The organism is Halorubrum kocurii JCM 14978, from assembly GCF_000337355.1.
Taxonomy (GTDB): Archaea; Halobacteriota; Halobacteria; order Halobacteriales; family Haloferacaceae; genus Halorubrum; species Halorubrum kocurii.
Window position 1 is genome coordinate 1 of the sequence record NZ_AOJH01000043.1, and the last position, 54,051, is coordinate 54,051.

A 54,051-nucleotide genomic window follows, 5' to 3' on the forward strand; every position below is an offset into this window, starting at 1 on the left:
TGGCGACCAGGCCGAAGACGGCGACCAGGCCGACGAATCCGATCCGTCCGAGGCCGCCGGCGGGTCCTGCGTCGGCGGCCTCGAGACCGACGAGAGTGCGGGGGGTCTCCCGACCGACGCGAACGGCGTCGGCTACCTCTCGGAGAAGTCGTACCAGCGGATCGTCGACGCCGAGCCGTACGACGCGGACTGTTGGGACGGTGGGTTCTACATCACCGATCCGTCTGACGTCGACCGCAACGGGTTCGACGGCGCCGGTGCGATCCTCGCCGGCGAGGACGAACGGGTAGCCGACGGGTACGTCATCCGCGCCGAGGCGGACGCGGTCCCCGTCGCGCTTCCGACGTGGGGCGGCGAGCGCGGCGACTGCGAGTCCGTGCTGTTCGTCGAGCTGAACCAGGCCCTCTCCGCCGACCGACGGTACCGGATCGTCGACACTCACGACCCGGACCGAGAGCGCGTCGACACCGGCGGGTTCGCGGGGACGATCAACGACGTGGTACGAGTCACGTTCGAGCCGGTGGAGGCGGACGCGTCGGCTGAGGAGTAGCCGTTCGCGGTCGGATTTCGGGTGGACCGGCGGGGCGACCGACCGGGGGCCGACGAGACGAGCGCCGCGGCCGGAGACGTCGCGGTGCGACGACCGATAGCTATTCCCATGGCTGGGGTCGCAGTACCTCCATGGACGAGCCGATCGAGACGACTCGTGGGGCCCTGCCGCAGGAGCGGTCCAGCGGTCGGTTCGCGGCGCCGGACGGTCTCCGCGACCTCGTCGAGCGACTCCTCGACTGGCTCCGGAGCCGAGCGGGATCGGACTTGGCGGCCGTCTCGACCGCGACGACGATGCGAAACGTCGTCGACACGGACGCGCTCGCCGACCGAACGCCGCCGAAGTGGGACGTGCGACACGACATGGTCACCTACGGGAACGGCACGCTCACCGACGTGCTCGTCTTTCGACACGGCCCAAGCAGACAGGAGCTCGTGGTGATGCCGGAGCGGAACACCAACCCGGAAGGGGAGATCAGCTTCTACCACACCGACCGCAACCGGGGCGTTCGGCACCTGCTGTCGATCGGCGCCGACTCGCTCACTGCTGCGCTCGGCTACATTCTGGAACGGATCGGTCGGTTCGAGCAGCTCTTCGCCGGACGCGGAACGGAGCTGCCGAGCGGCTACACCGATACGGCCGACCTGTGATCGCTCCGGCGAGCCGGCTCCGGTCGGCACCGACTCAGGTCGGGCGATCGGCCGCTCGCCCGGCGCCCTCGCCGTCCGACCGCTGGTCGTTGCCGTCGAAGCGCTCGACGCGTTCGACCGTCTCGGCGTCCGCGGCGGTCTCGGGCGGGTACGAGATGGTCCGCTGCGGGTACGGGATGGAGATCCCGGCGTCGACGAAGCGGTCCTGAATCCGCTCGACGGCGGTCGCCTTCGAGCGCCACCGTGCCTGCGGGGTCGGCGGATCGATCCAGAAGCGGAGGTCCAACAGGATCGCAGAGTCGCCGAAGCCGGAGGGAATCGCGTACGGCTTCGGGTTGTTCGCGATGGTGTCGACGCCCGCCAACACCTCCTCGGCGATCTCGCTTGCCTCGTCGGGATCGTCGTCGTAGCCGATTCCGACCTCCATATGGATCCGGAGGCGCCCCTCGCGGCTCCGGTTCGTGATCGCCTGGTTGGTGACGAGGTCGTTCGGCACCACGACGTACTCCCCGTCGAAGTTCCGCATGTGCGTGTTCATGATGGTTATCTCGGTGACGAACCCCTCCTCGTTCCCGATCTCCACCCAGTCGCCGATCTCGAAGGGACGGGCGAACATCAGCACGAAGCCGGCGATCAGCGACCCGAGGGTCTGGCGGGCCGCCATCCCAAGCACGATGCCTAAAAAGCCCGCCCCGACGAGCAGGCCGCCGAGGTTCACGCCCCAGATCCCGAGGACGGTCACCCCAGCGATCACCAGGACGCCGACCTGCATGATCCGGCTGAGCAGCTGCTCTTGGTGGGCGGTGATGCGGTCGCTGTCGGCCGAGAGGTCCCCGACGTACTCCTCTAACACGTCGCTCGCGACGTAGGCGGCGCCGAGGAGGACCAGCGAGACGAACGCCTGTGCGCCGACCGTGAGCGCGTTCTCGGCGACCGGAAGCACCGCGAGCACGACCGCGAAGCGCCCCCACAACGCCAGGATCGCGACGGCGGCGAGCGCGAACAGCGCGAGCTGGAGCACTCCGACGACCAGCCGCAGGCCGAAGGAGACCGGAACGGCCTCCCGCATCGTCTCGATCGAGGTCTCCCCCCGCCCGTCGAGGAACCGCTCCAGCCAGCGCGTCGTGACCCGCTCCACCGCCCGGACGCCCCGGGGGAGGAGCAACCACCCGACTGCGAGCGTCGCGAGGAGGATCCCCGCGGTCACGGCGACGCGACCCTCCGTGGTCGCGACGTTCCCCAACAGCGCGTCGAGCTGCGTTCCGAGTTGCGCGGTCACTGTCCGACGGTTTCCGCTCGCAGTTAAAAATGGTCCCCCGCAGCTATCGGCAGAGAGAACGGAGCGCCGGACCGGACGCCGGGTCCGGGATCAGCGACCGCGGCGGAGCTCTTCGATCAGCTGTTCGATGAGCGCGGACTGCCTGTCGAGGCGCTCGGACTGCTGTTCGACCGCGTGCCGCAGTTCGGCCACCTCCGTCGCGAGGTCCTCCCCCTCGACGCCGGCGCTCTCGAACGGCGAGCCGTCGAAGGCGTCCGGTTCGGCCGGGTCGGCCGCTTCCGCCGCCTCCGCCGCCGCGACCTCTTCCGCAGTCGCCTCTCCCGCGGCGTCGCTCGCGAAGTCGGGCTCGGACCGCGCCGTCCGATCGGCGTCGGCGGCCGGCTCCGTCTCCGAGTCGGCGATCGGCTCCTCGGCCAACGGGTCGTCGGCGAGCGGGTCCGCAACGGATTCGACGTCCGGAGCGCCCGCGGACTCCTCCGCGACCGACGAACTCGACTCCCGGCCGCCCGTCGGTCCCTCGCCGGCCGCTGTCTCCTGGCTGGCAGCCGCCTCCCGGTCGGGCGTCGCTTCGCCTCCCGACGCCGGTACCGATTCGGCCGCCGCCTCCGTGCTCGACGACGACTCGAGCCCCGACTCCGCCTCGGCCTCCGCGTCCGCGACCGGCGAGGCCGACAGCGGGTCGGGTCCCTCGCCGAAGTCCGTCGTGCTCCTGTCGTCGTCTCCGGCGGCCGCGTCGTCCTCGTCGGCGACGGTCACGCGGAACTCCTCGAGGCTGTCGACGCCGTGGTACGCGCAGACGGCGTCGACGAGGGTCTCCCGAACCGCCCGGGCGGACTCGTTGGGCGCTTTGAACCGCTCGGAGCGCCCGCCGTGAGTCAACACGACCGCGGTGGCGACGGTCCCCTCCTCGAAGTCGAGATCGGTGATGTCGTCGTAGGCGAACTCCTCGAACTCCTCGTCCCAGACGGCGGACCCGACGTGTTTGACGAGCCGCTCGCTGGTGGCGACGAGCGTGAGCTCGGAGAAGCGGAAGGTGCGGACGACGGACTCGCCGGGGTCGGTGACGCCCGTCGCGGAGAGGACGCCCGCGAGGACCGGGTGGAGCACGTCGTCGACGCGCTTGGCCGGCACCGAGATCGTCTCGTCGCCGTCGAGGCCGTAGCCGAGGGTGAGTTTCGCCTTGCGGCGACCCGTCGAGACCGCGATGCGCTCGACGTCGTGGGAGTACTCCGCGACCGACTCGTCCGACAGCAGGCCGTCGCCGCGATAGACGAGCGTCCGCGTCGGCGTGACTGCGAGCCGGTCGGCTCCCCCGAGCGGGACCTCGGCCACGATCTCCTCGTCGCCGACGGTCCCAGCGAGCAGTTCGGGAAGGCTCATGTCCCGGAGATCCGCCCCGTCGGCCATAAATCCGCGGGGTCCACGTCGGCGCCGGTCTCGACCCGACCGGAACCGATCGCCGCCGCCGACTCTGTCACCCGTTCGCAACCTTCCGACGGATGGGAAGGTTAAAGGGTTTCATCGCGGTACGGGAAGGTGAGGCCGGGTGGCTTAGCTGGACATAGCGCCGCACTCATAGGGTTCGGAGATTCGGTGCGGTGACGCCTTGGAAGCGTCCGCGTCCTTCCCGTGGCTCCGCCGAGCCTCGGACCTGGGACATGCGGAGATCGTGGGTTCGGAGCCCACCCCGGCCACTTCTCTTCGCCTCGGGCGAGACGCCCGGAGGCGGCTCACCGTCGCTCGTCGTAGCGGACCGGCAGCGATTCGACGCCGTAGATGAACGAGCTTCGAGTCGGCTGCAGGGGCTCCTCGGCGAGTCGCACGTTTTCGACGCGGTCGAGGAGCTCCGAGAGTCCCACTTTGGCCTCGAGCCGCGCGAGCGGCGCGCCCAGACAGTAATGGGTCCCGTGACCGAACCCGACGTGCTGGTTGGGCGACCGGTCGGGTTGGAACGCGTCGGCCGCTTCGAACTGACGCTCGTCGCGGTTCGCGGAGCCGAGCCAGGCGATGATCCGGTCGCCCGCCTCGATGGTCTCGCCGCGCATCGTCACGTCCTCGGTGGCGACCCGGCTCATGGCCTGCACTGGCGACCGGTAGCGCAGCACCTCCTCGACGGCGCTCGTGAGCGCGCGGTCGTCCCCGCGTAGCTGGTCGAACAGGTCGGCGTCTGCCTCGGCGAAACAGCGGACCGCGTTCGCGATGAGGTTCGTCGTCGTGATGTTCCCCGCGACGAGCAACAGGATGCACATCCCGAGCGCCTCCTCGCGTGAGAGCCGTCCTCCCTCGCTGGACTCGGCGGTGACGATCACGGAGATGAGGTCGTCCCGAGGGTTCTCACGGCGGTCCTCAATCATCTCCAGGAAGTACTGGGCCATCTCCATCTGGATCTGCTGTTGGCGGTCCGCGAAGGCGTCCGCGCTCTCGTCGTCGCTCGCGGCCTCCACGAGCGTGTCCGACCACGTCTTGAACCGGTCACGGTCCGACGCGGGGACGCCGAGCAGCTCGGCGATGACCGTCACCGGGAACGGGTACGCGAGGTCCTCGACGACGTCCATCTGGCCGTCCGCCCCGACCGCGTCGTCGAGCAACTCGCTCGCCAGCTCTCGGAAGTGGGGCTCGCGGTCGGCGAGCGACCGGGGCTGGAACCACTCGTCGACGACGCCCCGGAGCTCGTCGTGACGGGGCGGGTCCTCGAACAGCATCGTGTCGAGGATCAGCCCCTCTCCCGGCCCCTCGGGTTCGACAAAGTCGTCCGCCTTCTGGGGGTCAACCGAGAACACGTCGTCGTCGTCCAACACGCGTTTCACGTCGTCGTACCGGAAGACGTCCCACGTCCGACGCTCGGGGTCGTACCGGACCGGGGCCGCTTCGCGCATCCGCGCGTACCAGTCGAACGGTTCGAGCCACGCCTCGCGGCTCTGCAGCTCTTCGGGGACGGCCTGCAGGCCTTGGGGATCTGCCGAGCTCATGGTTCCCCTATTCGTGTCGAATGGTATAAACTTCCCCGCCGAGGCTCAGCTTGAACGGCGGAAGCGAGCGCGGGGGCAGAGTCCGGGTCGTTCCGGCCGAAGCGCTCCGACCGACCCGCCCCGACCGCAGCGCGATCGGCCGACCCGTCCCGACCGCAGCGCGATCGGCCGAAACGCCTACCACGCAGCGACGCGACGGCGACCGTATGCAAGCGCGCGACCTGATGGAGTCCGACGTGAAGACGGTCGGTCCCGACGACGACGTGGCCGACGCGTTCAAGAAGTTCGCTCGGTACGACTTCAGCGGGTTCCCCGTCGTCGACGACGGGGACCGGCTGGTGGGCGTCGTCACCGAGTCGGACCTCGTCGACCTGTTCGAACCGGACGACGAGACGCTGTGGATCCCGATCGGGCTCCCGCCGTTCGTCGACACGCTCACCTATCAGGTGAAGGCGCCGTGGGGCGACCTCGATCTGGGCGTCGACATGGTCCGGAACGCGGACCGCCCGATCTCGGACGTGATGAGCACCGACGTGGCGACGGTGACGCCGGACACCGACGTCGACGAGGTGCTCGACCTGCTCGCCGGCGACGACCCGGACATCAACCGCGTGCCGGTCGTCGACGACGACGACCGGATCGTCGGCATCATCGCCCGCCAAGACGTGATCCGCGCGTTCCGGGACAAGCGGCTGGCCTGATTGGCCGCGGGGGTGATCGGACGTGTCTGCGGTCGGGGTCTGCGGTCGACGTTGGCATTTATAACTGGCCGGCGGCGATGCGTCCTCGCGGTCGTCTATCGCTTATAAACGGTCGGTAGCAGATCGAAAAGGAACGCCGTCAGAGCCGCCAACCGCGCGTTTATAAATAGTTGCTTGCAGATCGGCGGAGAACACCGCCAAAGCCCCAGCCGCGAAGCGCGCGCACGCTCGCTGCGCTCCTCAGTCGGTCGCTCCGCTCCCTCCTTGTGGTGCTTGCTTCGCCTCCGCGCGCTTCGCGGCTGCCCCTTTGAGTCCCACCCCGCACCGCACAGCAACCGCACAGCGCCTCACACCTCCCCAGCCTCGTCGGTCGCCCTCCGCTTCGCTTCGGGCGACCGACTCCCTCGCGCACGCTCCTCGCGCCCGGGGGGCGCTCGGAGGTGCGCGCCACCGCACGTCCATTTATAAACGGTCGGGTCGTCGAGCGGCTCTCTGTCCCCCGTCGAAACCCCGGCTCTCGCTCATTCCTGCCAGTCCGGGTTCGTCCGCGGCGGCGAGAAGATATCGTAGCCGACGACGGGGTCGTCGCCGTCGTTGCGCGCCGCGTGCGGCTCGCCGCCCGGGATCACGTACGTGTCGCCCGCCTCGACGACGCGGTCCTCGCCGTCGACGACGAAGGTGATGGTCCCCTCGGTGATCGCGCCGACCTGCTCGTGGGGGTGGTCGTGTTCGGGCACCTCGGCGCCGGACTCGATGGCGAACCGCTGGATGCTCGTCTCTGCGCCGGCGGCGCCCTGCGTGAGGAACACGCCGTCGACCGCCTCCACCGCCTCGACGTCCGCGTCCGGGAGTACGTCCATGGGAGAGCCGGCGAGCGGGAACGACTTAAACCGGGCGGGTGGGGCGGCGGTCGTCCGCGCCTACGGGAACGGGTGGTACGCCTTCTCCAGATCGGGCTCGAACCCCATCGACCGGGGCACGTCGCTCGCGCGGTCGCCGAAGAACGGGTCGCCAGTGAACAGCGGCTGCGCGCCGGGGACGAGCACCCGGACCGCCTCGAAGCCGAGCGCGGCGAGGTCCCGCGTCGTCGTCCGCGCGACGTACGGCTCCAGCCCCACCGTCTCGACGCGGTCGACGACGGCGGCCAGCTCGTCGGCGCCCGACAGCTCCGGCTCGCCGAGCGACTCGGCGGGCACGGTCGCGTCCGGGTCGAAGAACGCCGCCGTCTCGTTCGGGAAGTCGGCGTGGCGGCCGATCGCCGCGCCCTGCTCCGCGGCCGCCTCGGGGCCCATCGACCGGAGTTCGGTCCAGTTCTGGAGCGCCTCGGCGAGCGCGCTCCGGGCCGCGGCGGCGGGGTCGAGGTCGGCGCCGGAGCCCGCCGCGAAGCGGGGCCACTCGCCCTCGCGGTGGACGCCGACGGCGACGACGGGAACGTCGACGTCGGTCGTGACGAGGAGCGGCGTCACCGACAGCGATTCCGCGCGGGCGCGCTTCTCCAGCTCCGCGAACCCCTCGTCGTCGACCTCGATCCCGAGCGGGTCGGCGGTCGAGTACCAGCTCGTCATCGTCGCGTCGCGCTCGATGACCTCGTAGAGCCCCGACAGCGCCGCGTGTGGCCCGGAGTTACCGAGGCCGAGCCCGGTCGTGATGGCGGGCCGGTACCGGCTCTCCGGCGGGGGAAAGTGGACGAACTCCGCCGGCAGGCTCGCGACCTCGCCCGCGCCGAGGCGCTCGCCCGTCACCCACGGGAGCCGGTCGTCGCGGGCGTACGCCTCGGCGCTCTCGGGGCGGACGAACGCGTCGGGCGACACGGGGTTCGGGACGTTCGCGGCCGGCGCGCGCGTGAACGACCCCTCGCGGTACACGCCGGCGGCGTACCGCTCTAACCCCTCGCCCAGCGCCTTCATGAACGCGGCGTCCCAGCCGGCGTCGACGCCGCCGCCGAACTCGGCCGCCCGCGCGTCGGAGAAGGGCGTCGTGTCGGCGACCCGCGCGACGTAGTACGGCACGGGGAACGACTCCTGTTCGCCCACCTCCGAGAGCGGGCCGATCCGGGGGTCGACCGCCCGCTCCGCGCGGTCGAGCGCGTCCGACAGCGACCGCGATTTCCCCTCGCGGGGCAGCGCGTCGCCCGGGTCATCGCCGCAGCCGCAGCCGGGGACCGGGAGGAGGGTCCGCTCGGCGCCCGGTACCTCGACGACCGTGTCGGCGACCGGGTCGCCGGCGAGCAGTCGGATTACCCGCCGGCCGGCGACCGCCCCGGCGTAGCGCACGGCGGACCGGCGACCGGTCGGCGCGTCGGCCGCCTCGGCCCCCCCGCTCGCGACGCGTCGCCGGAGGCAGTCATAGCAGGTCTCGTCGAAGGTGGTCACCGCGGCGTCGACCGGCGCTACGGGAACGCCGCCGACCCCCCCGACCTCCACCGCGACCCAGCGGTCGAGCAGGTCGTCGGCGGTCGCGAACGTCTCCGAGCCGGCGGTGTCGACCACGACGGCGAGGTCGAACCCGTCGAGCAGCCCGGCCTCGACGGGCATCACGTTCACGTCGACGTCGCCGAGCGCGGCCGAGACGGCCTCGACCGCGGGGCCGTCACCGACAAGTCCGATGTCCATGTCACCTCCGAGGCGAAGGAGCGAAAAAAAGCCGCGGGTGACGGCCCTCGGAAGGGGCCGCGTCCGAGCGGTGCGGTCGCCCGGCTACGCCAGCATCGCCGCGACTTCGTCGGCGAGGTTGTCGGCGTCGAGGTCGTGCAGCCGCTCATCGCCGAGCTTGAGACGGAGCCGCGGGCGGCCGACGTCGATCGGGACCTTCTCCGTGTCGATGACCCCGAGGTCTTCGAGCCGTGTCTTCGTGCGGGAGAACGTCGCCTTCGAGGCGATCCCCACGTCCTCGCCCCACTTCGAGATGTCGTAGAGGAGCACGTCGTTCTTCGCGGCGACGAGCAGGGAGACGGTCACCTCGTCGAGCCCGCCGTCGTCGCCGCGGGCGGAGTCTATCGCGGCGAGCACGGCGTCGAAGTCCTCGCGGGCCGCCTCGCTGATCTCGGCTTCCAAGGTCTCCCGGACGCGACTGATCGCGGGGGTGCGGAGGCTGTACGTCTCGGCGTCGTCGAAGGCGTCGGCGTGGGTCTCGTACACCTCGTCGACGAACTCGCCGTCGTCCGAGGCGAGCGCGGCGACGTGGTCGTCGGTGCTCACGAGCACCACGACCCGGGACGGGGAGACGAACAGCGCGTTGTCGACCGTCTCCTCGAGCACCCGGAGGTCGAGCGCGCCGTCAGCGACGAGATCGGCCGCCTTCGACGCGACGAGGAAGTCTTCCATCACGTGCTTCAGCGTCCCCTCGTCGACGAGCATCGACATCTCCGGCAGGTCGTCGCGGCCGACCGCCGCCTCGACCAACGACACGATCGTCTCGGCGGAGGGGTCGACGACGAACAGCGCTTCGTCGTCCCCCGCGAACGCCGCGTTGAGGACGTTTTCGACGTCTGCCTCCAGTAAATTCGATACCATCTATCTCTTCGGATAAAAGCCAGTTGCGTATTTAATATTAACGGGATTTGGAGAGTGAACAACGTGTTTTCAGCCGCCGAAACCCCCGAAATGGCCGGATTCGGTGTTTCGCCGGCTGCCGCCGCTGTGACCCCTCGTACCCACCGACGTGACGCAAGGATTAATGCGTGATCGACCTGGGGTTTCTACATGGACCACGAGCACGTCCGGGAGGTCGACCCCGCGGTCGCCGACGCCCTGGCCGGGGAGCGCGACAGGCAGGAGCAGACACTGGCGATGATCGCCAGCGAGAACCACGTCAGCGAGGCGGTACTGGAGGCGCAGGGGAGCGTCCTCACGAACAAGTACGCCGAGGGGTACCCCGGCGGGCGGTACTACGCCGGCTGCGAGTACGCCGACGAGGTTGAGCGACTCGCGATCGACCGCGCGAAGGAGCTGTGGGGCGCCGACCACGTCAACGTGCAGCCGCACTCCGGGACGCAGGCGAACCAGGCCGTCTACTACTCCGTCTTGGAGCCCGGCGACAAGATCCTCTCTCTGGAGCTGAACCACGGCGGTCACCTCTCGCACGGTCACCCTGCGAACTTCACCGGGCAGATCTACGAGGTCGAGCAGTACGAGGTCGACACCGACACCGGCTACATCGACTACGAGGGGCTCCACGAGGCCGCCGAGGAGTTCGAGCCGGACATCGTCGTCTCCGGCTACTCCGCGTACCCGCGCACGGTCGACTGGGAGGAGATCCAGGCGGCCGCCGACGCCGTCGACGCCTACCACCTCGCCGACATCGCTCACATCACGGGGCTGGTCGCGGCGGGCGTCCACCCCTCGCCGGTCGGCGTCGCCGACTTCGTCACCGGCTCGACGCACAAGACGATCCGCGCCGGCCGCGGCGGGATCGTGATGTGCGACGAGGAGTTCGCCGACGACATCGACAAGGCGGTGTTCCCCGGCGGGCAGGGCGGGCCGCTCATGCACAACATCGCCGGTAAGGCGGTGGGGTTCAAGGAGGCGCTCGACCCCTCGTTCGACGAATACGCGCAGAACGTGGTCGATAACGCCGAGGTGCTCGCCGAGACGCTGCAGGGCCACGGCTACTCCCTCGTCTCCGGCGGCACCGACAACCACCTCGTGTTGGTCGACCTCCGGGAGTCGCACCCGGACCTGCCGGGCGGCGACGCCGCGGACGCGCTCGCGGCCGCGAACATCGTCCTTAACGGGAACACGGTCCCCGGCGAGACCCGCTCGCCGTTCAACCCCTCGGGGATCCGCGCGGGCACCGCCGGGCTCACGACCCGCGGCTTCGACGCCGACGCGATCGAGGAGGTCGGCGACCTCATCCACCGCGTCATCGACAACGTCGACAGCGACGACGTGATCTACGAGGTCGGCGAGCGCGTCGTCGAGCTGTGCGAGGCGCACCCGCTGTACGAGTGACTCGGGTCGGGACGTAGCGACCGCCGGACGGAATCCGTACGTACAAAGTGGGGGGGACTCTGACGGGTTGGTATGGCCGACTCGTCGTTCCTCGCAACACGCCTCGACCGCGCCGCCGTTCCCCTCGCGGTCGGCGACCTGATCGCGCTGATCGTCCTGTTGACGGTCGGTGCGCTCAACCACAGCACCGTCGAGTTCCTGTCTGCGAACCCGCTGTACCTGCTCGAAGTGTACGCGCCGTTCCTGATCGGATGGGCCCTCGTCGCGCCGCTCGTCGGTGCGTACTCGGCCGGCGCCGTCGAGACCGCGAAGTCGTCGGTCCCGCTCGCGATCCGGTCGTGGATCCCGGCCGCAGTCGTCGGGTTGGCGCTCCGGCAGTTCGTCTTCAGGGGCGGCGCCGCGCTCTCCTTCGCGGTCGTCATGCTCGTCCTCGGATCGCTCGCGCTCGGCGGCTGGCGCGCGGTGTACTTCAAGATCCGGTAGGTCATTATCAAGACACGCTAAGTCGTTACCGGCTCCCGCGCCGCTTCTCCGCTCTCGCCGCTTCACCGCCTTCGCCGCTTCTCCGCCGTCGTCGCTTCTCCGCCCTCGCCGCTTCTCCGCCGTCGTCGCTTCTCCGCCCTCGCCGCTTCTCCGCCGTCGTCGCTCCCTTCCCCCACCTCTCGCCTTCTGTCCGCCCGCCCGCTCTTCTCATAACTTATGGATTCCTTTGAAGTGATCAGTTCGGTAGCCACAGCGAACCACGGAAAAGATTTAATAGAAATTCTCACGTACGTTCTCCCGGAATATGACTGGGTACTACGACTACGTCCTCGGACTCATTCCGGCCGCCTTGCTCGGTGTGACCGCCGTCCTGCGACTGGTCGGGTTGCCGTCGATTGTCGCCGTTCCCGGGGGCGCCCTCGTCGCGGCGGGCCTGATCGCCCACGCGATGTTCGTCAAGGCCCCAGTCACGAGCGAGACGCGCGCCGGGACCGACAGCGCGGCGACCGGTCCCGTCGGCAGGTCGAGCGGTCCGCGCCGGGGTCGCTCGACCGGGCGCTCGCGGACCGGCGGCGCCGACTGACGGGAAGTTCGGCGCTGCAACGCGACCCAGTTTGACCGCGAATCGCCGGCTGGCCGCTCCGACCGCTCGCCCGACCGGCGGTTCCGGTTCCCTGTAGGATTTAGTCCCTCGCGCCCGACCGGGCGGGTATGACCGACGCCCTGTTTCTGACGAGCGCCGAGGTCGACGACCTCGCCGAACCGGCCGACTACGTCGCGGTCGTCCGCGACGCCTACCGCCAGATCGGTGAGGGCGCGCCCGCGGAGCCGCGGACGAAGCTGCTCAACCGCGACCCGCCGGGCATGTTGACGACCTACGCCGCGGTGCTGCCGGAGACGGGCGCGATGGGCGGGTACACCTACTCCGCGGGGTTCGGCGCCGAGGACGCGTGGTTCATGACGCCGCTGTTCGACGCCGCGTCGGGCGAGCCGCTCGCGCTGCTCGACGGCGCCTCGATGAACCCGTTTAAAACGGGCGCCGCGGGAGCGACGGCGGTCGACGCCCTCGCTCGCGCGGACGCGACCGAGATCGCCGTGATCGGGAGCGGCGCGCAGGCCCGCGGCCAGCTCGCGACGACCGCGACGGTGCGCGAGTTCGAGGCCGTTCGGGTGTTCTCCCCGACCGCGGAGAACCGCGAGGCGTTCGCCGACGAGTTCGCCGACCGGCTCGACGCCGACGTGTCGGCGGTGGCGAGCGCGAGCGACGCCCTCGACGGCGCCGATGTGGTCGTCACCGCGACGACCGCGAGCGACCCCGTGATCGACGACGTGGACGTCGAGCCCGGCACGCACGTCACCGCGATGGGGCAGTACCACCCGGAGAAGAACGAGCTCCCGCCCGAACTCGTCGCGCGGGCGACGTACGTCCCCGACATCGCCGCACGGGCCGCGCAGGACGCCGGCTCGTTCCTCGCGGCGGTCGAGGCCGGGCTGATCGACGAGGGCCACGTCGCGGCCGATCTGGGCGCGGTCGTCGCCGGCGAGCATCCGGGCCGGACGAGCGAGGACGAGGTGACCGTGTTCGACTCCGGCGGGAGCGGGATCGAGACCGTCGCGGCCGCCCACATGCTCTACGAGCGGGCGAGCGAGAGGGGCCGGGGGCGGACGATCGACTTCGCCCCCGCGAGCGAGGCGCTCACGGGCCGGTAACGCCGAAGCGGTCGTCCGACGATGGACGCCGCCGACGGGGCGGAGGTCACCACCGCCGCGTGACGAGTGGAGGTCACCACCGCCGCGTGAGCACTCCCGACGTATCGATGTCGAACGCCAGCGCGCCGCTCTCGTCCTCGTCGCCCGGGTAGTAGTGGACGTGGTCCTGGTCAGTCAGCTCGCCGTCGTCGTCGTAGAGGCCGTACTCGATGAGGGACGGCCGTCGCTCGGCGACGTCCTCGCGCACGGCACGGCCGTCCGGCTCGACGTCGAGCCCTCCCGAGAACGCTCTCGCGTCGCTTCTGGTGTCGCCGTCGCCCGCCCGCGAAATCGTCATCTCGACCGTGTACGGGCTCTCAGAGCCGTTGAAGACGGTGATGGAGAGCATCGGAGAGTCGGAGCCAAGCCCCGCACAGCCGGCGAGTCCCGCGCAGACCAGGGCCGCTCCTCGGAGGAGGGTACGCCGTCTCATGGGTGGAGGGTACGCCGTCGTGTGGTGAGTACCCACACGGTCAATAAGTGTTTTTTGGGGGAGACGAGGCGGTCGGCGGCCGCGCCGCTCTCGCTACTGCAGCCTGTAACGCAGGATCGCGGCGATGCCGCCGAGGTTCGAGAGCTGCTGGCCGGGGTCGAACTCCGAGGAGAAGACGACCACGTCGCCGCCCTGCTGTTCGACCGACTCGATCACCTCGTTGACGTCGATCGACCAGTCCCCCTCGCCCTGTCGCTCCTGCCGGAGTCGCTCGTCGACCACGAGGAGGGTCTCGATCGCGCCGAACTCGGCCGCCTCGGCCACGTCCTCGGGGCCGTACGTCGCCTTCGCGCCCTGCGCGATCTCGGCGGTGAGGTCGTCGATGAGCGTCGCCTCCTTTGATATCCGGGTCTCCTTCTGCACGTCGTCGACCGCGCCGCGCTTCAGCACCTCGTGGACGCCGCGGTCGCCCGCCGCGGAGGTGTCGACGGTGGTGATCCGGTCTGCCAAGTCGCGGTGCTCCTCCTCGATGTAGTCGAGCGCGTCCTGCTTCGTGAACCCCGGCCCGGCGAGGATCACGGCGTCCGCGTCGAGGTGCGCGAGCGCCTCGCCCAGCTCGGCGAACAGCTCCTCGCGCGGCCGGGAGTAGTCGCCCTTCCCGGTCGGCTTCGTGAACGAGGCGTACTCCTCGGTGCCGTACTGCTGGACGGTGTGGACGTAGGCGGCCCCCTCCTCGACGGTCGCGATGGCCACGTCGGGGTTCTCGGCGGCCTCCGTCGCCTCCTCCAGCCGCTCGGTCTGGTCCGGTTTGAAGCGCTTCTCCACCGTGATCTCGTCGTGCTCCTCGACGTTGATCGTGTGGTGGGCGTTGAGCTGGTCCTCGCGGGAGCAGCCGACGATCACGCCCGACACGCGGAGCCGGTTGGCGAACCGGGCGAACTCCACCTCGTCGACCTCCAGCGTGACGAAGAGGTGTTCGCGCTGGCCGCCGGTGTCCCGCATCTGGTCGTCGTTCCGTTGGATCCGACGCGTGGTGTCGCCCTCGACGAGGTCCCCGGGTTCGAGGACGTGCGCGAGGTGCCAGAGGTCGTCGACGTTCTCGGGGACGAGGGTGAGCCGCTCTCGGCCCTCCTCGCCGTAGCCCCGGTCGGTGATGCGCATGTCCGCACGTCGCCCCGGCCGCGTATCAACTCTTGTCTTCTGGCTCGGCGACGTCGACGCTCCACTCGAACTCGTCGTCGGGGTCGCGGCCGCCGAGCGCCTCGTCAGCGACGGCCCGGTCGCGGTCCCCCGGCTCGCCGTCGGGCGCGTACCAGTCGAACCCGCCGTCGGCCCCGACGGCGCCGCTGGCTCCCTCGGAGACGGTCCCGTCCCCGTCAGTCCGACGGGCTCCCGTCCCGCCCACCGGAACCGACCGCCCCGTCTGCACCGTCGGGGGTACCTCGGGAGTCGGGGGGCGTACGGGCTCGTCCGGCCGGTCGACGCGGGCCGGGTCCGACGCGTGTGCGTCGGCGACAGACGCGGCGGCGTCGGCCCTCTCGGCGACTTCCAGCGTCGGCGCCGCGCCGCGCCCGTACAGCCCGTACGCGGCGACCCGGACGACGAACGCGAACGCGACGCCGATCACGAGCGGGACGAACGGTCCCGCCAGCGCGTAGCCGGCGCTCAGCGTCGCGGCCGCCACGACCCACGCGGTGGCGTACGCGCCGGAGCCGGCGACGCGGCCGACCCGTCGCGGGCGGAGCCCGTCTCGGAGCCGCCCGGAGGCCGCGAACGCCGCGAGCGCCGCCGGCCTGACGTACGCGAACGCGAGGAGGTACGCGGTCGCGGCGGCCCCGCCGAGCCCGCCCGCGACGCCGACGACGGCCACCGCGCCGCCATCCCCGAGGGCGGCCCGGACCGCGTCGGCGAGGGGACCGGGATCGACGACGCCGGTCGCGAGCGCGCCGGTCGCGAGCGCCGCGAGGACGGCTCCCGCCGCCAGCGGCGCGAGGAGGACGGCGCTGAGGAGCGCGGACTTGAGGCCGGTCCGGTAGAGCTCGTTCCACGCGACGAACGGGGGTGCGCCCGCGACGTTGCCGTCGGCGATGCCGGCGGCGAGGACGCGGACGAAGTAGCCGCGGGCGACGAACGCGGGCGCGAGCGCTAAGGGCGCGAGCAGAACGACCGGGGGGAACACCAGCGATCCGCCGACCCAGAGGGGGGTGACGACCCACGTCAGGAGCGTCAGCAGCGCGCCGACGACGAGGACGCCCGCCGCGTCGGCCGAGCGCGTCAGCGCGGTCGCCGTCCCCCGGAGCATACCAGATCCTGTCGCGCGACACTGATAAAGGGTGCCCGGAACGGCCGCGTCGATTCACCGTCAGATTCGACCGAACCGCTCAGCGAGCGGACCCTCCCGAGAGTTTATATAATTTCGTAGAGTACTACTAGCCGGCCGCGCGGGACAATCGTGTGCCTCTGACAGAACCGATCCCGGCCGCCGTTCGCGGTGGCCTTCCCCCGTCCGCGGCTTTCGAACGAGCTCGTTCTCGCGCACCGAGCGACAGCGCCGCCCGACGCCGGTACCGATTTATCTCGTCCGGACGTGTGTCGCGTATGACCGGCGACGAGCGGACGACCGAGGTGGAGCCGACGCTCCGCAGCTACGGGATCAGCGTCGAAGCCGTCGAGGGCGGCGACCCGCTGGAGCTCACGTACATGACGGCGTTCCCCGGCCGCGAGGTGCACCACGGGGAGATCGGGCGCGCGCTCAACGCGCTCATCGACCGCGCCGAGGCCGACGCGTGGGACCCCGTTCGGGTCGAGGCGACCGTCGTCCGCTCGCCGGGCGACGTGCTCGGGACCTGGCACGCGGAGGCAGCGTGGTTCGAGGCGCTGATCGGGTACGAGATCAGCGAGACCGAGTTCTCGACGCGCGTGCTGGAGACGCTGACGCACGCGGACGGCGAGGCCGACGGCTCCGCCGCGGACGGCGAGCCCGCCGAGGCCGGGGACGGCGAGCCCGCCGAGGCCGGGGACGAAGCGTGACCCGCAGAGACCCGATAAACCGCGCGCAGCGACGGCTCACTCGACCGCCGCGCGAGCGGTTCGCCAGCCGCGATCTCGCGTTCGACGCCGACGGCGACACCTGCCGCGGCACCCTCTACCTGCCGGGCGGCGACGGCGAGGATCCGCCGGTCGTCGTGATGGCGCCCGGGCTCGGCGCGGAGCGGAGCTTCGGCTACCCCGCCGTCGCGGAGCGGTTCGCCGACGCCGGCTACGCGGCGTTCCTCTTCGATTACCGCGGGTTCGGGGCGTCGGACGGCGACTCGCAGCTCGTCGACCCCGCGGGCCAGCGCGCGGACTACGCGGCCGCGATCGACCGCGTCCGCCGGGTGGACGCCGTGGGTCGCGGGCTGGTGCTGTGGGGCGCGTCGCTGTCGGCCGCGCACGTCCTCACGCTCGCCGCGGAGCGGCGCGACCCCGACGCGGTGATCGGCGCGGTCCCGATGCTCGACGGGCGAGCGATCGCCCGCCGACGCGGCGGACGGTACCTCGCGCGCTCGGGTGCCGCCGGCGTCCGCGACCTGCTCGGCCATCGTGTGGGTCGCGGGCGGACGGTCCCGATCGTCGGCGGCACCGAGGAGCTCGCCGCGATCACCGAGCCGGGGACGAAGCGGAAGTACCTCGACCTGGTCGACCGCGAGTCGACGTGGCGCAACGAGACGCCCGCCCGGTCCCTGCTGCGGGTGGCGAACTACCGCCCCGTCGAGCGGCTCGACGAGGTCCGGGCGCCGACGCTGCTGTTGGCCGGCACCGACGACGCCATCGTCGACAGCGGGGCGGTCGTCGACGCCGCCGAGCGGCTGTCGCGAGGCACGGTCGTCTCGATGCCCGCGGACCACTTCTCGCCGTTCGGCGAGGACTTCGAGCCGGCGATCGGCCATCAGCTCTCCTTCCTGCGGGACGCGCTCGACTGACTGTGCAGTCGCCGCCACACCGCGGTCCGTTTTTAAGTGCCAGCGGCCCGGACGCTCGGCCATGACCACAGTCGCGCTGCTGAGCGTCGCGCCGGTGACCGAGGGGAGCATGGCGGGCGAGGTCGCGAAGGCCGTCGCCGCCCTCGACGAGTTCGACGTGAGCTACGAGACGAACCCGATGGGGACCGTCATCGAGGCCGACGACGCCGAGACGGTTTTCGCCGCGGCCGCGGCCGCACACGACGCGGTCGACGGCGACCGCGTCTCCACGGTGCTGAAGATCGACGACAAGCGGGCTGTGGAGACGACCGCCGACCGGAAGGTCGAGGCCGTCGAGGAGGAGCTCGGGAGGGAGCCGAAGGGGGAGCGCTGACCGGCCGAGGGGGCCGTCGTCGACCTCCGGACGGCGCGTCGGCCCCCGGATGGCGCGTCGGCCTCCGGACGGTGGCAGTTCTCAGGCGGCGTCGACCCCGACCGACCCGCCCGCGGTCGCGTCGCCCGCGGGGTTCTCGACGGTCAGGTCGACGGTCGTCGTGCGCACGACGGTCGCCTCGTCGCCGCCGCCGGCGACGTCCGCGCGGAACACCACGTCCAGCGTCGTCGTGTCCGTCTCGCCGCCGGACAGGTCGGCGGCCGAGAGGGTCTCGCTCGTCACCGCGTCGCCCCGGGCGGTGGCGTCGGCGCGCTCGAACCGCGCGGTCAGGCCGCCGTCGACCGCGGAGAAGTCGGGCGGCGCGTCCGCCGCGCCGTCGGACTGTTCGCCATCGGGTCTCCCGACCGACGCGACCTCGCCGGGCGTCGCGCCCGGGTCGGTCGCCGCGAGCGTCTCGCGGTACACCTCGTCGACCCCGGCGTCGCTCCCCACGGCGAGCGTGAGCGTCACGCGCTCGACGCCCTCGGAGAAGTCGGTCCAGGACACCTCGACGGCGGGCGAGAGGTAGACGGACTCGATCCGGCCGTCGTTGCTCGTGACCGTCGGGGCGTCGCCCGCCTCGAAGGCCGCCGGCTCGCCCTGCACTGCAGCCGCCGGCTCGCTCGACGCGGTGAGCGCTCCGGCCCCGACGAGTGCGGCGCCCCCGACGGCCGCGACGCTACCGATCAGGGACCGTCTGGAGACCGATTCGGACGAACCGCCGTTCCGTGAGTGGTCGCTCATCACGGCGCGGAGTGGCCGCGGTATCGCGCATAAACCGTCGGTGAGTCCGGGACGCCGCTCAGCCTTTGATGTTACAGACGGGGAACGTCCGCGCGACCTTGTCGCCGATGCCGAGCTCGTCGCTGACGCGGATCACCTCGTCGATGTCCTTGTAGACCCCGGGCGCCTCCTCGGCGATGGTGGCGCCGGACTGCGCCTTCACGTAGATCTGCTGGCCGTCCTCGAGGTCGTCCTGGACGTCGCCGCCCCAGAACTCCTGTTTCGCCTGCGTCCGGCTCATCAGCCGGCCGGCGCCGTGGGCGGTGGAGCCGAACGACACCGACATCGACTCGGCGCCGCCGCGGAGCACGTACGACCCGGCGCCCATGCTCCCGGGGATGATGACGGGCTGGCCGGCGTCGCGGTACACTTCGGGCACGTCCTCGTGGCCCGCGGGGAAGGCGCGCGTCGCGCCCTTGCGGTGGACGTACAGCTCCCGCTCGGCGCGGTCGACCGCCTCGTCGCCGACCGCGGGGCGGCCGTCGGCGTCGACGCCGACCTCGTGGGTCTCCTTCTTCGCGATGTTGTGCGCCACGTCGTACAGCAGCTCCATCCCGAGCTCCTCGACCGGGTCGGCGTCGAACACCTCGCCGAACGTCCGGCGGGCCTGGTGGGTGATCAGCTGACGGTTCACCCACGCGAAGTTGATGCACGCGCCCATCGCCCCGTAGTACTCGTCGGCAAGCTCGGAGCCGGCGGGCGCGGCCGCGAGCTCCTTGTCCGGCAGCTCGGCGAGCAGGTCGCCGTGCTCCTTCTCGATCCGCCGGAGGTAGTCGTTGCAGGTCTGGTGGCCGAGCCCGCGGCTCCCGCAGTGGATCAGGACGACGATCCCGTCCTCCTCGAGCCCGTACGACTCGGCGACCTCCGGCAGGAACACGTCGGTGACGCGCTGGACCTCGAGGAAGTGGTTCCCGGAGCCGAGCGAGCCCATCTGGTTGCGCCCGCGGTCCGTCGCCTTCTGGGAGACGTACTCCGGCCGCGCGTCCGGCCGCCGCCCCTCGTCCTCGCAGCGCGCGAGGTCGCTCTCGATCCCGTACCCCTGCTCGACCGCCCACTCGACGCCGCGCTCTAAGGCGCCCTCAATCGCGTCGGCGTCGCCGTCGATGACGCCGCCCCCGCCGAGCCCGGAGGGGACCGCCTCGAAGAGCGCGTCGACCAGCTCCGACTCGCGACCGCGAACGTCGTCGTAGCTAAGATTAGTTTTCACCATTCTAACACCGCAATTTATGTCATAGCCGACAGCTCCGGGCGATATACAGCCGGTTCGGGCGTCGATCGCGCCCACGCCGCCGACCGGGAAGCCGTACCCCTGGTGGCCGTCGGGCATGCAGAGGGCGGGCTCGGCCATCCCGGGCAGATGGGTGGCGTTTTTCAGCTGTTGCAGCGAGTCGTCCTCACCGATCTCTTCTAACAGGGCCTCGCTGGCCAGCACCCGCGCGGGGACGTTCATGTCGCCCTCGCGGGGGATCTCCCAGACGTGCTCGCGCACCTTCTCCAGTCGGATCCCGTCGAACTCGCGCGTGGTCATACCCGGCGTTCGTCGCCGGGGGAGAAGGGCGTTGCGTCAGCGGGCGCGGGTGCGGCGGCGCCTGGCGGTCCCCCCGTTCGCTCGCAGGAGCGTGTCACACGTCGAAGACGACGTACGCGTACCAGCCGTCGTCTCGGCGGTCGAGGGTCATCTCCGAGTAGGTGACCGCCTTGATCTCGCGGGCCGCGACGTCGCCCAGCGGGACTCCCCGGGCCGTCGCTTCGACGGTCCACGCCGCGTCATCACCGCTCTCGGTATCGTCCGGTCCCGAGACCGTACACCGGTGGTCGGCCGGGAGGACGAGCCGCACGTCGCGCTCGTAGATCAGCTGGTCGAGGTAGTCGAAGAGCAGCGCCTCGCGGCTCTCGGCGGTCACGGAGAGCTCGAACCGGTCGCCACCTTCGGGGACCGCCTCGCAGCTCGCGGCGGTGAGCCCGTCGGCGACGGCCTCGAACAGCGCCGCGAGGGTCGGCGCGGTCGCCTCGACCGCGACGTCCGCCGTGTGATCGCGGAGGGCGTAGCTCATCGGTCGTCACCCCGATCGTCGGGCGCGATCCGCTCGCCGCCTCCCCCGTCGCGGTCGGCGTCGGTCGCGGCGCGGTCGAGGGCGACGCGGGTCGGGGACGCGCGGCGGAGTCGCCGCCGGCCCGGTTGCGACGGGTCCATTACCGCACACCGAGGTCCGAGCGCGACAAAACGCTTCCGTCGGCGGAGCGCTCGGGTCGGCGGGGCGCTCGGGTCGGCGGGGCGCTCGGGTCTTCGTGCGACCGCGGCCGGGTCCGACCCTCTCGATCGTCTCTCCGGGAGCCCCGCCTCCGAGTCGCGTCCTCCCGCCCCTCCGACCGCAACCGTCCCCGGTGGCGGTGGAGTTATATTCCGTTGGCGTGTTAGCCTCCTGCAGTGAGCGTTAACGTGGAAAAGCGGACGGAACCGCCCGGCGAGGCCGACCACGCGACCGAGGCGTGGGAGCTCAAAGAGCGGATCCGGTCGGCGGAGGGCGTCCTCCGACAGCGACGGGGGTTCTTCGTCGACGCCTACCGCCGGTCCACGACGCACTTGCTCGTCGAGAACGACGAGATCGTCGCGTTCGCCTCCGTGCGACGCGACGGCTACATCCTCTTTCTGGCCGTCCACCCCGATCACCGCGGGCGCGGCCACGCCGAGCGGCTGATCGCCGACGTGGCCGAGGACCACCGGTCGGTCACCTGTCACGCCCGCACGACCAACACGCGGGCGCTCGGCTTCTACGAACACCTCGGCTTCGAGGTGGTCCGCCGGATCGACGACTACTACGAGGACGGCGGCGACGCCTACTACCTCAAGCTCGGCGGCGAGTCGCTCCGCGAGCGGCTCTCCGGGTTCGTCGGCCGGTAGGGTCGGAAGCGCGGAGTGGCCCCCGCAACCCTCCGACCCCGCCGGAACCGATAGCCATTAGCACGCGCCGCGAGGAGACGCGGACATGACAGACGCCACCCCCGCGTCGCTCGCGGACCGCGTCCGCGACGGCGAGCTTCGCTTCCACGAGCTCGAAGAGCACGCAGACGAAGACGTCGCCGCGGCGGCCCGCCGGCGCCTCGTCAGCGAGACCGCGGACGCCGACGTCGAGGTCCTGGGCGAGTACGCGTTCGACGCCGCCGACGCCCACGGGTCGAACATCGAGAACATGGTCGGCGCGGTGCAGGTGCCGATGGGCGTCGCCGGTCCCGTCGCGGTAGACGGCGGCGCGCTCTCGGGCGAGCGCTACCTCCCGATGGCGACCACGGAGGGCGCCTTGGTCGCCTCGATCAACCGCGGCTGCTCGGTCGTCAACGACGCCGGCGGCGCGACCGCGCGCGTGACGAAGAGCGGGATGACCCGGGCGCCCGTCTTCCGCGTCGCCGACGTGGCCGAGGCGGAGGCGCTCGTCTCGTGGGTCCGGGACAACGAGGAGACGCTCCGCGAGGCCGCCGAGTCGACGACGAGCCACGGCGAGCTGCTGGACGTGACCCCGTACGTCGTCGGCAACAACGTCTTCCTTCGGTTCCGCTACGACACGAAGGACGCGATGGGGATGAACATGGTCACCATCGCGACCCGTGAGGCCTGCGACGCGATCGAGGCAGAGACGGACGCCTCGCTCGTCGCGCTCTCCGGGAACCTCTGTTCGGACAAGAAGCCGGCCGCGATCAACGCGGTCGAGGGGCGCGGGCGCTCCGTGAGCGCCGACGTGGAGATCCCGCGCGAGGTCGTCGAGGAGCGGCTCCACACGACGCCGGAGTCGATCGCCGAGATCAACACTCGGAAGAACCTCGTCGGCTCCGCGAAGGCGGGCGGGCTCGGTTTCAACGCGCACGTCGCCAACGCGGTCGCGGCAATGTTCCTCGCCACCGGCCAGGACGAGGCGCAGGTCGTCGAGGGCGCGAACGCGATCACGACGGCGGAGACGACGCCGGAGGGCGACCTCTACCTCTCCGTGTCGCTCGCGAGCCTCGAAGTCGGCACCGTCGGCGGTGGGACGAAGCTCCCGACGCAGGCCGCCGGGCTGGACGTCCTCGGCGTCCGCGGCGGCGGCGACCCCGCCGGCAGCAACGGCGACGCGCTCGCGGAGGCGATCGCGGTGGGCGCGCTCGCGGGCGAGCTCTCGCTGCTCGCGGCGCTCGGCTCCCGACACCTCTCCTCGGCGCACGCTGACCTCGGACGGTAGGTCCGGAAACGGGGCGAACGGGCCTCGGTCAGTCCGACCAGGCCGCGCAGTCCTCGCACAGCGCGTCGCGACCGGCGTCGGTGACCCGGAAGACCTCCTCGCCGGTCACCCGTTCGACGAGCCCCGACGCGTCGAGCGCGTCCAGTCGCGACTCGACGTGATCGACGTACAACCCGGTGTTGCTCGCGACGAACGCGGGGTAGTCGGTCCCGACGTCGGCGAGATACGCGAGCACCCGCTCGTCGGTGCGGGTGAGCGCGGTCGCCGGGGGATCCGGGTCGCCGTCGCCGTCCTCGGGCGACGCGTCTCCCTCCGAACCTGGAGTCGGTGCGTCTGACGCGGGCATGTCGTCCGTGTTAATGGTTACCAATATAAAGAGTATTCCGGTAGTTCTCGCTCGCTGGGAGGCGCCGAGAGAGCGCGGTCGACTCGAGACCCTACGGGCTCCGTTGTGACGCCCGGTCAGTCGTCGGCGCCCGCCGACTCGCCATCGGGGGCGGGCCCCTCGCCCGACCGGTTCGCGAGCATCGGCGTCCCGTCGGCGCGGGGGCCGAGCCGCGGGCCGTGCGGGCCGTCGTCGGGGTCGATCCGGCGGCGGGCGCGGTAGTCGGTCGAGCGCTCGACCGGGGTGCGACCGATCGCCGTGATCATCTCGACGTAGTCGCCGAACGAGCGGAACTCGCCGTAGTCGCCGCCGGCGCGTTTGGTGATCTCCTCCGAGAGGATGGTGCCCATGAAGTCGTCGGCGCCGCAGTTGAGCAGTTTGAGCCCGTGCGCGTCGCCCGACTTCACCCACGAGGCCTGCACGTGGTCGACGTTATCTAAGAAGAGGCGCGCGACCGCGACGACGAGCTCGTCCTCGTCGCGCGAGGGGCCGGACTCGACGACGCCGTGGCGGTAGAGCGGCGTGTTCTGGTGGATGAAGGAGAGCGGGACGAACTCCGTGATCCCCCCGGTGCGGTCCTGCAGGTCGCGTATCACCCCGAGGTGTTCCGCGCGGTGGGCGACCGTCTCGACGTGGCCGTACATCATCGTCGAGGTGGTGTCGAGGCCGGCCGCCATCGCGCCCTCCATGGCGTCGACCCAGTCGTCGGTGCGGATCTTCCCCGGACAGATCACGTCGCGGACCTCGTCGACGAGGATCTCCGCGGCGGTACCGGGCGCGGAGTCGAGCCCCGCGGCCGCCAGCTCGCGGTAGACCGTCTCGTAGTCCCAGTCGGTGCCGCGGGCGGCGTGGTACGCCTCCTCGGGCGTCATCGAGTGGACGTGGACCCCGCCGACCGACATCGCCTCGATCTGGTCGACGTAGGTGCCGGGATCGGTGGCGTACCGCTCGGGCGGCTTGTAGTTCACCGCGCTCTCGGGGTCGTCGTACGACCGGAGGATTTCGTGGTGCTCCTCGTTCAGCGCGAGCGCGGGGTGGAGCCCCGAGACCGAGCACACCTCGTAGACGCCCATGTCGAGGGCGTCCTCGACGATCGCGCGCGACTCCGCGGGGGTCTTCGTGAAGCCCGCGTGGTCGGCGTCGCTGTCGGCCTCGAAGGCGTGCGCGGAGTCCTTGAAGTTGCAGAACAGACAGCCGGTGTTGCAGGCGGTCGTGACGTTGTTGTTGAGGTTCGCGACGAACGTGACCTCGTCGCCGACTTCCTCGCGGCGCCGCCGGTCGGCGAGTTCGAGGACCTCCTCCTTCCGGACCGGGTCGATCCCCTCGGTGTCCGTGCCGGTCGCGAGCAGCTCGGTCGCGTCGTCGACTGAGAGTCGAGTTCCGTCGCGGGCCTTCGCCAGCGCGTTCTCGAACGACTGGTCGGTCGACGGCTCGGCGAAGCCGAAGTCGTCGTCGAGGTCGGCGGCGTCGCGGTCTGTCGCGTCGGGGTCCCGCGCCGGATTCATCGCGTGTGTCTCCCCGTCCCACGGATAAAAACGGGACGGTCACGGCACCCCCTCTCAGAACCGTGATGCGGTCGCACGCGCGATGTGTGGCGGCAACGGGGTTTCGACCCCTCGACGGCGACGTGATTTATAAATCAACGAGGGGCGCCCGGTTTCGTATTTAAATCACCGCGGTGGCGTCGCCGGCGCTACGCGCCGGCTGCAAGCGAGAGCTTTGCTCTCGTCCTGCGTGCCTGCGAGCGGCCATCGGCCGCGAGCAGCGCGCGCGAGGTCGCCGGCGGCGGAGCCGCCGGCTGCCAGAGAATCTTCGATTCTCGCTGGACGCGGTGAGCGCTCGGAGAGCGCGAACCGCGAGGCTGGGGAGGTGTGAGGCTGCGGTGCTGTGCGGGGCTTTGCAGGTGTTCACCGCAGAGTTGTCGACCGCGTATGGCCTCACGGGTGAGGCTTCGGAGATGTTCGTCGTCGCTCCGCCAGCAACGAGTATTTATAAATAAACGACCAGATCCAACGAGTATTACGCCAACTCCCGATCCTCGTCGGCGTGCGCCCGGACCCACAGCTGGCCGATCCGCGAGAGGGTGGTCCGATAGGACTTCCCGCGCTCCTCGCGCTCGATGTACCCCTTGCCGCCGGGGCCGAGCCGGTCGACGTTGTAGATCACCTTCGAGCGGAACGAGTCGGTGTACTCCTCGTTGAGGTCGGCGGCGAGCGTCTCGGCCAGCTCCGACACCGACTCGAACTCGCCGTGCTCGCCCAGCGTGAACAGCACCAGCTCCTCGAACGGCTTGACGTTCTGGAAGGAGGCGACCGGGAGCTCGATCACGTGGCTGTCGCCAATTTTTTTCGCGCCGATGGTGGTGCCGCGCTCGTCGAACTCCGCGAGCAGGTCAGTGGTGCTCGCGAGCCGGTCGGCGACGCGGTCGTCGGCCACCGCGTCGTCCGCGACCAGCTCTCGCAGGAGGTCGCGGTTCGCCCGGAGCTCCTCCGCGAGCTCGGTCTCGAGGTACTTCTCCGGGGCGGTGTAGTAGGTGTGGATTCGGTCGCGGTCGTCCTGCCGCTCGACCATGATCGAGTGGGCCGCGGTCGCGAACGCGAAGGAGACCGGGCGGGGCATCGAACAGAGGTTCACCCACACCTCGCGCTCGTCGGGGGGATCGCCGGAGTCGTCGCCCGCCGAGCCGTCCCCCGCCGAGCCGTCGCCCTCGTCCCGATCGAGCTCCGCGTTGATCAGGTCGAAGGCGCGCTCGAAGGCGGCGTCGTAGTCGTACACGTCGTCTAACCGCTCGCGCACCGTTTCCGCGCCGAGGAGGTTCTTGAAGTCCTGCTCCAGCTTGCGCGCGATGTTGCGCGAGTACTCGACGTTGGCCTCGCTGCCGACCGTCCCCTCTAGGAGGATCACCCGGTCGACGTCGAACTGGTCCCGGATGAGCGGGGCGATCATGCGGTCGTAGTCGAAGCCGACCGGCACGATGTGGGTCTGCATGAGTGAGCGTTTGGCGGGACGCGGTTATAAACGACCGCAAGCGACCCCGCCGTCCCGATCGAACGCTTCCGCGAGCAGTAGCGTTATTCGCTCGACGCCCCAATTCGAATGTGGTATGTCACAGCAAGGCGTTCAAGACGAACTCTACGTCGACCAGTACACGCTCGGGCTGGTCGGGCCCGACCAGGAGTGGGCCGGTACGGTCGCGGACGGCGGGACGGTGGAGACGTACACGCCGCCGGGGTGTTGGGGGCCGATGGTGACGCCCTCGTTCCGCGGCGGCCACGAGGTGACCCGCCCGATCCGCGTCGAAGGCGCCGAGGTCGGCGACGCGATCGCGATCCGCATCCGCGACGTGACCGTGACCAGTATGGCCACCAGCACGGGCTCGATGGCGGAACGCGAGGGCGCGTTCGGCGACGACCCATTCGTCGACCACCGCTGCCCCGAGTGCGGGACGACGTGGCCCGACTCCGTCGTCGAGGGCACCGGCGAGGACGCGATCCGCTGTGCCGAGTGCGGCGCCAACGCCTCCTCGTTCGGCTTCGAGTACGGCTACACAGTCGCGTTCGACCACGAGAACGCGGTCGGCGTCACCCTCGACGAGGACGGCGCCCACGAGCTCGCGCTCGACGCCGAGCGCGTGATGGACATCCCGGAGAACGCCCGCCAACACCCGATCCTGCTGTACGAGCCCGACGGGATGCCCGGCACGCTCGGGCGACTCCGACCCTTCATCGGGAACATCGGGACGACGCCGTCGGTGACGATGCCCGACTCGCACAACGCGGGCGACTTCGGCCAGAGCCTGATCGGCGCCGACCACGACTACGGCGTCGAGACCGAGGCCGACCTCGAGAAGCGCACCGACGGCCACATGGACATCCCGGAGGTCCGCGCGGGCGCCACGCTGATCTGCCCCGTCGAGGTCGACGGCGGCGGCGTGTACGTGGGCGACCTCCACGCGAACCAGGGCGACGGCGAGCTCTCCCTCCACACCACCGACGTGAGCGGCACGGTCACGATGGACGTGGAGGTGATCGAAGGGCTCGACCTCGACGGTCCCGTGCTGCTCCCGAACGAGGAGGACCTCCCCTTCATCAGCAGGCCGTACGACGACGACGAGGTCGCGGCGGGGCGGGACCTCGGCGCGGAACACGGCGTCGACGTCGACACCGACATGGCCCCGATACAGGTCGTCGGCTCCGGCGCCACCGTCAACGACGCCACGCAGAACGCCTTCGACCGCGCGGGTCAGCTCCTCGACATGAGCGAGGGCGAGATCCGCGCCCGGTGTACCTTCACCGGCGGCGTCCAGATCGGTCGCCTCCCGGGCGTCGTCCAGCTCGACCTGCTGGCGCCCCTGGACCTCCTCGACGAGCGCGGACTCGGCGACGCGGCGAGACAGCAGTACGGGCTGTAAGACGCCGTCGCCGCGCGAAATGGCGCCGGCGACGCCGACCGCACTGCCGTCCGAATCAGGTGTCGCGCGCCTCGTCACCACCGCGACCGCCCGCGTCCGGCGGCCCGCCGCGACGGCCCCGCCGGGATCCGCCTCGTCGGCCCCTGCGACTCGGCTTTCGTTCTGAGGCGCTCGACCCGCTCGTCGATCGACGGGTGCGTCGACAGCCAGCGCTCGGCCGGGTTCTCGGTCCGTTTATACGTCGACAGCGGCGCGAACGGCCAGGAGGGTTCCGCGGCGCGCTCGATCCGGCGGAGCGCTCGCGCGAGCGCGATCGGGTCCCCGGTCACCTCGGCCGCGCGGTCGTCGGCGGCGAGCTCCCGCTTGCGCGAGCGCGACCGGGCGACGAGCGTCGCGAGCACGAAGGCGGCGAACAGCCCGCTCGCGAGCGCGCGGTGAAGCCGCGCGAAGGGGCCGGACCGGTCGCCCGGTCGCCCGCGGATCCACGCCGAGCCGGCGGCGAGCCCGGCGAGCGCCAGCAGGGCCGGCAGCGCGATCGCCGTGGCGAATCCGACGAGCGCGCGCCCGATCCCGTCGGCCATCGCGAGCGCCAGCCCGTCGTTGCCCTCGAGGTGCGCCAGCTCGTGCGCGACGATCGCCTCCACTTCGCGGGCCGAGAGGATCCGGAACAGCGACCGGTCCATCACGAGGGCGCCGCCGCCCGGTCCGCCGCCGACCGCGAACGCGTTCGGCGTCCGGGCGTCCGTGACGTACAGCTCCGGGCGGTCGACGCCCATCAGGGCCGCGAGCGCGTCGACCCGGCGGTGGAGGTCGGGCGCGCGATCGCGGGGAAGCCGGTCGCCGTCGAGGCTCGCGAGGATCTGCGCGGTGCCGATCCGGTAGCTGAGGTACGCCGAGCCGACCGCGACGGCGGCGAGCAGCGCGAGGAGGACGGGGAGGTCGGGGCGGGCGGCCCAGAGGAACCGCAGCGCGTCGGCGACGAACAGCGCCGCAGTCAGGTAGATCGCGAGCAGCGCGACGCCGACGACGGCCGCGGCCGCGCGGAACGCGAGCCGGGACATATCCGACCGTACGGGGCGGGGCGTCAAACCCGTTGCGTCGTCGCCCACCCGGAACGCGCCCCGGTCGGCTCCCTCGCCCGCGCCGCCGGAAGGAAAAGCGGTAATTCCCCGGCCGCGAAACGGCTCCCATGGACGCACGCGTTCGCGAACACGCGGAGATCATCGCCGACCACTCCACCGACATCGGGTCGGGCGACGACGTGGTCATCCAGCTGCCGAAGGAGGCCGAGGACCTCGCGGTCGCCCTCCACGAGGTCTGCGGGGACCGCGGCGCCAACCCCGTCTACCTCAACTACTCGAAGCGCGCGCAGCGCGCCTTCAAGCGCTCGTCGGACGAGTTCAGCGAGCCGAGCCACCGACGCGCGCTCTACGAGGAGGCCGACGTGTTCGTCATCGCGCGCGGCGGCGCGAACGCCACCGAGGACGCCGACATCGACCCGGAGACCAACGCGGCCTACAACCGCGCGATGGAGGAGGTCAAGCGGACGCGCCTCTCGAAGACGTGGTGTCTCACCCAGTACCCGACCGCGAGCCACGCTCAGCTCGCCGGGATGAGCACCGAGGCGTACGAGAACTTCGTGTGGGACGCCGTCTCGCTCGACTGGGACGAACAGCGCGCGTTCCAGGAGGAGATGGTCGAGATCCTCGACGAGGCCGACGAGGTCCGCATCACGTCGGGCGAGGAGACCGACCTGACGATGGACCTGTCGGGCAACGCCACGCTCAACGACTACGGCGAGGCGAACCTCCCCGGCGGCGAGGTGTTCACCGCGCCGACGCGCGACGGCGTCGACGGCGAGGTCCACTTCGACCTCCCGTTGTACCGCTACGGCCGCGAGATCGACGGCGTCCGCCTGCGCTTCGAGGACGGGGAGGTCGTCTCCCACTCCGCCGAGCGCAACGAGGACTTGCTCTCCGGCATCCTCGACACCGACGAGGGGTCGCGCCGGCTCGGCGAGCTGGGTATCGGGATGAACCGCCAGATCGACCGGTTCACCTACAACATGCTGTTCGACGAGAAGATGGGCGACACCGTCCACATGGCGGTCGGCTCCGCGTACCCCGAGACGGTCGGCGAGGGCAACGAGGTCAACGAGTCCGCCGAGCACGTCGACATGATCGTCGACATGAGCGAGGACTCCGTCATCGAGGTCGACGGCGAGGTCGTCCAGCGGAACGGGACGTTCGTCTTCGAAGACGGGTTCTGAGGGCGGTCTGAGGGCGGTCTGAGGACGGATCTGAGGGCGGTGCGTCACTCGGGACCGGACGCGTCGCGCCCCGCACGCCGGCGGGAGAACGCCGCGTACGCGACGACGAGCACGCCGAACAGCCCGACGGTTCCGAGCGCGGCGGCGCCCGGAGAACCGGCGAGCGGCGCGATCTCACCCTCGGGCGCCGCGACGAGGTCGACGACGCCGGTTCCAACCGAAGCGGCGAGGACGGCGAGCCACATCGTCCCCACCGCGTATCCGAGTTCGACGAGCCGGTCCGTCCGCGCCGCGTGCGCGACGACCGCGCCGCCGCCGAGGACCGGGACCGCGACGAGCGGGCTCGTCGGGTCGGCGAGGAGGACGCTCCCACCGATCGCGATCGCCGTCCAGTACACGGCGACGGCGACGACCGTACGGAGCCAGTCGGGAGCGATCACGACGTGCGGGTTCGGGCGGCCCCCACAAAACGGTCGGGGGAACGCGTCGCGATCGTGACGCACGCGGTATTTATGTCGTCGGGGTGCGTATCTCGGCGTATGCCAGAGGAAGTCCTTTTTAAGTCGGAGAGCCGCCGGAGCCGCGACGAGATCGCCGCGTACCTCCGAACGGTCGCGGACACGCTGGAGTCCGGTAACGCGATCACCCTGAAGAAGGGCGAGCAGTCCGTGACGATGGAGCCGCCGGCCCGACCGACGTTCGAGGTCAAAGCCGAGCGCGAGGGGCCGAGCGACGGGCCGGGCGAGCTCAGCGTCGAGTTCGAACTGGAGTGGGAAGAAGACGGCGGCGGCGACGGCGACGGCGACGGCGGCGAGTTACAGATCGAGTAGCCCGACGGAACGTCGGCTACGGGACCCTGCCGGGGATCTCGACGAACGCGTCTCGCGCCGAGAGGCGGTCGAGGGTGTCGTCGACGCGGTCTCGGACGGCCTCCATCCGGTCGATGAGCTCCTCGTACTCGTCGGTGTCCGTAGTGTCGGTGGCTTCTAACGCGGCCTTCTTCGACGCCAGCGCGAAGAACTCCTGGCTGTGCTCGTCGAACTCCGCGCGGTGGAGCAGCACCTCGACGAGCCCGAGCAGGTCCTCCCGCGTGACGGGCTTTGTTTTGTAGTCGTCGAACGGCATCTCGACGATGTCGACGTCGGGCTCGACCGCGGTCAGCATCGCGATCCGCGCGTCGTACCCATCCTCGCGTATCGCCTCCAACACCTCGTGGCCCGACATCTCGGGCATCCGGCGGTCGAGGAGGACTACGTCGACCGACTCGTCCATCATCGAGAGGGCCTCCTCGCCGCTGGTGGCGATCCGCGCCTCGTAGGCCGCGTCGAGATACACCCGGTACAGCTCGGCGAGGTCGGGCTCGTCGTCGACCGCGAGGACCGTGGGCGGCGTCTCGGCGTCGCTCATGACCGGAGGACCGCAGTCCGCTGATCGCCCGCTGCGATTCCCGGACCGCCGCGGTCGACCGCCGTTCGTGCGCTCATGACCCGTGCTACCCGCGGCACCCGTTAAAACGTTGACCTATGAATATCAGAACTGATACTGGAGAGATCACCCGATAGCGGATTCCCGACGACTCAGCGAGGCGCCTCCGTGTATCTTGCGGGGTCGACCTCCCCGGTCGGATCGGGAGACCACCGTGACCCAAAGGCACATTTACGCGCGCTTCCTAACCGGCATTAACGAATGTCTCATAGCCCCTCACTGCCCGACCGTCCCCGTCTGGAGCTCGATCCGGAAATGAGCGAGACGGAGCGGCTCGAGGCGATCCGCCAGCATTACCGGCGGATACTGCAGGTGAACGACGAGCTTGAGGACCGACTCGACGACGCGCAGGACCGGCGCGGCGAGTTGAAGACGGACGTCGACGAGCTGAAACGCGAGAACGAGGTGCTGAAGACCTCTTCGCTGTACATCGCCTCGGTCGAGGAGATCACCGAGGACGGCGTCGTCATCAAGCAGCACGGCAACAACCAGGAGGTGCTGACGCAGGCGTCCACCACGCTGGAGTCCGACCTCCGGCCGGGCGACCGCGTCGCGATCAACGACTCCTTCGCGGTCCAGCAGGTGCTCGACGACGAGACCGACTCCCGGGCGCAGGCGATGGAGGTCACCGAGTCGCCCGACGTCGAGTACGCCGACATCGGCGGGATCGACGACCAGATCCGCGAGGTCCGCGAGGCCGTCGAGGACCCGCTCGACGACCCCGAGCAGTTCGAGGCGGTCGGCGTCGAGCCGCCGAGCGGCGTCCTCTTACACGGCCCGCCGGGCACCGGGAAGACGATGCTGGCGAAGGCGGTCGCCAACGAGTCCGACGCGACGTTCATCAAGATGGCCGGCTCCGAGCTCGTCCGGAAGTTCATCGGCGAGGGCGCCCGGCTCGTCCGCGACCTGTTCGAGCTCGCCGCCGAACGCGAGCCCGCCGTCATCTTCATCGACGAGATCGACGCCGTCGCCGCCAAGCGGACGGACTCGAAGACCTCGGGCGACGCCGAGGTCCAGCGGACGATGATGCAGCTGCTCTCCGAGATGGACGGCTTCGATGACCGCGGCGAGGTCCGGATCATGGCCGCCACGAACCGCTTCGACATGCTCGACGAGGCGATCCTGCGTCCCGGCCGCTTCGACCGGCTCATCGAGGTGCCCGAGCCGAACGCCGAGGGCCGCGAGCGCATCCTGGAGATCCACACCCAGGACATGAACGTCGCCGCGGACACGGACGTGGGCGAAGTCGCCCGCGAGCTCGACGGCTACAGCGGCGCCGACATCGCCTCGCTGGCGACCGAGGCCGGGATGTTCGCGGTCCGCGACGGGCGCACCGAGGTCAGGCAGTCGGACTTCGAGGCCGCACGCGAGAAGCTGCAGGACGCCGAGCAGACCGAAGAGCAGGTCATCAACTACCAGTACTAGCGGCACTGATCGGCGGTCGATTTTTAAGTACCCGTGTCGGCAGTCCGCCGAGAGACGATCGCTTCGTAACCCCTTAGCGCGGGGGCCGCCGATCCGATCGTAATGAACACCATCCACGTCGCCGGCGGCGTCGGGGTCGCCGACACGGCGATGGCCTCCTACGACGCCGCGCTCGCGGACGCCAACCTCCACAACTACAACCTCGTCGCGGTCTCTTCTGTCGTTCCCGCCGAGGCGACCGTCGAGGCGGTCCCGGAGGCGCCGGACCTCGGCCCCGCGGGCAACCGACTCACGGTCGTCGAGGCGCGTCGCACCGTCGGACCGGGCGACGAGGTCGACTTCCGCGAGGGCGGCCGCGCCGGCGCGGAGGACGCCGACTCGAAGCGCGCGCCGCGTCGCCGCCCCGACGTGGTCGCCGGGCTCGGCTGGGCCACCGGTCCGGGGCCCGGGCTGTTCTACGAAGTGACCGGCGAGGACCCCGATGACGTGCGCGAGCGGATCACGGCCGGGCTCGACGAGGGCGGCGACCTCCGCGACTGGGACCTGCCGGACCGCGAGGTCCGCGTGGAGACGGCGGCCGCGGCGCCCGAGCGGTTCACGACGGCGGTCGTCATCGCGGCGTACGGCGAGTCCGAGCCGATCCTGTAGGCGCCCAGGCGGCGCCTCGCGGCGCCCCCACGCGGATCACCCTCGTCGACGCCTTTTTGAACCGTCTCCGCGTATCAGACGTGTCTTCGATGAACGGCAACAACCCGTACGCCGGGGCACCGGGTGTGACGAACGCGGGCGAGCCCGCGGCCGTCGACCTCTCTCCGGACCAAGAACGGCGCCTCCGGCGCGCGGTCGCCGGAATCGTCTCGCGAACCGAGTCGTATCTCCCGAACAGCTACGCTGTCGGCTCCGAGCTGTCGGTCGGCGCGAACGGGCCGCAGGCGACCGTCGCCGTCAACCCGCCGGCGGGCCACCCGGTCTCGGCCGGGTTCACGCCCGACCCCGACGAGCTGGACGCCGGTATCGCCGACGCCGACACCGACGAGGTCGCTCGCGGACTGGCCGCGAGCGCCGCGATGCAGGTGATGGACGCGGTCGGCGACGTGACGCCGACCGCGAAGTGACCCCTGGTCACTCACTCTCCGCTTCTCCGACCGTTTCTCCCGCTGACGCCGGCGGCTCCAGCGTCCCCGTCACCCGCCCGTAGATCCCGAATATCTCCTCGTACCCCTCCTCGCTCGCGAGGATCGGGACCACGCCCGCCTCCTCGACGCGGTGGGTGTACACGTCGTCCTCGGCGAACACGGCGCCGACGGGGATCTCCTCGAAGTTGGCGAAGTTGACGTGCGGGACGCCGCCACCCTTCGGCACCTCCTCGTCGCCCGCGACGACCGTCGTCTCGGTGAACGTCGGCGGCTCGTCGTCGATCGCCCCGTGCGCCCGGAGGAACGCCAGACAGGCCTCGTAGCCGAACGCGACCGCTTCCTCGCTTCCCTGTTTCCCGACCTCGATCGAGACGGTGTGCGGGACGGTGGAGTCCAGCGTCGTCCCGCGGAGGCCGCTCGCGTCGACGACGTAGTCGACGGGCATCGCCGTTACGCTCCGCCGGACCGACGGCGTGAGCTCGCTGAAGATCGCGAACGGCGGCGGCGCGCTGTGGGACGTGTGGAGCGCGAGCACCGCGTCCATCCCCGCGAGCTCGTCCGCGAGCCGCGGCGCGAGCGCCCGCTCGTACTCGTCGCTGTCGGCGTCGCCGGGGAACGCGCGGTTCAGATCCGTGTCCGTGTACCGCGTTCCGGCCGAAAGCGCGGGCTCGTTGGCGACGATCAGCCGAACGATCCCGTCGCCGGACCCCGCTCCCTCCTCGCCGAGCTCGTCTGCGAGTCGCCTGACGATCCGCTCGCCGGCGGGCTCGTCGCCGTGGATCCCGCCGACGATCGCGACGCGGGCCGACCCCGCCGACCCGCGGTCGATCGTTTCCATAGGCCCACTACGTGCCGGTCCGCATAAAGTGTCGCCGTTCTTGAAAGGAGCGATCGGAGGCGTCGGGGAGCAGCGCGGGGTGAAAGCCGGGTCGCCGCCGGGACGCAGGTCGGGTCGCCGCCGGGACGCAGGTCGGGTCGCCGCCGGGACGCAGGTCGGGTCGCCGCCGGGACGCGATCCGCGCGCTTAACGAGGGGCAGCGATCAGACCGGATCGATGCACGCACCCAACGCCCGCCGCGAGGTGAGTCGGTAACGTGGTCGACGCCGAGACCGCCGTCGACGGCGAGAACACTGACGATCCCGAAGTCGCCGACGATCCCGAAGTCGCCGCCGACCTCGGAACCGAACCCGCCGGAGCCGTCGGGACTTCGACGGACGACCCGCTCAAGGCGGAGATCATGCGCGCGACCTACGGAGCGCTGGTCAAACGGGGGTACAGCGACCTCACGATACAGTCGATCGCCGACGAGTTCCCCAAGAGCAAGTCCCTGCTCTACTACCACTACGACGGGAAAGACGACCTCCTCGCGTCGTTCCTCGGGTTCGCGACAGAGCGGTTCCGCCGGGAGATCGACGTCGAGACCGACGACCCGGAGGCGCAGCTCCGCTCGCTCGTCGACCGGCTCGTCCCCGAGTCGCTCGACGACGACGAGTACCGCCTGCAGGTGGCGCTGTTGGAGCTCCGCAGCGAGACGCCTCACAACGAGCGGTTCCGCGAGCAGTACGCCGTGGTCGACGAGAGCCTCAAATCGGCGATCGCCGACGTGCTCAGCCGCGGGGTGGAGTCGGGCGCGTTCGCAGCCGACGCGGACCCCGACACCGAGGCGGAGGCCCTCGTCTCCCTTCTCACCGGCGCCCGGACCCGCCGGCTCTCGACGCACGAGCGGTTCCCGATCGGGGGCACGCGGACCGCGCTCGACGCGCACCTCGATCGGCTCCTCGCCGACCCCGAGCCGGAGCGCTAGCTCGCCCTCCGTCGGAGTCGGCCGTCGGCCGTCACGGTCCGCCACCGATCGGCCGTCGACCTACCGACCGAGCCGCTCCGCGAGGGCCGCGCGGTACCGCCCCGCCAGCTCTCTGGCGACGAGCCGGTCGCGGGGATCGACGCCGATCGCGTGCAGCGCGCCCGCGTACACCGCGATTCCGCCCGCGGCTCCGACGACGACGGCGGCCCGCCCGGGGACGGCCTCCCGGATCGCCCGCATCGCGACGAGCGCCGCGCCGCCCGCCGCGAGCGGCGTGAGATAGGTGCGGTCGAACGGCCACAGCCCCTCGAAGTGTCGCAGCAGGACGACCTGAACCGCGTTCTGTACCGCGATCGCCAGCGACGTGCCGAGCGCGGCCCCGACGAGCCCGTACCGGACGACGAACGCGTAGGTCAACGCGACGTTGAGGGCGGCGAGCAGCCAGTCGAGCGCCATCCGCGCGTACTGGTGGTCGGTCATCATCAGGAGCCAGCCGGTCGCGCCCACCGCGCTGCCGACGAACACCCCGCCGAGGTAGACGACGAGGGGGAGGTACCCGGCGACGTACGGCTCCCCGAACAGCCCGAGCAGCTCCCGGCCGAACACCGCGAGCACGGCGAGGATCGGGATCACCGTCGTGACGATCTGGCGGGTCACCGACGCGTACACCGCGTTGAGCGTCTCGACCCGGTCGTCGGCGTACAGGTCGGAGGCGACCGGCGGCAGCAGTTGGTTGAAGGAGAGCAGCGGGATCCACGCGATCGCGATCAGCACGAGGACGACGTTGTACACCCCCGCGGCGGTCGCCGTCAGCAGCGCGCCGACGAGCAGCACGTCGACGCGGTTCTGGAACACCTTCCCGAGGCTGCTCATCGCGACCGGCGCCGCGTGGTTGTAGAACCGCCCGGCTTCCCGGCGGAACCCTCGCAGCGACGGGACGACACCGGTCACACGCGCGGAGAGCGGCGCGGCGACGGCCGCGAGCAGCGCGGTCGCGACGACGATACCCCCGGCGACGCCGACGACCGAGTAGCCGAGCGCCAGCGCGGCGACCGCGCCGACGAGTCGGACGCCGGGTCGGAGGAGCTTGTTGAAGGCGATCTCGCCGCGAGCGGAGCCGACCGCGCGGAATACCGCGGACGCGACCATCACGACGCCGAGCAGGCCGACGAGGAAGCCGAAGGCCCGCATCGTCGGCGGGAACGCGGGGTCTTCGACGGTGAGCGCGCCGATCCGCGGGGCGGCCAGCCAGACCCCGGCGGCGATGGCGGCCCCGAACCCGAGCGTCGTGGCGTACGCGAGCCCGGCGACGACCCCCTGTCGACCGGAGTCGTCCGCGTACTCGGGGAGGTAGCGCTGGAGCGCCGGGACGCTCCCGAACGTGACGAGCCGCGAGAGCAGCTGGGCGATCCGCCACGCCAGCGCGTACACGCCGTACGCGGTCGGGCCGAGCCCCCGGGTGAGCGCGAACTCGGTCGCGGCCGTGAGCGCGCGCTGGCCGGAGACGCCGCCAGCGGTAATCACCGCGCCGCCCGCGATCGTCAGGAGCGCCTCGCGCTCGTCGTCGGGGACGGCGTCTTCGGGGACGGCGTCTTCAGGGACGGTGTCGGCTCCGCTCGCGGAATCGGCTGACCCGTCGCCGCCGGCACCGGATCGGTCGTTCACGAGTCACCTCGACGTGGTCCGGCTCGGGAGAAAAGCGACTCGTTCCGCCGCCGACAGATACGCTACCAGCGCTGATGAACGTGTTCGCGGACGAACTCCTCGTACACGTCCGCGACGGCCCGCCGGTCGGCCTCGTCGAGGGGCGTGAGGTCGCTCGCGGCCGCGTTCGCCCGGACGTGTTTGGGCGTCGTCGACCCCGGAATGACCGTCGAGACGGCCTCGTGGTCGAGGATCCAGCGCAGCGAGAGCTGCGGGAGCGAGAGGTCGTCGCCGGTCGCGTCGCTCGGGTCCTCGGCGACCGCGTCGACGCGCTCCCCGAGCGCGTCCGCCGCGTCGAGGCCGACCTCGTAGGGGACGCCGGCGAACGTCTCGCCCACGTCGAACGCGTCGCCCTCGCGGTTGTAGTTGCGGTGGTCGTCCTCCGGGAAGTCGCTGTCCCGCGAGAGCGCGCCGGTGAGCAGGCCGGAGGCGAGCGGGACCCGACAGATCACGCCCACGCCGCGGGCGGCGGCCTCCTCGAGGAACAGCTCGGCGGGGCGCTGTCGGAAGGGGTTGAAGATGATCTGGACCGATTCGACGCCCGGGTACGCGATCGCCTTGAGCCCCTCCTCGACGCGTTCGACGCTGACCCCGTAGTTCGCGATCCGCCCCTCGTCGGCGAGCGTCTCGAGAGCGTCGAACGTCTCCGGTCGGTAGTAGACGTCCGTCGGCGGACAGTGGAGCTGGACCAGGTCCAGCGTCTCCACCCCGAGGTTCTCCCGCGACCGGTCCACGAACCGGCGGAGGTTCGCCTCGTCGTACCCGTCGGCGACGTGGGGGTCGAGCCGGCGGCCGGCCTTCGTCGCCACCGTCACGTCGTCGCTCGCGATGTCGGCGTCGAGCACGTCGCCGAGGATCCGCTCCGAGCGCCCGTCGCCGTACACGTCGGCGGTGTCGAAGAAGTCGATCCCGGCGTCGCGGGCGGCCTCGACGGCTTCGACCGCCTCGGACTCGCTCACGTCGCCCCAGTCGCTCCCGATCTGCCACGAGCCGTAGCCGACCTCGCTGACCGCGCCGACGTCGCCGAGCGTTCGGTGGTTCATGTTCGCGTCCAACTGGTCGGCCGGACCCCAAGGGCGTTCCGGAGGCGGAACCGGATCCGCATGTCGGCGCGCAGTCACGGAAAATAAACCGCTCGACGCCGTATCCAGCCACATATGCAGTTCTGTGACGACTGCGGCTCGATGATGGTCTCTCGCGACGGGGAGATGGTGTGTCAGAACGACGACTGCGGCGGCACCGCCGAGCGCGACGAGGGCCTCGCGGCCGAGTTCGAGTCGACGACCGAACAGACCGGCGACGAGGTGATCGAGACGGAGGAGGGCGCGAACTTCGAGGGGAAGCCGACCGCCAACGACGTCGTCTGCGACGAGTGCGGCCACGGCGAGGCGTGGTACACGATCAAACAGACCGGCGCCGCCGACGAACCTCCGACGCGCTTTTTTAAATGCAAGGAGTGCGGGCACCGGTGGAGAGGGTACAACTGACCGCTCTCTACAGGCGGGGCAGGCCGAGTGCCTCGGGGCTTGACCCCGAGGCGGTTCACGAATCGCTCTCCAGCCTCGCCCCGAGGAACTTCGCCACCGCTTCTCCCACGTCGCCGGACCGGCCGACGAAGAAGTGGTCGGACTCGACTGCCCGCGTCTCGATCCCCAGTGCTTCCGCCCGCTCCACCACGGGCTCCCAGTCGGCGGTCGAGTCGCGGGTCGCGTACAGGACTCGCGTCGCCACGTCGAGAGCGACGAGGTCGTCGAGGGCCGCGACCGCGTCCACCTCGGGGTTCAGCCGCGCGGTCGGCGCGAGCGCGCAGACCCCGGCGAGCCCGGGCCGCGAGGCGGCCGCGACGAGCGCGACGGTCCCCCCGAACGAGAAGCCGAACAGGCCGACGCGCTCGTAGCGCTCGGCCGCCCAGCCGACCGCGTTGTCGGCGTCGGTGCTCTCGCCGTACCCCTCGTCCCAGTCCCCGTAGTCGAACCGGAGGCAGTCGATCCCTCGGTCGGTCAGGGCGTCGCTGACGGCGGTGAGGCGCTCGTCGCCGCGGTGGCCCCCGTGTTGCGGGTGCGGCGGGCAGGCGACGACGACCGCGTCGGCGCGAGGGCCGTCGTCGCTGGCGTCGCCGTCGCTCGCGGCGGTGTCGAGGGTGGCGCGCACGTCGCGGCCGCCGGGAACGAGAACGGTGTCGCTCACGGATACACCTCTTTTCGCCCCGTCAGGGGACCTGCGTCACGCGCTCGACGTCGTCGAGCGCGGCCAAGTCGTCCGCGAGCGCCTCCTGGTCGACGGTCGCCTCGTAGTAGAAGACGAGGTCGAAGGTGCCGTCGCGGAGCAGCTGCTGGCACTCCCAGACGAACTCCTCGTCGTCGACCGTGAGTCCCTGGAACTGGTTCGACGAGAAGTTCGTGTCGTCGTTGCCGGCCTCGATGTACGCCTCGCCCTTGCCGGCGTGCTCGGCGATGACGTCGTTGATCGCGACCGTGAGCTCGTGCATCTCCAGGTCCTCTTGCCCCCCGAGCGTCGTGTGGACGATACAGCCCGCGAGTTCGATGTCGCCCGGTTCCAGCAGGGCCTTCGTCCGCGTGTAGAGGTCGGAATCGACGGTCTCGCTCATAGCCGATCGTTCCGGCTCCCGCGATAAACGGGTGACGGTTCCCCGCGCTCTCCGCGGCTCCCGCTCTCCGGGACTCACCGACGCAACGAGACGACGACCTCGCTCGCGCCTCCGTCCGCCGGGCGCTCCTCGTCTACCGGGCGCTCTTCGTCCGCCGGGAGCTCCTTGTCCGCCGGGCGCTCCTCGACCGTCACGAGCCCGTCGTCCGCGAGGTCCGCGATCAGCCCGCGGAGCCACTCCCGACCGTGTTCGCCGTCGGGCGCGTAGTCCACGCGAACGCGGGGCCCGAGGTCGTCGAGCGCCAGCTCGTCGTACTCCCCGAGGACTCGGACCACCCGCCCGCGGAACTGCCGGCGGCTCCCCTCGAAGCTCGGCTGTTCGGGCACGTCGGGCGCGGTGAAGTCGCCGGTCTCGTAGGCGTGACACCACCCCCGCCACGGGCAGCCGGCCTCGTCGCAGCGCGGGGTCGTCCCGCAGGCGACGCCGCCCAGCTCCATGATCGCGTTGTTCCAGACGCGAGACTCGCCGTCGGGCATCGCACGCGAGGCGACCCGCGCGAACGCCGCGTCGTCGTCCGGGACCGCGAACGCGCGGTGGAGGACGCGCTTCACGTTGGTGTCGACGACGGCGTCCCCGTTGTCGAACGCGAACGACGCCACCGCGTTGGCGGTGTAGGGGCCGACGCCCATCAGCTCCTGCAGCTCCGCGGGCGACTCGGGGAACTCGCCGTCGTAGTCGTCTTCGACCTGCCCCGCGGCCTCGTGGAGGTACTTCGCGCGGTTGTTGTAGCCGAGCGAGTGGTCCGACCAGAACGCGACCACGTCGCCGCGGTCGGCGTCGGCGAGGTCGCCGGTCGTCGGCCACTCCTCGACGAACTCCTCCCACGCTGGGACGACCCGGTCGAGCTGGGTCTGTTGGCTCATCACCTCGCTCACGAGGATCTCGTAGGGGTCCTCGGTGCGTCGCCACGGGAACTCGCGGTGGTCCGCCTCGTACCAGTCGACGAGCGCCTCGCGGACCGCGTCGAGGTCGGCCGGCAGCCCGGGAGCGTCGCCGTCGGCGAGTCCCTCGGTGCCGCCGTCGGTGCGGAGAGACACGTCGTCGCCGACGCCGACTCCCGCCGCGTCCGGATCGGTCATTACCGATGGTCGGGTCGGCGGTCGTTTATCAGTGCTGGTCCGGGTCGGGACGGTCGTCCCCGCCGCGGTGCCGGTCCGCGTCCGACGCGACCGGCTCCATCGAGCGCGGGTCGCGGTCGGGGCCCGGGTAGTCGCCGCCGACGGCCTCCGGGTACAGCCGCGCCGGGGAGAACACGGTCGCGAACGCGCGCGGCTCGCGGACGCTCACCGCCATCCGGTCTCGGAGCCCGGCGGCGGCTCCCGGCCCGGTAAGCGACGGGTCGAGGCTGACGACCTGCATCGCGCCGCCGCGGTACGCCGACGCCAGCGCCGGGTGGTCGCCCGCGGGGTGCGCCACCGGCTCGCGCCACGCCTCGACCGCGCCGCGCCAGTCGGCCGCCAGTTCGTCGTCCGCGAGCGCGGCGATCACCGCCTCGGCCTCGTCGAGGAGCGGGTCGCTGGCGACGAGCGCAGTCCACGCGTGCGACCGCAGCGCGTCGAGCGCGTCGCGTGCCGAGCCGCCGCCGAGGAGGTCGGCCGCGAGTACGTCGGTATCGGCGACGACGCGCGCCGGGCTCGGATCGCGGTCGACGGGCGGGAGGTCGTCGGTGGCGTCGCTCTCGGGGATGCCTCCGGAGTCGCCCGCAGACGCCGACCGACGCTCGGCCAGCGCCTCGCTCACCGCCTCGGCGTCCGCGTCGTACTCGGCGGCTCGATCGAAGAGATCGGCGAAGGTCGCGGTCATACGGGAGGTGTCGACGGCCACGGGTATCGGGTTTGCGGCCGGTGGGGGGAAGAGGTGTCGGGGCCGAGGCTGTTCGTTCGAGAAAGCGTGAGAAGAGCCTAGGCCGAGATTTGAACTCGGGGTCTCGTCCTTACCAAGGACGCGCTTTACCGCTAAGCTACCCAGGCGCAATCAGTCGTTGACGGGAGTCGACTTTAGGGGTTTCGATTCGGGGCGACCCGTCACGGAGACACACACCGTCCCGGCGCCGTCGGGCGACCTCACCGGTCGGTCGCGCTCACGGCGCGCTCGGAGATGTCGGCGATCCGGTCGGCGGTCGTCTCGGGGAGCGCGCGGCCCGGCGGCGGGAACTCGCCGTCGTAGTCGGCCGCCAGCTCGCGGGCGTACGTCAGCAGCTCCTCGGGCGGCTCGCCGCCGACGGCGGTGGTGCCGGCGACGACCGCGAGCTCGAGGGCGTCGATCTCCAGGTTCCGGTCGAGCGCGGTCGCCGCGGCGAGGTCGGTCCCCTCGCGCTCGCGGACCGTCTGGTCGCGGCCGAACGCGCGTACGACTTCGACCGCGGCGGCTGCGGCGTCGGTGCACGCGAGCAGGGAGAAGCCGCGCGAGACGAGCACGTCGGCGGTCAACACGTCCATGTCGGCGTCGATGTCCGACTCCTGCGTCGCCGCGGTGACCCAGGGCTCCTCGTGGGCCACCGACCGAGTGAGTCGGAGCCCTTCGTAGATGAGCTGCACGCCGGCCGCCCGGTCGACCACCGCATCGGGGTCGACGTCGGGGTCGACCGCGCGGGCGGTCACCAGCGCCAGCACCCCGGGCGTCACGGCGGCGTTCGCGATCCGGTCTTCGAGGGTCTCACGCAGTTGTTCGGGCTCGACGTCGGCGAGCGCCTCACACGCGGCGTCACGCGCTCGCGCGGCATCGTCCATTAGGTAACGGTAGTCGATCGAGGGGCAAAGACCTTTGGAAACGAACGGGATACTCCACTGTGATCCGCACCCGAGACGGCGACGCGGTCCGCGTCGTGACGATCGACCGACCGGCGCGCCGGAACGCCCTCCGGCCCGAAGACCTGACCGCGCTCCGCACCGCCGTCGCCGACGCCGAGGCGCCCGTGACCTACCTCCGCGGCGCCGGCGAGGCGTTCTGCGCCGGCGCCGACCTCGACGTGGTCGCCGGCCTCGACGACCCCGCGTCGTTCGCCCGCGCGGGCCAGCGAACGACCGCGGCGATCGCCGACGCGGAGACGGTGGTCGTCTGCGGGGTCGACGGCCCGGCGCGCGGCGGCGGCGTCGAGATCGCGCTCGCGGCCGACCTCCGGGTCGCCACGCCCGCGGCGACGTTCGCGGAACCCGGCGTCGCGTTCGGCCTGTTCGGCGCGTGGGGTGGGACCGTCCGCCTGCCGCGGGTGATGGGCGAGGGCGACGCGCTCGACTTCGCGCTCTCGGGACGCGTGCTCGACGCCGACGCGGCGCTCCGGACCGGGCTCGTCTCCCGGATCGTCGACGATCCGCGGTCCGTCGCGGACGCGATCGCGACCGGGGAGCCGGACGCGCTCCGCGCGATCAAACGCCGCGTGCGGGACCGGCGCGACGACGAGGCGCAGGAGCGCGCGGAGGCGACCGCGTTCGCCGACCTCGTGCGCGCTCACGCCGACGACATCGCGGCGACGCGGGGGGACTGAGCCGTGCCGGGCACCGCCGCCCTCCCCGTGATTCGTCGCCCCTGCCCGCCCGCAGTCGGTCGGATGTGACAGGTTTAAGTAATCGTCCGACCAACTGTCAGATGCGAAGCCCGCACCGGTAGTGTAGTGGTATCACGCAACCTTGCCATGGTTGCAACCCGAGTTCAAATCTCGGCCGGTGCATTTCTCGAACGTAGTGAGAGAAATCACCGAGTGATTTGAACTCAGAAAGGTGCAGCCCGCGCAGCGAACGAAGTGAGCGAGCAGGACCGTCTTTCCATAGTTCAAATCTCGGCCGGTGCATCTTCTCGCTACGCTCGAAGATACACCGGCCTGCCTCCCGTTCGCTCCGCTCACGGGAGTCTCGGCCGGTGCTTTCTCTAATCGGTCTAGTTGGATAGTCACAGGTTTCCTAATCAGGGTTTGGCGCGCGCCTCCGAGTGGCCGCGCTCGGCGGTCACGAGGAGCGCGTGCGAGGGAGTCGGCCGGCGCGTATACGCGCCGGCCGACGAGGCTGGGGAGGCGTGAGGTGCTGTGCGGTCGCGGTCGGGTGGGACTCAAAGGGGCAGTCGAGAGGGCGGCGCAGGCGTTCACGAGAGAAAAGCTCTCGTGAGCCAACCAGAACGCAGAGCGTTCTGATGACGACGTAAGCACCGCAGCGAAGGAGCGGTAGCGACTGAGCGAGGAGCACAGCGAGCGTGCGCCGCTCTCCCGGCTGGGGCTTTGGATGTGTTTACCGTTGATACGTTACTAACCATTTATAAGCGATCGATCGGGCCGGCGAACGCGCTTCCGATCGAACCACGGCCGACCCCTCCCACATACCGATCCGAACCCCATACCGTCACGGTTAGGTTCGCCGGTTCGTTTGAACACGTAAACCCGTCTCGCCGGCGGCCGCGCCGGCGAGCCCGACCCCACCATGCAACAGTACCTCGATCTCGTCGACGACACCCTGTCGACGGGCACGTACAAGCCGAACCGAACCGGCGTCGACACGATCGCGACGTTCAGCGGGCAGTACACCGTCGACCTCGCCGAGGGGTTCCCCCTGCTCACGACCAAGAAGATGGACGGCTACCGCTGGAACTCGCTGATCCACGAGGTGCTCTGGTACCTCTCCGGCGAGGAGCACGTCCGGAACCTCCGCGAGGAGACGAAGATCTGGGACGCGTGGGCCGACGACGAGGGGCGCCTCGACACCGCCTACGGCCGGTTCTGGCGCCGGTACCCGGTCCCGGACGAGGACGCCGCGCTCCCGGGCGAGACGTGGCCCGAGGACGCCCACCGCTGGGTCACCGTCGAGGAGGGTCCCGACGGCGCCGAGCGCCGGACGTTCGATCAGATCCAGTACGTGCTCGACACCCTCGAGGAGAACCCCCGGTCGCGCCGGATGGTCGTCAACGCGTGGCACCCGGCCAACGCCGCGACCTCGACGCTCCCGCCGTGTCACTACACCTTCGTCGTGAACGTGCAAGACGGCCGGCTCAACCTCCACCTCACGCAGCGCTCGGGCGACATCGCGCTCGGGGTCCCGTTCAACATCGCCGCGTACGCCCTGCTCGCGAACGCGCTCGCGCAGCGGACCGGGTTCGAGGTGGGCGAATTCGGCCACACCGTCGTCGACGCGCACGTCTACTGCGGGCGCGGCGACCGCGGGAAGTGGTACGCGAACAACCTCCGATACGTACAGGACCGGCTCGCCACCGTCGAGAGCAAGGCCGACTACCTCGACGTGAAAGACTGGGTCGAGCGCACCGCTCCCGACGAGGCGGACGGCGAGGAGGGGTACGACCACGTGCCCGGGCTGCTCGAACAGCTCTCGCGGGAGCCGCGCGAACGCCCCCGGATCGAGATCGCCGACGTGCCGCTCGACGAGCTGACCTACGAGGACGTCGAGGTCGTCGACTACGACTCCGCGGACGGCATCTCGTTCGCGGTCGCCGAGTGATGGCCGGCGACGCGTCCGCCGGCGGCGACGCCGACGCAGTCGAGGCCGCCGACGTCGACCTCGTCCTCGTCGCCGCAGTCGCCGAGAACGGCGTCATCGGCGATAGCGGCGGCATGCCGTGGCACTACCCGGCCGATCTGGCGCACTTCAAGCGGCTCACGACCGGTCACCCCGTGATCGTCGGCCGCGCGACCTACGAGAGCATCGCCGACCGGATCGGCGGCCCGCTCCCCGACCGCACCAGCGTCGTGTTGACGACGCGCGACCCCGATCTCCCCGACGGCGCGGTCGTCGCGAACGACACTGACGAGGCGGTCGACCTCGCGGCCGCGGACGCCGCCGAGCGCGGCGTCGACGAGGCGTACGTCATCGGCGGCGCGACCGTCTACGAGCAGTTCCTCGATCGTGCCGACCGAATGGTCCTGACTGAGGTCCCCGGGCGACCCGACGGCGACACGCGCTTCCCGGACTGGGACGCCGCGGAGTGGTCGGAAACGGAGCGCGAGGTCGTTGCGTCCGAGGACGGGGACTCCGAGAGCGACGACGAGGCCGGCGGCGACGGCGACCTCGCGTTCGTCACCTACGAACGGACCGGCGGTTGAAGCGGGAGACCCCGAGCCCGCCGTCCGGTCGGGAACTGACGTGTACCGATACGGTCTCAAATTAGTCGTCTCTCTGCGCATCCACTCACCTATCGCCGAGATATTATCTGAAAAACTGCAAATATATCGAAAACGGTGATCGTGACAACATTTTTGAGTGCAGACCATGTTATGTGTTCTCATGGCACTATCAGAAGCCGCGACCGAACCCGAGCGCTGCCCGTTCTGCGGGTCGGACATCGCGTCCCCTGGTGCGGGATTCATGCGTCACGTGGAGAACGAGCCCGAGTGCCGCGACGCGTTCGACACGTGGCGCGACCGCGTCAGCGACGACATGCGGGGCGGCTGGGCGGGGTGAGGAAACCGTGCGGGGCGGCTGGGCGGAATGACAACGACACGACGCGGTCGCCGGGCCCCGAGGCAGACCGGTCAGCTCCGCAGGGCTTCCACGGGGCGCTCGTTTGCCGCCTTCCACGCGGGGTAGGCCCCGCTGACGAGCCCCACGCCGACGCCGAACCCGAGCGCCAACAGGAGGTAGTAGCCGTTCGTCGGGTCGATCACGAGCGCGGCGTCGACCGCGGGCGTCGCGGCCACGAGCCCGGCGACGAGCAACACGGTCAGCAGCGTCCCCGCCGCCGCGCCCGCGGCGCCGATGAGCCCGGCCTCCGCCAACAGCACGCGCAACACGTCCCGGCGCGTCACGCCGACAGCGCGCATCACGCCGATCTCCTGTCTCCGCTCGACGGTGCTCATCAGCATGACGTTGAGGATCGAAACGCCGGCGACCACGAGCGAGATGGCGCCGAGTCCGAGCAGGAACGTGCTGAGGAGATCGAAGAACTCGTTGATCTCGTCGACGATCGCCGCCAGTTCGAACAGGTCGACGCGCTCCTCGCGGGCGTTCACGTCCTCGCGGATCGCGTCCGCGGCGGCCCGCGCCGTCTCCCCCGACTCCGCGACGACCAGCGCCTGCGCGTAGCCGTCGGCGGAGAACGCCGACTCCGGGAGGAAGACGGCGTCGTCGGGCGCGACCGGACTGAACGTTTGGCTCTCGGCGAGCACGGCGACGACGCGGACCTGCGTCCCCGCGATACCGACCGTGTCGCCCGCGCCGACGCCGAGGTCCTCGGCGACGCCCGCGCCGACGATCGCGCCCTGCCGGTGGCGGTCCGGGAGCCTCCCCTCCGCGGCCTCGAACGCGAGCCCCGGCTCCTCGACGCCGTACACCGTCGCGAAGGTCTGTGAACTCGCTCCCTCGACGACCGCGCTGTCGGAGTACAGCGGGACGACGGCCGGGTCCCCGACCGCCGGGTCGTCGACGGCACGCCGGATCGCCGCCACGTCGGCCGCCGAGAGCGACTCCACCCCGGCGTCGGCGTTCGGCGACACCACCACCTGCGTGCCGATGTCGCCGATGGCGTCGTCGGCGCCGAGCGCGAGCACGTTCCCGAAGATCCCCAGCGCCGCGACCGCGAGCACGCCGATACACACGCCGAGCACCGCGAGGACCGTTCGCACGCGGTTCCGCCGGAGGTTCCGCGACGCCATCGAGACGGCGGGACGCCAGCCCCGGAGCCAGCCGGTGACTCCGCGGCCGCTCGCCGTCCCGTCGCTGCTGTCGTCGCTCGCCGTCCCGTCGCTGCTGCCGTCGCTCATCGCTCCTCCGGGGCGAGCGCGGCGGTCGCGTTCCGGTCCGAGGGGGAGCCGTCGGCCGAGTCCGTCTCGCCCGCGATTCCGCCCTTCAACACCCCGTCTCTGAGCTCGACGACGCGGTCCGCGAACTCCTCGACGAGCGGGTCGTGCGTGACGGCGATGACGGCGACCCCCTCCTCCTTCACGCGCTCGAACTCGGCGAGGATCGACTCGCCGGTCTCCGTGTCGAGGTTCCCCGTCGGTTCGTCCGCGAGCAGCACCGCGGGCTCGTTGATGAGCGCCCGGGCGATCGCGACCCGCTGTTTCTGCCCGCCGGACAGCTCCGACGGCTCGTGGTCGAGCCGGTCGCCGAGCCCGAACCGGGCGAGCAGGTCGGCGGCGCGGTCGCGCTCGTCGCCGGGATCGAACGCGGTCGGGAGCGCAACGTTTTCGACCGCGGTCAGCGTCGGCAGGAGGTGGAAGTCCTGAAAGACGAACCCGATCGACTCCTTGCGGGCCGCGGTGCGCTCGGCGACCGAGAGCTCGGTCACGTCGGTGCCGTTCAGCAGGCGCCACCCCTCGGTGGGGTCGTCAAGGAGCCCGAGCACGTTGAGCAGCGTCGACTTTCCGGAGCCGCTGGGCCCGACCACCGCGACGAACTCCCCCGGCTCGACCGCGAAGTCCACGTCGTCGAGCGCGACCACCGGCTCGGCGCCCCCGCCCGGGTACCGCTTGGTCGCCCCGCGCAGTTCGACGCTATACATCGCGCCGACGGATCACGGCCCCGGCGATCGCGACGCCCGCGACGCCGACGAGCCCGACGAGTCCGAGCGTCCCGAGCGTGCCGACGGTGCCGGAGTTATCCCCTCCGCTGTCGCCCGAATCGGGGAGCGCCACCGTCGCGGTCTCGGTGTACCGCACGCCGCGCTCGGTGTACGCGATCCGGATCGGGATCTCGTTCGCCACGGACGCGTTCGCCGCGGTCCGGAGGTCGAAGGCGACGAAGTCGCCCGCGCCCACGCTCCCGACGAAGTACTCCCGCCCGGCCGGCGTCGGCTCGATCCCGTCGGCGTCGGCGACGGAGACGACGACCCCCTCCAGCTCGCCGGTGCCCGCGTTGCCGAGGTTGGCGTCGACAACCACCTCGCCGTCGTCGGTCGTTCGGACGGTCGCGTCGGTGACGGTCGGGCTCCCCTCCCGCGGCGGGTACTGCAGCGTCGACACCGCCGTGCGGTTCGCGCTTGCGCCCGTCCGCGAGTCGGGCTCGGACCGGAACGCCGCCGTCACCGTCACGTTCGAGCGCTCGTCGAGGGGGCCGAGGTCGACGATCACGCGCCGCTCCTCGCCGGGCGAGACGTCCTCGACGACGAAGGGGCCGACGTCCGGCTCGGTCTCGTCGTCTCCGGCCCCGTCCCCGCCGTCACCATCGCCCGCCCCGACCGGCGTGCCGACGGCGGTCAGACTCACGCGGTCAGCGGTCGAGGTCCCGGTGTTGACGACGGTCACCGCGACCGGGGAGTCCGCGGACTGAACCGCCTCGCTCTCGCCGTCCTCGTTGGCCTGGAGGCCGCCGCCACCGCCGCCGCCGAAGACGCCGTCGATGCCGCCCAGGTCGATCCCGCCGGCGCTCTGGTCCTCGTCGTCGCTCTGGAGGTCCTCCGGCGAGAGCGCGCGCGTCCGCACGTCGAGCGCGACCTCGGCCGGCTGGACGTCGACGATCACGTCGCGCGTCACCGTGACGGTCCCGCCGTCCTCCTCGCCGCCCGTCGCCTCCTGCTCGGCGACGACCTCGACCGTGAGCCGGTGTTCACCCGGCTCGTCGAAGCGGGTCCACAGGACCACGTCGGTCGCGTCGCCCGCCGAGAGCGCCCCGACGGCGGTCGCCTCGTCGCGGGCGTCACCGTCCTCGCCGTCGCTCCCGTCGTCGTCCCCGTCGCCCGCGTCGAGGAGCCGGACGCTCGTCACGTCGGCCGCCGCCGGACTGCCGCCGGAGTTCGAGACGCTCACGTTCACCGCTACCCGCTCGCCGACGACCGGCTCGGTCGAACTCGCGTCGACCCCGTCGATCGCGATCCGGGCGTCTGGCACCGCCGCTGCCGCGCCGACGGCCCCCATCAGCGCCAGCAGGGCCACCAGCACGGCTGTCGTTCTCGTCGATATCAATGTCACCAGTGTTACGGGACCGGCCGGGATATATCCGTCGTAGGCGGAGGTGTCGCGGCGGCGACGGCCGAGCGCCGCCCCGGGCCGCTGACCGACGCGGACGTATATGATACCGGGTCCCGGACCGCAGGTACCGGTTACGGATGCTTTTTCAACCGCCCGGCGTAAGAGGGGGTAATGAGCCGACGCGACACCGCGAGAGCGGGTGATCGACGATGATGGGCGGTAACGACCAGCAGGCGTACGACCGCGGCACGTCGCTGTTCTCGCCGGACGGTCGGATCTACCAGGTCGAGTACGCCCGCGAGGCGGTCTCGCGCGGCGCGCCGAGCGTCGGCGTCCGGACGGCCGACGGCGTCGTCTTCGTCGCGATGTCCCGCGCGTCCTCGACGCTGATGGAGGCCGAGAGCATCGAGAAGCTCCACAAGCTCGACGACCACCTCGGCACCGCGAGCGCCGGCCACGTCGCCGACGCCCGCCAGCTGATCGACCTCGCGCGCCGCCAGTCGCAGGGGAACCGCCTCCGCTACGGCGAGCCCGTCGGCGTCGAGACGCTGACGAAGTTCGTCACCGACCACATCCAGGAGAACACCCAGCGCGGCGGCACCCGCCCGTACGGCGCCGCGCTCCTCATCGGCGGCATCGACGAGGGCGAGCCGCGCCTGTTCGCCGCCGACCCCTCCGGCACCCCCAACGAGTGGAAGGCGACCGTCATCGGCGGCGGCCGCTCCGACATCCAGGGCCACCTCGAGGAGGAGTGGACCGAGGGGCTCTCGCTCGACGCGGGCGTCGAACTCGGGATCGCCGCGCTCGCCGCCCACGACGACGAGTTCGAGCCGGCCGACCTCGCCGTCGCCACGGTCACCGAGGCCGACGGCTACCGGACCCTCCCCGTCGACGAGATCGCCGAGGCGTTCGAGGCCGCCGGGCTGACGACGGAGGACGAGGAGGAGGAGGACGGCGAGGACGCTGACGCCGACGACGAGGAGTAATTCGCTCGCCTCTCGGTTTCTGTTCTCTTCGTCCCCCGTTTTCCGTTCTCTTCGTCCCCCGTTTTCCGTTCTCTTCGTCCCCCGTTTTCCGTTCTCTTCGTCCCCCGGTTTCCGTTCTCCTCGTCCCCCGTTTTCCGTTCTCTTCGTCGTTTCCCGTCGCGCAGTTCCTCTCTCGATTTCGCCCTCCACTCCCGGACCCTTTTGTCGTCGCCCCCCGAACCGCGGGTATGGCACGCATTGGCGAGCTCGTCGCGTACCCGCTGAAGTCGAACGACGGGGCGGCGGTCGACCGCGCCGACCTCGGGCCGAACGGCGCCCTCCGCGGCGACCGCACGTACGCCCTCGTCGAGGCCGGCGTCGACCCGCACGCGACCTCGGTCGGCGGCGACGGCGGCTACGTCAACGGGAAGCGCGAGCCGGCGGTCCACGGGCTCTCGGCGAGCTACGAACCGTCCGGCCCGACCGACGCGACGCCGACCGAAGTGACCCTCTCGCGCCCGGCGCGCTCCGAGACGGGGGCCGAGGCCGACACGCGGACCTTCGCGCTCCCCGGGGACCGCGAGGCGCTGGAGGCGTGGGTCGGCGAGTACCTCGGCTACGCGGTCGACCTCGTCCGCGAGCCGGACGGGGGCCTCCCCGACGACCGGGCGGCGCCGGGGCCGACGGTCGTCTCGCGAGCGACGCTGGAGGCGGTCGCCTCGTGGTTCGACGAGGTCGCCGACGCCACGGAGATGCGCCGTCGGCTCCGTCCGAACCTCGTGCTCGACGACTGCCCGGCGTTCTGGGAGGACCGGCTGTTCGCCGACCGCGGCGAGGCCGTGCGCGTCTCGGTCGGGGGGACCGAGCTGCTCGGCGTCAACCCCTGTCAGCGCTGCGTCGTCCCCTCGCGGGACCCGGACACGGGCGAGCCGATCGACGGGTTCCGCGAGACGTTTCTCCGGAAGCGCCGTGAGACGCTCCCCGAGTGGACCGAGAGCGACCGGTTCGACCACGACTTCCGGCTGATGGTCAACACGGTCGTCCCCGAGTCGGAGTGGGGATCGACGCTCGCGGTCGGCGACCGACTGACGATTGAGGGGGTCGTCGAGATCGCCGAGGAGGACGGGACCGTCGAGGTCGCCGAGAAGGACGGGACCGCCGCGACCAAGACGAGGGAGAACCCGTGACTCGACGGGGGACGCCCGGTCGGGAGAGCGCGGCCGCTCGGTCGACGGAGCGACGGATTTGGTACGGGTACGGTCAGCTGACCCGCGCCGAGAAGAGTCGCTTCGGCGTCTTCCTCCACGACACCACGCGGCTGTTCGCGGAGATCTCGGTGTTCTCGCTGCCCGTGTTACTGCTCGTGATGGAGTACCCGGCTACCGGGTGGTTCGACGCGAAGGCGACGGGGATCGTGGCCTGGCTCACCGCGGTGGTCGTCGGGACGCTCGTCCGGGGCGGCTTCGTTCGCCCGATAGCGACTCCGATCCCCGGGTGGGTGACCCTCTCGCCGTCGCTGCTGCTCGCGCGGGTCCCGTACTTCAACGGCGGACTGGCATTGGCGATCTTCGGCGGTCTCCGGGTGGAGCAGACGGTCGCGACCGTCGCTCCGGCGAGCGGGGGACTCGGCGTGGCCGCCGGGCTCGCGTGGGCGGCCGGCGCCGCGACGCTGCTCTCGCTGTGTTTCCCGTGGTTCGCGGAGCGGTGGCTCTCGGTCGTCGGGTGAGTCAGAGTCAGAACGCGGGACTGCGGCGCGGACGCCGGGCTCAGCGCCCGCCGTCGGTCATCGCGACCGGCTCGTCGTCCGCCGTCTCGGCCGGAGCGCCGCTCCCGTCGCGGGCGGGCTCCTCGACCCCCGCGGTGTCTGGCGTCGTCTCGCCGACGCCGAAGTGGTTCCAGAGCGTGACGCCGGCGACCGCGAACGCGACGAGGTCGTAGTGAACGGCGCCCTCGAAGGCCGTGAACGCGGCGAGCGTGCTGTACCCGAAGAGGGCGACGACGCTCCCGACGAACACGCTCTCGCTCGTGACCCGCCCGGCCGCCGCGGCCGCGAGCGACCGCTTGATTATCGGGCCGCAGGCGACGAGGAACGCGATCCCGGAGAGCGCGCCGAGGTTGACGAAGAAGTGCGTCGCCATCCGCGAGTCGAGCAGCGACTGCAGGTACGCGACCGTGAGCGGGTCGTAGAACAGCCACTCGATCCGGGTCGGGTACAGCACCGCGATGTACGGCGTCGCGACCATCAGCCCGAACAACACCGCGACGGCGACGCGGGCCGACGCGAACTGCGAGGCCCGCCGCGCCTCGAACGCTCGGTCGACGGGGTCGACGACGAGCCCACACGCCTCCAGCGTCTCCCGGAGGTCGTCGCGGGAGACCGACGGGTCGTGGTGGACGCCGACGGTGCCGTTTCGCCCGGTCGCCGACGCGGCGCTCACGCCCTCACGGTCGCGGAGGACGGCCTCTAACAGCCCCTCCCGGCGCTTCGTGTCGATCCCCTCCACCGAGAAGGTGTCGTGGACGTGCGGCTCGGGAACCCGCGCGACCCGCGGTCCGGCGTTTCCATCGGACGCGTCGGCCGCGGTCTCGCCGGTCGGGGCGTCGATCCCCCGATCGCGGACCACGGCGTCAAGCCGCGTCGCCCGCCCGTGGTGGTCGTCTGGCATGTGCGTCACATACACCCGTATCGGCATGAAACTTCCCCCGTTCGGAGGCGGTCCGGGGGCGAGCTCGCCGCGCGGACCGGGGTCGCCTGAGAGCGAGCGCTAGGAGTTGACCGACTCCATGTACGAGGTGACGATCATCTGTCCCTTCCGCGTGAGCGCGGCC

59 protein-coding genes and 3 tRNA genes (1 of these 62 only partly in view) are annotated in these 54,051 nt (G+C 71.1%); 29 read left to right on the forward strand and 33 right to left on the reverse strand.

Annotation, left to right across the window (positions count from 1 at the left end; genetic code table 11):
• Together C468_RS18345 and C468_RS05410 are read left to right on the forward strand one after the other, a co-directional pair.
• Window positions 1–550: hypothetical protein (locus C468_RS18345; RefSeq protein ID WP_008847867.1), on the forward strand; the 550-nt coding region annotated here is incomplete at its 5' end.
• A gap of 131 nt (window positions 551–681) precedes the next feature.
• A complete protein-coding gene (locus C468_RS05410) occupies window positions 682–1,200 on the forward strand; it encodes a hypothetical protein (RefSeq protein ID WP_008847868.1) in 519 nt (172 codons plus the stop codon).
• Window positions 1,201–1,234: 34 nt separating this feature from the next.
• Here the strand turns inward: C468_RS05410 and C468_RS05415 are convergent, their stop codons facing one another.
• Both C468_RS05415 and C468_RS05420 read right to left on the reverse strand, forming a co-directional pair.
• On the reverse strand, window positions 1,235–2,479 hold the full coding sequence (locus C468_RS05415; protein ID WP_008847869.1) for a mechanosensitive ion channel family protein: 1,245 nt from the start codon (window positions 2,477–2,479) through the stop codon (window positions 1,235–1,237).
• Window positions 2,480–2,569: 90 nt separating this feature from the next.
• Complete coding sequence (locus C468_RS05420; RefSeq protein ID WP_049912082.1) at window positions 2,570–3,859, reverse strand: DUF7115 domain-containing protein; 1,290 nt, start codon at window positions 3,857–3,859, stop codon at window positions 2,570–2,572.
• A gap of 160 nt (window positions 3,860–4,019) precedes the next feature.
• On the opposite strand from C468_RS05420, the gene C468_RS05425 reads away from it, so the two are divergent.
• Window positions 4,020–4,173, forward strand: a tRNA-Met gene (locus C468_RS05425).
• Window positions 4,174–4,209: 36 nt separating this feature from the next.
• On the opposite strand, the gene C468_RS05430 is transcribed toward C468_RS05425, so the two are convergent.
• Window positions 4,210–5,448, reverse strand: a complete 1,239-nt coding sequence (locus C468_RS05430; protein ID WP_008847871.1) for a cytochrome P450 — start codon at window positions 5,446–5,448, stop codon at window positions 4,210–4,212.
• A gap of 206 nt (window positions 5,449–5,654) precedes the next feature.
• Here C468_RS05430 and C468_RS05435 point away from each other — a divergent pair, with 206 nt between their 5' ends.
• A complete protein-coding gene (locus C468_RS05435) occupies window positions 5,655–6,149 on the forward strand; it encodes a CBS domain-containing protein (RefSeq protein WP_008847872.1) in 495 nt (164 codons plus the stop codon).
• A 521-nt stretch (window positions 6,150–6,670) separates the two neighbouring features.
• Here the strand turns inward: C468_RS05435 and C468_RS05440 are convergent.
• The 3 genes from C468_RS05440 to tbsP form a co-directional block, all read right to left on the reverse strand.
• Window positions 6,671–7,009 carry a cupin domain-containing protein gene (locus C468_RS05440; protein WP_008847873.1) on the reverse strand — a complete coding sequence of 113 codons (339 nt, stop codon included), beginning with the start codon at window positions 7,007–7,009 and terminating at the stop codon, window positions 6,671–6,673.
• A 60-nt stretch (window positions 7,010–7,069) separates the two neighbouring features.
• The gene (locus C468_RS05445; protein ID WP_008847874.1) at window positions 7,070–8,761 is read right to left on the reverse strand and encodes a YcaO-like family protein; all 1,692 of its coding nucleotides are present in this window, start codon (window positions 8,759–8,761) and stop codon (window positions 7,070–7,072) included.
• A gap of 84 nt (window positions 8,762–8,845) precedes the next feature.
• The gene (gene tbsP / locus C468_RS05450) at window positions 8,846–9,661 is read right to left on the reverse strand and encodes a transcriptional regulator TbsP (RefSeq protein WP_008847875.1); all 816 of its coding nucleotides are present in this window, start codon (window positions 9,659–9,661) and stop codon (window positions 8,846–8,848) included.
• 189 nt (window positions 9,662–9,850) lie between these two features.
• Here tbsP and glyA point away from each other — a divergent pair, with 189 nt between their 5' ends.
• From glyA to C468_RS05470, 4 genes are all read left to right on the forward strand, one after another.
• Window positions 9,851–11,098, forward strand: a complete 1,248-nt coding sequence (gene glyA, locus C468_RS05455) for a serine hydroxymethyltransferase (protein ID WP_008847876.1) — start codon at window positions 9,851–9,853, stop codon at window positions 11,096–11,098.
• Window positions 11,099–11,170: 72 nt separating this feature from the next.
• Window positions 11,171–11,581, forward strand: a complete 411-nt coding sequence (locus C468_RS05460; protein WP_008847877.1) for a DUF3054 domain-containing protein — start codon at window positions 11,171–11,173, stop codon at window positions 11,579–11,581.
• A 304-nt stretch (window positions 11,582–11,885) separates the two neighbouring features.
• Window positions 11,886–12,164: a hypothetical protein gene (locus C468_RS05465; RefSeq protein ID WP_008847878.1), complete on the forward strand. Its 279-nt coding sequence runs from the start codon at window positions 11,886–11,888 to the stop codon at window positions 12,162–12,164.
• A 128-nt stretch (window positions 12,165–12,292) separates the two neighbouring features.
• Window positions 12,293–13,291 (forward strand): ornithine cyclodeaminase family protein, encoded by a 999-nt coding sequence (locus C468_RS05470; RefSeq protein WP_008847879.1) that lies wholly within the window; start codon window positions 12,293–12,295, stop codon window positions 13,289–13,291.
• Between the two features lie 73 nt (window positions 13,292–13,364).
• Here the strand turns inward: C468_RS05470 and C468_RS05475 are convergent, their stop codons facing one another.
• From C468_RS05475 to C468_RS05485, 3 genes are all read right to left on the reverse strand, one after another.
• Window positions 13,365–13,763 carry a hypothetical protein gene (locus C468_RS05475; RefSeq protein ID WP_049912086.1) on the reverse strand — a complete coding sequence of 133 codons (399 nt, stop codon included), beginning with the start codon at window positions 13,761–13,763 and terminating at the stop codon, window positions 13,365–13,367.
• Between the two features lie 93 nt (window positions 13,764–13,856).
• Entirely contained in the window at window positions 13,857–14,924 is a 1,068-nt protein-coding gene (locus tag C468_RS05480) for an mRNA surveillance protein pelota (RefSeq protein ID WP_008847881.1), read from the reverse strand.
• Window positions 14,925–14,949: 25 nt separating this feature from the next.
• Complete coding sequence (locus C468_RS05485; RefSeq protein ID WP_008847882.1) at window positions 14,950–16,065, reverse strand: DUF4013 domain-containing protein; 1,116 nt, start codon at window positions 16,063–16,065, stop codon at window positions 14,950–14,952.
• A 296-nt stretch (window positions 16,066–16,361) separates the two neighbouring features.
• Here C468_RS05485 and C468_RS05490 point away from each other — a divergent pair, with 296 nt between their 5' ends.
• From C468_RS05490 to C468_RS05500, 3 genes are all read left to right on the forward strand, one after another.
• The gene (locus tag C468_RS05490; RefSeq protein WP_008847883.1) at window positions 16,362–16,793 is read left to right on the forward strand and encodes a hypothetical protein; all 432 of its coding nucleotides are present in this window, start codon (window positions 16,362–16,364) and stop codon (window positions 16,791–16,793) included.
• Entirely contained in the window at window positions 16,790–17,725 is a 936-nt protein-coding gene (locus C468_RS05495) for an alpha/beta hydrolase (RefSeq protein ID WP_008847884.1), read from the forward strand. Before C468_RS05490 ends, C468_RS05495 begins: the two co-directional genes overlap by 4 nt.
• Before the next feature lie 61 nt (window positions 17,726–17,786).
• The gene (locus C468_RS05500) at window positions 17,787–18,098 is read left to right on the forward strand and encodes a thiamine-binding protein (protein WP_008847885.1); all 312 of its coding nucleotides are present in this window, start codon (window positions 17,787–17,789) and stop codon (window positions 18,096–18,098) included.
• An 81-nt stretch (window positions 18,099–18,179) separates the two neighbouring features.
• Here C468_RS05500 and C468_RS05505 read toward each other — a convergent pair whose 3' ends face one another.
• The 4 genes from C468_RS05505 to C468_RS18350 all read right to left on the reverse strand — a co-directional run bounded on the left by C468_RS05505 (window position 18,180) and on the right by C468_RS18350 (window position 21,114).
• Window positions 18,180–18,881 carry a hypothetical protein gene (locus C468_RS05505; protein ID WP_008847886.1) on the reverse strand — a complete coding sequence of 234 codons (702 nt, stop codon included), beginning with the start codon at window positions 18,879–18,881 and terminating at the stop codon, window positions 18,180–18,182.
• Between the two features lie 58 nt (window positions 18,882–18,939).
• On the reverse strand, window positions 18,940–20,448 hold the full coding sequence (locus C468_RS05510) for an RtcB family protein (protein ID WP_008847887.1): 1,509 nt from the start codon (window positions 20,446–20,448) through the stop codon (window positions 18,940–18,942).
• A gap of 94 nt (window positions 20,449–20,542) precedes the next feature.
• Window positions 20,543–20,974 carry an archease gene (locus C468_RS05515; RefSeq protein WP_008847888.1) on the reverse strand — a complete coding sequence of 144 codons (432 nt, stop codon included), beginning with the start codon at window positions 20,972–20,974 and terminating at the stop codon, window positions 20,543–20,545.
• On the reverse strand, window positions 20,971–21,114 hold the full coding sequence (locus tag C468_RS18350; RefSeq protein ID WP_161609722.1) for a hypothetical protein: 144 nt from the start codon (window positions 21,112–21,114) through the stop codon (window positions 20,971–20,973). Before C468_RS18350 ends, C468_RS05515 begins: the two co-directional genes overlap by 4 nt.
• A gap of 234 nt (window positions 21,115–21,348) precedes the next feature.
• Between C468_RS18350 and C468_RS05520 the strand changes: the two genes are divergently transcribed.
• The gene (locus tag C468_RS05520; protein WP_008847889.1) at window positions 21,349–21,822 is read left to right on the forward strand and encodes a GNAT family N-acetyltransferase; all 474 of its coding nucleotides are present in this window, start codon (window positions 21,349–21,351) and stop codon (window positions 21,820–21,822) included.
• Between the two features lie 85 nt (window positions 21,823–21,907).
• Window positions 21,908–23,131: a hydroxymethylglutaryl-CoA reductase (NADPH) gene (hmgA, locus tag C468_RS05525; RefSeq protein ID WP_008847890.1), complete on the forward strand. Its 1,224-nt coding sequence runs from the start codon at window positions 21,908–21,910 to the stop codon at window positions 23,129–23,131.
• A 28-nt stretch (window positions 23,132–23,159) separates the two neighbouring features.
• Here hmgA and C468_RS05530 read toward each other — a convergent pair whose 3' ends face one another.
• The 3 genes from C468_RS05530 to C468_RS05540 form a co-directional block, all read right to left on the reverse strand.
• Window positions 23,160–23,477, reverse strand: a complete 318-nt coding sequence (locus tag C468_RS05530; protein WP_008847891.1) for a DUF2250 domain-containing protein — start codon at window positions 23,475–23,477, stop codon at window positions 23,160–23,162.
• Window positions 23,478–23,593: 116 nt separating this feature from the next.
• Window positions 23,594–25,021 (reverse strand): 7,8-didemethyl-8-hydroxy-5-deazariboflavin synthase subunit CofH, encoded by a 1,428-nt coding sequence (gene cofH / locus C468_RS05535; protein WP_008847892.1) that lies wholly within the window; start codon window positions 25,019–25,021, stop codon window positions 23,594–23,596.
• A gap of 514 nt (window positions 25,022–25,535) precedes the next feature.
• A complete protein-coding gene (locus C468_RS05540) occupies window positions 25,536–26,504 on the reverse strand; it encodes an HFX_2341 family transcriptional regulator (protein WP_008847893.1) in 969 nt (322 codons plus the stop codon).
• Between the two features lie 115 nt (window positions 26,505–26,619).
• On the opposite strand from C468_RS05540, the gene C468_RS05545 reads away from it, so the two are divergent.
• A complete protein-coding gene (locus tag C468_RS05545) occupies window positions 26,620–27,927 on the forward strand; it encodes an acetamidase/formamidase family protein (protein WP_008847894.1) in 1,308 nt (435 codons plus the stop codon).
• 74 nt (window positions 27,928–28,001) lie between these two features.
• Here the strand turns inward: C468_RS05545 and C468_RS05550 are convergent, their stop codons facing one another.
• The gene (locus tag C468_RS05550; protein ID WP_008847895.1) at window positions 28,002–28,988 is read right to left on the reverse strand and encodes a M48 family metallopeptidase; all 987 of its coding nucleotides are present in this window, start codon (window positions 28,986–28,988) and stop codon (window positions 28,002–28,004) included.
• A gap of 128 nt (window positions 28,989–29,116) precedes the next feature.
• On the opposite strand from C468_RS05550, the gene C468_RS05555 reads away from it, so the two are divergent.
• Window positions 29,117–30,196: an aminopeptidase gene (locus C468_RS05555; protein WP_008847896.1), complete on the forward strand. Its 1,080-nt coding sequence runs from the start codon at window positions 29,117–29,119 to the stop codon at window positions 30,194–30,196.
• A gap of 44 nt (window positions 30,197–30,240) precedes the next feature.
• Here the strand turns inward: C468_RS05555 and C468_RS05560 are convergent, their stop codons facing one another.
• A complete protein-coding gene (locus tag C468_RS05560; protein ID WP_049912088.1) occupies window positions 30,241–30,636 on the reverse strand; it encodes a hypothetical protein in 396 nt (131 codons plus the stop codon).
• 99 nt (window positions 30,637–30,735) lie between these two features.
• Between C468_RS05560 and C468_RS05565 the strand changes: the two genes are divergently transcribed.
• Window positions 30,736–31,026, forward strand: coding sequence for an amphi-Trp domain-containing protein (locus C468_RS05565; protein ID WP_008847898.1), 291 nt, complete (start codon window positions 30,736–30,738; stop codon window positions 31,024–31,026).
• Between the two features lie 16 nt (window positions 31,027–31,042).
• Here the strand turns inward: C468_RS05565 and C468_RS05570 are convergent, their stop codons facing one another.
• Window positions 31,043–31,603, reverse strand: coding sequence for a response regulator (locus tag C468_RS05570; RefSeq protein WP_008847899.1), 561 nt, complete (start codon window positions 31,601–31,603; stop codon window positions 31,043–31,045).
• A gap of 279 nt (window positions 31,604–31,882) precedes the next feature.
• Here C468_RS05570 and pan2 point away from each other — a divergent pair, with 279 nt between their 5' ends.
• From pan2 to C468_RS05585, 3 genes are all read left to right on the forward strand, one after another.
• Window positions 31,883–33,106 carry a proteasome-activating nucleotidase Pan2 gene (gene pan2 / locus C468_RS05575; protein ID WP_008847900.1) on the forward strand — a complete coding sequence of 408 codons (1,224 nt, stop codon included), beginning with the start codon at window positions 31,883–31,885 and terminating at the stop codon, window positions 33,104–33,106.
• Between the two features lie 102 nt (window positions 33,107–33,208).
• Window positions 33,209–33,754, forward strand: coding sequence for a pyruvoyl-dependent arginine decarboxylase (locus C468_RS05580; RefSeq protein WP_008847901.1), 546 nt, complete (start codon window positions 33,209–33,211; stop codon window positions 33,752–33,754).
• An 89-nt stretch (window positions 33,755–33,843) separates the two neighbouring features.
• Window positions 33,844–34,221, forward strand: coding sequence for a DUF5811 family protein (locus C468_RS05585; RefSeq protein WP_008847902.1), 378 nt, complete (start codon window positions 33,844–33,846; stop codon window positions 34,219–34,221).
• A gap of 7 nt (window positions 34,222–34,228) precedes the next feature.
• On the opposite strand, the gene C468_RS05590 is transcribed toward C468_RS05585, so the two are convergent.
• A complete protein-coding gene (locus C468_RS05590; protein ID WP_008847903.1) occupies window positions 34,229–35,080 on the reverse strand; it encodes a succinylglutamate desuccinylase/aspartoacylase domain-containing protein in 852 nt (283 codons plus the stop codon).
• Between the two features lie 256 nt (window positions 35,081–35,336).
• On the opposite strand from C468_RS05590, the gene C468_RS05595 reads away from it, so the two are divergent.
• Window positions 35,337–36,047, forward strand: a complete 711-nt coding sequence (locus C468_RS05595; RefSeq protein WP_008847904.1) for a TetR/AcrR family transcriptional regulator — start codon at window positions 35,337–35,339, stop codon at window positions 36,045–36,047.
• Between the two features lie 60 nt (window positions 36,048–36,107).
• Here C468_RS05595 and C468_RS05600 read toward each other — a convergent pair whose 3' ends face one another.
• Entirely contained in the window at window positions 36,108–37,712 is a 1,605-nt protein-coding gene (locus tag C468_RS05600; RefSeq protein ID WP_008847905.1) for a lipopolysaccharide biosynthesis protein, read from the reverse strand.
• A 62-nt stretch (window positions 37,713–37,774) separates the two neighbouring features.
• Window positions 37,775–38,794 carry an aldo/keto reductase gene (locus C468_RS05605; protein WP_008847906.1) on the reverse strand — a complete coding sequence of 340 codons (1,020 nt, stop codon included), beginning with the start codon at window positions 38,792–38,794 and terminating at the stop codon, window positions 37,775–37,777.
• A 114-nt stretch (window positions 38,795–38,908) separates the two neighbouring features.
• Here C468_RS05605 and C468_RS05610 point away from each other — a divergent pair, with 114 nt between their 5' ends.
• Window positions 38,909–39,238 (forward strand): transcription factor S, encoded by a 330-nt coding sequence (locus C468_RS05610; RefSeq protein WP_008584210.1) that lies wholly within the window; start codon window positions 38,909–38,911, stop codon window positions 39,236–39,238.
• A gap of 55 nt (window positions 39,239–39,293) precedes the next feature.
• Here C468_RS05610 and C468_RS05615 read toward each other — a convergent pair whose 3' ends face one another.
• The 6 genes from C468_RS05615 to C468_RS05640 all read right to left on the reverse strand — a co-directional run bounded on the left by C468_RS05615 (window position 39,294) and on the right by C468_RS05640 (window position 43,148).
• Window positions 39,294–39,938: an alpha/beta hydrolase gene (locus C468_RS05615; RefSeq protein ID WP_008847907.1), complete on the reverse strand. Its 645-nt coding sequence runs from the start codon at window positions 39,936–39,938 to the stop codon at window positions 39,294–39,296.
• Window positions 39,939–39,960: 22 nt separating this feature from the next.
• A complete protein-coding gene (locus C468_RS05620; RefSeq protein ID WP_008847908.1) occupies window positions 39,961–40,359 on the reverse strand; it encodes a DUF5778 family protein in 399 nt (132 codons plus the stop codon).
• A 74-nt stretch (window positions 40,360–40,433) separates the two neighbouring features.
• Window positions 40,434–41,498 (reverse strand): A/G-specific adenine glycosylase, encoded by a 1,065-nt coding sequence (locus C468_RS05625; protein WP_008847909.1) that lies wholly within the window; start codon window positions 41,496–41,498, stop codon window positions 40,434–40,436.
• A 28-nt stretch (window positions 41,499–41,526) separates the two neighbouring features.
• Window positions 41,527–42,222 carry a DUF7384 family protein gene (locus C468_RS05630; protein WP_008847910.1) on the reverse strand — a complete coding sequence of 232 codons (696 nt, stop codon included), beginning with the start codon at window positions 42,220–42,222 and terminating at the stop codon, window positions 41,527–41,529.
• A 95-nt stretch (window positions 42,223–42,317) separates the two neighbouring features.
• A tRNA-Thr gene (locus tag C468_RS05635) sits at window positions 42,318–42,389 on the reverse strand.
• Window positions 42,390–42,482: 93 nt separating this feature from the next.
• Window positions 42,483–43,148 carry a DUF7114 family protein gene (locus C468_RS05640; protein ID WP_008847911.1) on the reverse strand — a complete coding sequence of 222 codons (666 nt, stop codon included), beginning with the start codon at window positions 43,146–43,148 and terminating at the stop codon, window positions 42,483–42,485.
• Between the two features lie 59 nt (window positions 43,149–43,207).
• Here C468_RS05640 and C468_RS05645 point away from each other — a divergent pair, with 59 nt between their 5' ends.
• From C468_RS05645 to C468_RS18535, 5 genes are all read left to right on the forward strand, one after another.
• Window positions 43,208–43,903, forward strand: a complete 696-nt coding sequence (locus tag C468_RS05645; RefSeq protein WP_008847912.1) for an enoyl-CoA hydratase/isomerase family protein — start codon at window positions 43,208–43,210, stop codon at window positions 43,901–43,903.
• 112 nt (window positions 43,904–44,015) lie between these two features.
• Window positions 44,016–44,086: transfer RNA gene (locus C468_RS05650), tRNA-Gly, on the forward strand.
• A 739-nt stretch (window positions 44,087–44,825) separates the two neighbouring features.
• The gene (gene thyA / locus C468_RS05655; RefSeq protein WP_008847913.1) at window positions 44,826–45,854 is read left to right on the forward strand and encodes a thymidylate synthase; all 1,029 of its coding nucleotides are present in this window, start codon (window positions 44,826–44,828) and stop codon (window positions 45,852–45,854) included.
• On the forward strand, window positions 45,854–46,456 hold the full coding sequence (locus C468_RS05660) for a dihydrofolate reductase (RefSeq protein ID WP_008847914.1): 603 nt from the start codon (window positions 45,854–45,856) through the stop codon (window positions 46,454–46,456). Before thyA ends, C468_RS05660 begins: the two co-directional genes overlap by 1 nt.
• Window positions 46,457–46,637: 181 nt before the next feature.
• Window positions 46,638–46,814 carry a DUF7501 family protein gene (locus tag C468_RS18535; protein WP_169330897.1) on the forward strand — a complete coding sequence of 59 codons (177 nt, stop codon included), beginning with the start codon at window positions 46,638–46,640 and terminating at the stop codon, window positions 46,812–46,814.
• Between the two features lie 71 nt (window positions 46,815–46,885).
• Here the strand turns inward: C468_RS18535 and C468_RS05665 are convergent, their stop codons facing one another.
• From C468_RS05665 to C468_RS05675, 3 genes are read right to left on the reverse strand one after another with little or no spacing between them, the layout of a single operon-like run.
• Window positions 46,886–48,112 (reverse strand): ABC transporter permease, encoded by a 1,227-nt coding sequence (locus C468_RS05665; RefSeq protein WP_008847916.1) that lies wholly within the window; start codon window positions 48,110–48,112, stop codon window positions 46,886–46,888.
• Window positions 48,109–48,852 (reverse strand): ABC transporter ATP-binding protein, encoded by a 744-nt coding sequence (locus tag C468_RS05670; RefSeq protein WP_008847917.1) that lies wholly within the window; start codon window positions 48,850–48,852, stop codon window positions 48,109–48,111. The genes C468_RS05665 and C468_RS05670 overlap by 4 nt, the downstream gene beginning before the upstream one ends.
• The gene (locus tag C468_RS05675) at window positions 48,845–50,257 is read right to left on the reverse strand and encodes a hypothetical protein (RefSeq protein WP_241430987.1); all 1,413 of its coding nucleotides are present in this window, start codon (window positions 50,255–50,257) and stop codon (window positions 48,845–48,847) included. Before C468_RS05675 ends, C468_RS05670 begins: the two co-directional genes overlap by 8 nt.
• Window positions 50,258–50,466: 209 nt before the next feature.
• Between C468_RS05675 and psmA the strand changes: the two genes are divergently transcribed.
• The 3 genes from psmA (at window position 50,467) to C468_RS05690 (ending at window position 52,948) form a co-directional block, all read left to right on the forward strand.
• Entirely contained in the window at window positions 50,467–51,243 is a 777-nt protein-coding gene (gene psmA, locus C468_RS05680; RefSeq protein ID WP_193788248.1) for an archaeal proteasome endopeptidase complex subunit alpha, read from the forward strand.
• Between the two features lie 227 nt (window positions 51,244–51,470).
• Window positions 51,471–52,409, forward strand: a complete 939-nt coding sequence (locus tag C468_RS05685) for an MOSC domain-containing protein (protein WP_008847920.1) — start codon at window positions 51,471–51,473, stop codon at window positions 52,407–52,409.
• Window positions 52,406–52,948: a hypothetical protein gene (locus C468_RS05690; RefSeq protein WP_008847921.1), complete on the forward strand. Its 543-nt coding sequence runs from the start codon at window positions 52,406–52,408 to the stop codon at window positions 52,946–52,948. Before C468_RS05685 ends, C468_RS05690 begins: the two co-directional genes overlap by 4 nt.
• Window positions 52,949–52,988: 40 nt before the next feature.
• Here C468_RS05690 and C468_RS05695 read toward each other — a convergent pair whose 3' ends face one another.
• A complete protein-coding gene (locus C468_RS05695) occupies window positions 52,989–53,888 on the reverse strand; it encodes a hypothetical protein (protein ID WP_008847922.1) in 900 nt (299 codons plus the stop codon).
• A 99-nt stretch (window positions 53,889–53,987) separates the two neighbouring features.
• On the reverse strand, window positions 53,988–54,051 hold the 3' end of the coding sequence (locus C468_RS05700) for a CheF family chemotaxis protein (RefSeq protein WP_008847923.1). Its footprint extends 806 nt past the window's final position; 64 of the gene's 870 nt are visible here — the last part of the coding sequence; the start codon falls outside the window, past its right edge — the gene reads right to left on this strand; the stop codon is at window positions 53,988–53,990.

Bases quoted from the DNA above. Each gene is read 5' to 3' on its own strand.
- C468_RS18535 (WP_169330897.1), top strand. From the start codon at position 46,638: ATGGCACTATCAGAAGCCGCGACCGAACCCGAGCGCTGCCCGTTCTGC.
- C468_RS05695 (WP_008847922.1), bottom strand. From the start codon at position 53,888: ATGCCAGACGACCACCACGGGCGGGCGACGCGGCTTGACGCCGTGGTC.
- C468_RS05480 (WP_008847881.1), bottom strand. From the start codon at position 14,924: ATGCGCATCACCGACCGGGGCTACGGCGAGGAGGGCCGAGAGCGGCTC.
- C468_RS05420 (WP_049912082.1), bottom strand. From the start codon at position 3,859: ATGAGCCTTCCCGAACTGCTCGCTGGGACCGTCGGCGACGAGGAGATC.
- C468_RS05530 (WP_008847891.1), bottom strand. From the start codon at position 23,477: ATGCCCGCGTCAGACGCACCGACTCCAGGTTCGGAGGGAGACGCGTCG.
- C468_RS05585 (WP_008847902.1), top strand. From the start codon at position 33,844: ATGAACGGCAACAACCCGTACGCCGGGGCACCGGGTGTGACGAACGCG.
- C468_RS05565 (WP_008847898.1), top strand. From the start codon at position 30,736: ATGCCAGAGGAAGTCCTTTTTAAGTCGGAGAGCCGCCGGAGCCGCGAC.
- C468_RS05625 (WP_008847909.1), bottom strand. From the start codon at position 41,498: ATGACCGATCCGGACGCGGCGGGAGTCGGCGTCGGCGACGACGTGTCT.
- C468_RS05460 (WP_008847877.1), top strand. From the start codon at position 11,171: ATGGCCGACTCGTCGTTCCTCGCAACACGCCTCGACCGCGCCGCCGTT.
- C468_RS05590 (WP_008847903.1), bottom strand. From the start codon at position 35,080: ATGGAAACGATCGACCGCGGGTCGGCGGGGTCGGCCCGCGTCGCGATC.
- C468_RS05670 (WP_008847917.1), bottom strand. From the start codon at position 48,852: ATGTATAGCGTCGAACTGCGCGGGGCGACCAAGCGGTACCCGGGCGGG.
- C468_RS05550 (WP_008847895.1), bottom strand. From the start codon at position 28,988: ATGTCCCGGCTCGCGTTCCGCGCGGCCGCGGCCGTCGTCGGCGTCGCG.
- tbsP (WP_008847875.1), bottom strand. From the start codon at position 9,661: ATGGTATCGAATTTACTGGAGGCAGACGTCGAAAACGTCCTCAACGCG.
- C468_RS05440 (WP_008847873.1), bottom strand. From the start codon at position 7,009: ATGGACGTACTCCCGGACGCGGACGTCGAGGCGGTGGAGGCGGTCGAC.
- C468_RS05445 (WP_008847874.1), bottom strand. From the start codon at position 8,761: ATGGACATCGGACTTGTCGGTGACGGCCCCGCGGTCGAGGCCGTCTCG.
- C468_RS05555 (WP_008847896.1), top strand. From the start codon at position 29,117: ATGGACGCACGCGTTCGCGAACACGCGGAGATCATCGCCGACCACTCC.
- C468_RS05475 (WP_049912086.1), bottom strand. From the start codon at position 13,763: ATGAGACGGCGTACCCTCCTCCGAGGAGCGGCCCTGGTCTGCGCGGGA.
- C468_RS05410 (WP_008847868.1), top strand. From the start codon at position 682: ATGGACGAGCCGATCGAGACGACTCGTGGGGCCCTGCCGCAGGAGCGG.
- C468_RS05580 (WP_008847901.1), top strand. From the start codon at position 33,209: ATGAACACCATCCACGTCGCCGGCGGCGTCGGGGTCGCCGACACGGCG.
- C468_RS05500 (WP_008847885.1), top strand. From the start codon at position 17,787: ATGACCACAGTCGCGCTGCTGAGCGTCGCGCCGGTGACCGAGGGGAGC.
- C468_RS05465 (WP_008847878.1), top strand. From the start codon at position 11,886: ATGACTGGGTACTACGACTACGTCCTCGGACTCATTCCGGCCGCCTTG.
- psmA (WP_193788248.1), top strand. From the start codon at position 50,467: ATGATGGGCGGTAACGACCAGCAGGCGTACGACCGCGGCACGTCGCTG.
- C468_RS05685 (WP_008847920.1), top strand. From the start codon at position 51,471: ATGGCACGCATTGGCGAGCTCGTCGCGTACCCGCTGAAGTCGAACGAC.
- hmgA (WP_008847890.1), top strand. From the start codon at position 21,908: ATGACAGACGCCACCCCCGCGTCGCTCGCGGACCGCGTCCGCGACGGC.
- C468_RS05470 (WP_008847879.1), top strand. From the start codon at position 12,293: ATGACCGACGCCCTGTTTCTGACGAGCGCCGAGGTCGACGACCTCGCC.
- C468_RS05515 (WP_008847888.1), bottom strand. From the start codon at position 20,974: ATGAGCTACGCCCTCCGCGATCACACGGCGGACGTCGCGGTCGAGGCG.
- pan2 (WP_008847900.1), top strand. From the start codon at position 31,883: ATGTCTCATAGCCCCTCACTGCCCGACCGTCCCCGTCTGGAGCTCGAT.
- C468_RS05605 (WP_008847906.1), bottom strand. From the start codon at position 38,794: ATGAACCACCGAACGCTCGGCGACGTCGGCGCGGTCAGCGAGGTCGGC.
- C468_RS05505 (WP_008847886.1), bottom strand. From the start codon at position 18,881: ATGAGCGACCACTCACGGAACGGCGGTTCGTCCGAATCGGTCTCCAGA.
- C468_RS05665 (WP_008847916.1), bottom strand. From the start codon at position 48,112: ATGAGCGACGGCAGCAGCGACGGGACGGCGAGCGACGACAGCAGCGAC.
- C468_RS05570 (WP_008847899.1), bottom strand. From the start codon at position 31,603: ATGAGCGACGCCGAGACGCCGCCCACGGTCCTCGCGGTCGACGACGAG.
- C468_RS05435 (WP_008847872.1), top strand. From the start codon at position 5,655: ATGCAAGCGCGCGACCTGATGGAGTCCGACGTGAAGACGGTCGGTCCC.
- C468_RS05640 (WP_008847911.1), bottom strand. From the start codon at position 43,148: ATGGACGATGCCGCGCGAGCGCGTGACGCCGCGTGTGAGGCGCTCGCC.
- C468_RS05490 (WP_008847883.1), top strand. From the start codon at position 16,362: ATGACCGGCGACGAGCGGACGACCGAGGTGGAGCCGACGCTCCGCAGC.
- cofH (WP_008847892.1), bottom strand. From the start codon at position 25,021: ATGAATCCGGCGCGGGACCCCGACGCGACAGACCGCGACGCCGCCGAC.
- C468_RS05540 (WP_008847893.1), bottom strand. From the start codon at position 26,504: ATGCAGACCCACATCGTGCCGGTCGGCTTCGACTACGACCGCATGATC.
- C468_RS18350 (WP_161609722.1), bottom strand. From the start codon at position 21,114: ATGGACCCGTCGCAACCGGGCCGGCGGCGACTCCGCCGCGCGTCCCCG.
- C468_RS05510 (WP_008847887.1), bottom strand. From the start codon at position 20,448: ATGACCACGCGCGAGTTCGACGGGATCCGACTGGAGAAGGTGCGCGAG.
- C468_RS05545 (WP_008847894.1), top strand. From the start codon at position 26,620: ATGTCACAGCAAGGCGTTCAAGACGAACTCTACGTCGACCAGTACACG.
- C468_RS05660 (WP_008847914.1), top strand. From the start codon at position 45,854: ATGGCCGGCGACGCGTCCGCCGGCGGCGACGCCGACGCAGTCGAGGCC.
- C468_RS05430 (WP_008847871.1), bottom strand. From the start codon at position 5,448: ATGAGCTCGGCAGATCCCCAAGGCCTGCAGGCCGTCCCCGAAGAGCTG.
- C468_RS05620 (WP_008847908.1), bottom strand. From the start codon at position 40,359: ATGAGCGAGACCGTCGATTCCGACCTCTACACGCGGACGAAGGCCCTG.
- C468_RS05630 (WP_008847910.1), bottom strand. From the start codon at position 42,222: ATGACCGCGACCTTCGCCGATCTCTTCGATCGAGCCGCCGAGTACGAC.
- C468_RS05610 (WP_008584210.1), top strand. From the start codon at position 38,909: ATGCAGTTCTGTGACGACTGCGGCTCGATGATGGTCTCTCGCGACGGG.
- C468_RS05485 (WP_008847882.1), bottom strand. From the start codon at position 16,065: ATGCTCCGGGGGACGGCGACCGCGCTGACGCGCTCGGCCGACGCGGCG.
- thyA (WP_008847913.1), top strand. From the start codon at position 44,826: ATGCAACAGTACCTCGATCTCGTCGACGACACCCTGTCGACGGGCACG.
- glyA (WP_008847876.1), top strand. From the start codon at position 9,851: ATGGACCACGAGCACGTCCGGGAGGTCGACCCCGCGGTCGCCGACGCC.